This is a genomic window from Chromobacterium sp. Panama, assembly GCF_003052555.1.
Taxonomy (GTDB): Bacteria; Pseudomonadota; Gammaproteobacteria; order Burkholderiales; family Chromobacteriaceae; genus Chromobacterium.
Genome location: NZ_QARX01000001.1, coordinates 3,054,095 through 3,110,107, shown reverse-complemented (window position 1 = coordinate 3,110,107; position 56,013 = coordinate 3,054,095). Strand labels below are relative to the sequence as shown.

The 56,013-nt window shown below is 62.1% G+C and carries 55 protein-coding genes, 2 pseudogenes and 1 riboswitch (1 of these 58 running past the window's edge); of the genes and pseudogenes, 20 read left to right on the top strand and 37 right to left on the bottom strand.

What is annotated here, in order from left to right:
* Positions 1–329: the 3' portion of a response regulator gene (locus tag DB032_RS14085; protein ID WP_233246716.1), read on the top strand. 118 nt of this gene lie to the left of the window's left edge; 329 of the gene's 447 nt are visible here — the last part of the coding sequence; the start codon falls outside the window, past its left edge; it ends in the stop codon at positions 327–329.
* A gap of 5 nt (positions 330–334) precedes the next feature.
* Positions 335–2,095, top strand: coding sequence for a bifunctional diguanylate cyclase/phosphodiesterase (locus tag DB032_RS14080; protein ID WP_107800037.1), 1,761 nt, complete (start codon positions 335–337; stop codon positions 2,093–2,095).
* A gap of 37 nt (positions 2,096–2,132) precedes the next feature.
* Here the strand turns inward: DB032_RS14080 and DB032_RS14075 are convergent, their stop codons facing one another.
* From DB032_RS14075 to cbiB, 20 genes and pseudogenes are all read right to left on the bottom strand, one after another.
* Positions 2,133–3,425, bottom strand: coding sequence for a cobyrinate a,c-diamide synthase (locus DB032_RS14075; protein ID WP_199225901.1), 1,293 nt, complete (start codon positions 3,423–3,425; stop codon positions 2,133–2,135).
* Positions 3,425–4,027: a cob(I)yrinic acid a,c-diamide adenosyltransferase gene (gene cobO / locus DB032_RS14070; RefSeq protein WP_107800035.1), complete on the bottom strand. Its 603-nt coding sequence runs from the start codon at positions 4,025–4,027 to the stop codon at positions 3,425–3,427. The genes DB032_RS14075 and cobO overlap by 1 nt, the downstream gene beginning before the upstream one ends.
* Before the next feature lie 29 nt (positions 4,028–4,056).
* On the bottom strand, positions 4,057–5,079 hold the full coding sequence (locus tag DB032_RS14065; protein ID WP_227108425.1) for an iron ABC transporter permease: 1,023 nt from the start codon (positions 5,077–5,079) through the stop codon (positions 4,057–4,059).
* Positions 5,076–6,044 carry an ABC transporter substrate-binding protein gene (locus DB032_RS14060; protein ID WP_233246715.1) on the bottom strand — a complete coding sequence of 323 codons (969 nt, stop codon included), beginning with the start codon at positions 6,042–6,044 and terminating at the stop codon, positions 5,076–5,078. The genes DB032_RS14065 and DB032_RS14060 overlap by 4 nt, the downstream gene beginning before the upstream one ends.
* Positions 6,045–6,298: 254 nt before the next feature.
* Positions 6,299–6,832: pseudogene (locus DB032_RS14055) on the bottom strand (ABC transporter ATP-binding protein); the annotation flags it as partial.
* A 3-nt stretch (positions 6,833–6,835) separates the two neighbouring features.
* Positions 6,836–7,942: a GTP-binding protein gene (locus DB032_RS14050; RefSeq protein WP_107800033.1), complete on the bottom strand. Its 1,107-nt coding sequence runs from the start codon at positions 7,940–7,942 to the stop codon at positions 6,836–6,838.
* Positions 7,939–9,483 carry a precorrin-3B C(17)-methyltransferase gene (gene cobJ / locus DB032_RS14045; RefSeq protein ID WP_107800032.1) on the bottom strand — a complete coding sequence of 515 codons (1,545 nt, stop codon included), beginning with the start codon at positions 9,481–9,483 and terminating at the stop codon, positions 7,939–7,941. Before cobJ ends, DB032_RS14050 begins: the two co-directional genes overlap by 4 nt.
* Before the next feature lie 326 nt (positions 9,484–9,809).
* Positions 9,810–10,649 carry a cobalamin biosynthesis protein gene (locus DB032_RS14040; protein ID WP_233246714.1) on the bottom strand — a complete coding sequence of 280 codons (840 nt, stop codon included), beginning with the start codon at positions 10,647–10,649 and terminating at the stop codon, positions 9,810–9,812.
* On the bottom strand, positions 10,646–11,449 hold the full coding sequence (gene cobM, locus DB032_RS14035; RefSeq protein ID WP_107800031.1) for a precorrin-4 C(11)-methyltransferase: 804 nt from the start codon (positions 11,447–11,449) through the stop codon (positions 10,646–10,648). Before cobM ends, DB032_RS14040 begins: the two co-directional genes overlap by 4 nt.
* Positions 11,446–12,174 carry a precorrin-2 C(20)-methyltransferase gene (gene cobI, locus DB032_RS14030; protein WP_107800030.1) on the bottom strand — a complete coding sequence of 243 codons (729 nt, stop codon included), beginning with the start codon at positions 12,172–12,174 and terminating at the stop codon, positions 11,446–11,448. Before cobI ends, cobM begins: the two co-directional genes overlap by 4 nt.
* Positions 12,171–13,295, bottom strand: coding sequence for a cobalt-precorrin-5B (C(1))-methyltransferase CbiD (gene cbiD, locus DB032_RS14025; RefSeq protein WP_233246713.1), 1,125 nt, complete (start codon positions 13,293–13,295; stop codon positions 12,171–12,173). Before cbiD ends, cobI begins: the two co-directional genes overlap by 4 nt.
* A 5-nt stretch (positions 13,296–13,300) precedes the next feature.
* On the bottom strand, positions 13,301–14,860 hold the full coding sequence (locus tag DB032_RS14020) for a precorrin-8X methylmutase (protein WP_107800029.1): 1,560 nt from the start codon (positions 14,858–14,860) through the stop codon (positions 13,301–13,303).
* Positions 14,857–15,558 carry a cobalt-precorrin-7 (C(5))-methyltransferase gene (locus DB032_RS14015; RefSeq protein WP_107800028.1) on the bottom strand — a complete coding sequence of 234 codons (702 nt, stop codon included), beginning with the start codon at positions 15,556–15,558 and terminating at the stop codon, positions 14,857–14,859. Before DB032_RS14015 ends, DB032_RS14020 begins: the two co-directional genes overlap by 4 nt.
* A gap of 68 nt (positions 15,559–15,626) precedes the next feature.
* Positions 15,627–16,445 carry a uroporphyrinogen-III C-methyltransferase gene (cobA, locus tag DB032_RS14010; RefSeq protein WP_107800027.1) on the bottom strand — a complete coding sequence of 273 codons (819 nt, stop codon included), beginning with the start codon at positions 16,443–16,445 and terminating at the stop codon, positions 15,627–15,629.
* 1 nt (position 16,446) lies between these two features.
* Positions 16,447–18,354, bottom strand: coding sequence for a putative cobaltochelatase (locus DB032_RS14005; RefSeq protein ID WP_107800026.1), 1,908 nt, complete (start codon positions 18,352–18,354; stop codon positions 16,447–16,449).
* Complete coding sequence (locus DB032_RS14000) at positions 18,351–22,487, bottom strand: cobaltochelatase subunit CobN (protein ID WP_107800025.1); 4,137 nt, start codon at positions 22,485–22,487, stop codon at positions 18,351–18,353. The genes DB032_RS14005 and DB032_RS14000 overlap by 4 nt, the downstream gene beginning before the upstream one ends.
* Positions 22,484–22,813 carry a ferredoxin gene (locus tag DB032_RS13995; RefSeq protein ID WP_107800024.1) on the bottom strand — a complete coding sequence of 110 codons (330 nt, stop codon included), beginning with the start codon at positions 22,811–22,813 and terminating at the stop codon, positions 22,484–22,486. The genes DB032_RS14000 and DB032_RS13995 overlap by 4 nt, the downstream gene beginning before the upstream one ends.
* Positions 22,810–23,856: a HoxN/HupN/NixA family nickel/cobalt transporter gene (locus DB032_RS13990; RefSeq protein WP_107800023.1), complete on the bottom strand. Its 1,047-nt coding sequence runs from the start codon at positions 23,854–23,856 to the stop codon at positions 22,810–22,812. Before DB032_RS13990 ends, DB032_RS13995 begins: the two co-directional genes overlap by 4 nt.
* A gap of 107 nt (positions 23,857–23,963) precedes the next feature.
* A riboswitch (cobalamin riboswitch) is annotated at positions 23,964–24,146 on the bottom strand.
* A gap of 107 nt (positions 24,147–24,253) precedes the next feature.
* Positions 24,254–25,240: a threonine-phosphate decarboxylase CobD gene (gene cobD / locus DB032_RS13985; protein ID WP_107800022.1), complete on the bottom strand. Its 987-nt coding sequence runs from the start codon at positions 25,238–25,240 to the stop codon at positions 24,254–24,256.
* Positions 25,233–26,174, bottom strand: a complete 942-nt coding sequence (cbiB, locus tag DB032_RS13980; protein WP_255411653.1) for an adenosylcobinamide-phosphate synthase CbiB — start codon at positions 26,172–26,174, stop codon at positions 25,233–25,235. Before cbiB ends, cobD begins: the two co-directional genes overlap by 8 nt.
* 130 nt (positions 26,175–26,304) lie before the next feature.
* On the opposite strand from cbiB, the gene DB032_RS13975 reads away from it, so the two are divergent.
* From DB032_RS13975 to DB032_RS13970, 3 genes are all read left to right on the top strand, one after another.
* On the top strand, positions 26,305–27,774 hold the full coding sequence (locus DB032_RS13975; protein WP_107800020.1) for a cobyric acid synthase: 1,470 nt from the start codon (positions 26,305–26,307) through the stop codon (positions 27,772–27,774).
* A 257-nt stretch (positions 27,775–28,031) separates the two neighbouring features.
* On the top strand, positions 28,032–28,418 hold the full coding sequence (locus DB032_RS23780) for a hypothetical protein (protein WP_146176684.1): 387 nt from the start codon (positions 28,032–28,034) through the stop codon (positions 28,416–28,418).
* Positions 28,419–28,451: 33 nt separating this feature from the next.
* Positions 28,452–29,009: a DUF2726 domain-containing protein gene (locus tag DB032_RS13970; protein ID WP_107800019.1), complete on the top strand. Its 558-nt coding sequence runs from the start codon at positions 28,452–28,454 to the stop codon at positions 29,007–29,009.
* Positions 29,010–29,361: 352 nt separating this feature from the next.
* On the opposite strand, the gene DB032_RS13965 is transcribed toward DB032_RS13970, so the two are convergent.
* The 8 genes from DB032_RS13965 to DB032_RS13930 all read right to left on the bottom strand — a co-directional run bounded on the left by DB032_RS13965 (position 29,362) and on the right by DB032_RS13930 (position 36,121).
* Positions 29,362–30,180, bottom strand: coding sequence for a DNA cytosine methyltransferase (locus tag DB032_RS13965; RefSeq protein ID WP_158274308.1), 819 nt, complete (start codon positions 30,178–30,180; stop codon positions 29,362–29,364).
* 116 nt (positions 30,181–30,296) lie between these two features.
* Positions 30,297–30,593: a hypothetical protein gene (locus DB032_RS23775; RefSeq protein ID WP_146176683.1), complete on the bottom strand. Its 297-nt coding sequence runs from the start codon at positions 30,591–30,593 to the stop codon at positions 30,297–30,299.
* A gap of 112 nt (positions 30,594–30,705) precedes the next feature.
* A complete protein-coding gene (locus tag DB032_RS13960) occupies positions 30,706–31,824 on the bottom strand; it encodes a zonular occludens toxin domain-containing protein (protein WP_107800017.1) in 1,119 nt (372 codons plus the stop codon).
* Positions 31,821–32,144: a DUF2523 domain-containing protein gene (locus tag DB032_RS13955; RefSeq protein WP_107800016.1), complete on the bottom strand. Its 324-nt coding sequence runs from the start codon at positions 32,142–32,144 to the stop codon at positions 31,821–31,823. The genes DB032_RS13960 and DB032_RS13955 overlap by 4 nt, the downstream gene beginning before the upstream one ends.
* A gap of 3 nt (positions 32,145–32,147) precedes the next feature.
* Positions 32,148–33,473, bottom strand: coding sequence for a virulence factor TspB C-terminal domain-related protein (locus DB032_RS23770; RefSeq protein WP_146176682.1), 1,326 nt, complete (start codon positions 33,471–33,473; stop codon positions 32,148–32,150).
* Positions 33,474–33,600: 127 nt separating this feature from the next.
* Complete coding sequence (locus tag DB032_RS13950) at positions 33,601–33,822, bottom strand: hypothetical protein (protein ID WP_199225898.1); 222 nt, start codon at positions 33,820–33,822, stop codon at positions 33,601–33,603.
* A gap of 456 nt (positions 33,823–34,278) precedes the next feature.
* The gene (locus tag DB032_RS13935) at positions 34,279–34,593 is read right to left on the bottom strand and encodes a hypothetical protein (RefSeq protein ID WP_107800013.1); all 315 of its coding nucleotides are present in this window, start codon (positions 34,591–34,593) and stop codon (positions 34,279–34,281) included.
* A gap of 67 nt (positions 34,594–34,660) precedes the next feature.
* Complete coding sequence (locus tag DB032_RS13930; RefSeq protein ID WP_107800012.1) at positions 34,661–36,121, bottom strand: replication initiation factor domain-containing protein; 1,461 nt, start codon at positions 36,119–36,121, stop codon at positions 34,661–34,663.
* Between the two features lie 109 nt (positions 36,122–36,230).
* Between DB032_RS13930 and DB032_RS13925 the strand changes: the two genes are divergently transcribed.
* The 4 genes and pseudogenes from DB032_RS13925 to DB032_RS24625 all read left to right on the top strand — a co-directional run bounded on the left by DB032_RS13925 (position 36,231) and on the right by DB032_RS24625 (position 38,415).
* On the top strand, positions 36,231–36,704 hold the full coding sequence (locus DB032_RS13925) for a hypothetical protein (protein WP_107800011.1): 474 nt from the start codon (positions 36,231–36,233) through the stop codon (positions 36,702–36,704).
* A 627-nt stretch (positions 36,705–37,331) separates the two neighbouring features.
* Positions 37,332–37,880, top strand: a complete 549-nt coding sequence (locus DB032_RS13915) for a DUF2726 domain-containing protein (RefSeq protein WP_158274307.1) — start codon at positions 37,332–37,334, stop codon at positions 37,878–37,880.
* 7 nt (positions 37,881–37,887) lie between these two features.
* A pseudogene (locus DB032_RS24880) lies at positions 37,888–38,076 on the top strand (DUF4124 domain-containing protein); the annotation flags it as partial.
* A gap of 78 nt (positions 38,077–38,154) precedes the next feature.
* The gene (locus DB032_RS24625) at positions 38,155–38,415 is read left to right on the top strand and encodes a hypothetical protein (RefSeq protein WP_233246711.1); all 261 of its coding nucleotides are present in this window, start codon (positions 38,155–38,157) and stop codon (positions 38,413–38,415) included.
* Between the two features lie 104 nt (positions 38,416–38,519).
* Here the strand turns inward: DB032_RS24625 and DB032_RS13905 are convergent, their stop codons facing one another.
* Positions 38,520–39,140, bottom strand: a complete 621-nt coding sequence (locus DB032_RS13905) for an ATP-dependent Clp protease proteolytic subunit (protein ID WP_107800007.1) — start codon at positions 39,138–39,140, stop codon at positions 38,520–38,522.
* 196 nt (positions 39,141–39,336) lie between these two features.
* Positions 39,337–40,155, bottom strand: coding sequence for a DNA cytosine methyltransferase (locus DB032_RS13900; RefSeq protein ID WP_158274306.1), 819 nt, complete (start codon positions 40,153–40,155; stop codon positions 39,337–39,339).
* Between the two features lie 571 nt (positions 40,156–40,726).
* Between DB032_RS13900 and DB032_RS13895 the strand changes: the two genes are divergently transcribed.
* Complete coding sequence (locus tag DB032_RS13895; protein WP_146176680.1) at positions 40,727–41,005, top strand: hypothetical protein; 279 nt, start codon at positions 40,727–40,729, stop codon at positions 41,003–41,005.
* Between the two features lie 46 nt (positions 41,006–41,051).
* Here the strand turns inward: DB032_RS13895 and DB032_RS13890 are convergent, their stop codons facing one another.
* Both DB032_RS13890 and DB032_RS13885 read right to left on the bottom strand, forming a co-directional pair.
* Positions 41,052–41,729, bottom strand: a complete 678-nt coding sequence (locus DB032_RS13890) for a DUF1906 domain-containing protein (RefSeq protein WP_107801880.1) — start codon at positions 41,727–41,729, stop codon at positions 41,052–41,054.
* A 92-nt stretch (positions 41,730–41,821) separates the two neighbouring features.
* Complete coding sequence (locus DB032_RS13885) at positions 41,822–42,130, bottom strand: hypothetical protein (protein WP_107800004.1); 309 nt, start codon at positions 42,128–42,130, stop codon at positions 41,822–41,824.
* Positions 42,131–42,457: 327 nt separating this feature from the next.
* On the opposite strand from DB032_RS13885, the gene hpaR reads away from it, so the two are divergent.
* Positions 42,458–42,907 (top strand): homoprotocatechuate degradation operon regulator HpaR, encoded by a 450-nt coding sequence (gene hpaR, locus DB032_RS13880; RefSeq protein ID WP_107800003.1) that lies wholly within the window; start codon positions 42,458–42,460, stop codon positions 42,905–42,907.
* Here hpaR and DB032_RS13875 read toward each other — a convergent pair whose 3' ends face one another.
* Entirely contained in the window at positions 42,908–43,708 is an 801-nt protein-coding gene (locus DB032_RS13875) for a zinc-dependent peptidase (RefSeq protein ID WP_233246710.1), read from the bottom strand.
* Between the two features lie 162 nt (positions 43,709–43,870).
* Between DB032_RS13875 and DB032_RS13870 the strand changes: the two genes are divergently transcribed.
* From DB032_RS13870 to DB032_RS13835, 8 genes are all read left to right on the top strand, one after another.
* A complete protein-coding gene (locus DB032_RS13870) occupies positions 43,871–45,067 on the top strand; it encodes a cation:proton antiporter (RefSeq protein WP_227108360.1) in 1,197 nt (398 codons plus the stop codon).
* Positions 45,068–45,071: 4 nt separating this feature from the next.
* A complete protein-coding gene (locus DB032_RS13865) occupies positions 45,072–46,205 on the top strand; it encodes a YbdK family carboxylate-amine ligase (protein ID WP_107800002.1) in 1,134 nt (377 codons plus the stop codon).
* A 26-nt stretch (positions 46,206–46,231) separates the two neighbouring features.
* The gene (gene nudC, locus DB032_RS13860) at positions 46,232–47,035 is read left to right on the top strand and encodes an NAD(+) diphosphatase (RefSeq protein ID WP_107800001.1); all 804 of its coding nucleotides are present in this window, start codon (positions 46,232–46,234) and stop codon (positions 47,033–47,035) included.
* Positions 47,036–47,431: 396 nt separating this feature from the next.
* Positions 47,432–48,346 (top strand): MBL fold metallo-hydrolase, encoded by a 915-nt coding sequence (locus DB032_RS13855; protein WP_199225897.1) that lies wholly within the window; start codon positions 47,432–47,434, stop codon positions 48,344–48,346.
* A gap of 27 nt (positions 48,347–48,373) precedes the next feature.
* Positions 48,374–48,676 (top strand): hypothetical protein, encoded by a 303-nt coding sequence (locus DB032_RS13850; protein WP_107800000.1) that lies wholly within the window; start codon positions 48,374–48,376, stop codon positions 48,674–48,676.
* Positions 48,664–49,503: a DUF692 domain-containing protein gene (locus DB032_RS13845; RefSeq protein ID WP_107799999.1), complete on the top strand. Its 840-nt coding sequence runs from the start codon at positions 48,664–48,666 to the stop codon at positions 49,501–49,503. The genes DB032_RS13850 and DB032_RS13845 overlap by 13 nt, the downstream gene beginning before the upstream one ends.
* Before the next feature lie 19 nt (positions 49,504–49,522).
* The gene (locus DB032_RS13840; protein ID WP_107799998.1) at positions 49,523–50,194 is read left to right on the top strand and encodes a putative DNA-binding domain-containing protein; all 672 of its coding nucleotides are present in this window, start codon (positions 49,523–49,525) and stop codon (positions 50,192–50,194) included.
* An 11-nt stretch (positions 50,195–50,205) separates the two neighbouring features.
* Positions 50,206–50,790, top strand: a complete 585-nt coding sequence (locus DB032_RS13835) for a DoxX family protein (protein ID WP_107799997.1) — start codon at positions 50,206–50,208, stop codon at positions 50,788–50,790.
* A gap of 273 nt (positions 50,791–51,063) precedes the next feature.
* Here the strand turns inward: DB032_RS13835 and DB032_RS13830 are convergent, their stop codons facing one another.
* From DB032_RS13830 to DB032_RS13815, 4 genes are all read right to left on the bottom strand, one after another.
* Positions 51,064–51,894, bottom strand: coding sequence for a hypothetical protein (locus DB032_RS13830; RefSeq protein ID WP_146176679.1), 831 nt, complete (start codon positions 51,892–51,894; stop codon positions 51,064–51,066).
* A gap of 133 nt (positions 51,895–52,027) precedes the next feature.
* Positions 52,028–52,468, bottom strand: a complete 441-nt coding sequence (locus tag DB032_RS13825) for a hypothetical protein (protein ID WP_081551365.1) — start codon at positions 52,466–52,468, stop codon at positions 52,028–52,030.
* 424 nt (positions 52,469–52,892) lie between these two features.
* Positions 52,893–53,219 (bottom strand): hypothetical protein, encoded by a 327-nt coding sequence (locus tag DB032_RS23765; protein WP_146176678.1) that lies wholly within the window; start codon positions 53,217–53,219, stop codon positions 52,893–52,895.
* Between the two features lie 380 nt (positions 53,220–53,599).
* Positions 53,600–54,613: a zinc-binding alcohol dehydrogenase family protein gene (locus DB032_RS13815; RefSeq protein WP_107801870.1), complete on the bottom strand. Its 1,014-nt coding sequence runs from the start codon at positions 54,611–54,613 to the stop codon at positions 53,600–53,602.
* Between the two features lie 124 nt (positions 54,614–54,737).
* Here DB032_RS13815 and DB032_RS13810 point away from each other — a divergent pair, with 124 nt between their 5' ends.
* Positions 54,738–55,643: a LysR family transcriptional regulator gene (locus tag DB032_RS13810; protein WP_107801872.1), complete on the top strand. Its 906-nt coding sequence runs from the start codon at positions 54,738–54,740 to the stop codon at positions 55,641–55,643.
* Positions 55,644–56,013 lie beyond the last annotated feature (370 nt).

Here is a 56,013-nt window from a genome sequence, read left to right as displayed (position 1 = left end):
TCACCGCCTGCGATGGCCTGGAGGCCTTGCAAATTCTGCGCGGCACGCACGATAGCAAGCGGATCACCAGCCCCTTTCTGATCTTGCTGGATCTCAATATGCCGCGCATGGATGGTTTTCAATTCCTTGAAACCATCCGCGCGGACAGTCAGTTGCGCAATTCGGTGATCTTCGTGCTGACCACCTCCTCGCGGGACGCGGACCGCATGCGCGCCTACGAGGAAAACGTGGCGGGTTATATGATGAAGTCCGCCGTGGGCCCGCAGTTCGTGAAATTGATGGAGCTGCTGCATTCCTACGCCCAGTCCGTGGTTTTGCCCGCTCGGTAATCGCGATGATCGACGAGGTCGAATGCCTGCTGGAAACGCCGCCGCAAGTCAGCGTGCTGGTGGTGGACGACGACGACGTCGACCGCGAGCGCATCATCCGCCTGCTGCACCGAAACGCCCAGTGCTCGCAAATCCTGGAGGCGGACTCCAAGGCCAGCGCCTTGAAGCTGCTGGGCAGGGAGTTGTTCGACTTCGTGTTTCTGGACTTCAAGCTGGACGACGGCGACGGCCGCGAACTGGTGCCGTCCATCCAGCAACGCAACCAATCCTGTCTGATCGTGGCGGTCACCGGCACCGGCAATGAACGCATCGCCGCCGAGGCGATCAAGCTGGGCGTTTACGAATACCTGCCCAAGTTCGAACTGACCGAGGACCGCCTGCGCCAGACCATCAGCGACGGCGTGCGGGTGGCGGCCATGCAAGCCAAGCTGCGGGAAACCGAACAACTGCTGCAACACCGCAGCCTGTACGACTCGCTGACCGATCTGCCCAACCGCAATCTGTTTCTCGACCGTCTGGATCAGCTGTGCGCCTTGCACGCTCGCAATCAACTGCCGTTCGCCGTGCTGATGATAGACCTGGACCGCTTCAAGGAGGTCAACGACAAGCTGGGCCATCAGGCCGGGGATTTGGTGCTGCGGGAGGTGGGGGCGCGCTTCGCCAGCCTGCTGCGCGGCTCGGACACCATCGCGCGCCTGGGCGGCGACGAATTCGCCGCCTTGCTGCTGGAAGTGGATAGCCCGGAGTGCGCGCTGGCGATGGCGGAAAAAGTGGGGCACACGCTGGACGCGCCCATCCTGGTGGGCGAGCACGCCTTGTCGATAGGCGCGTCCTTCGGCGTGGCGATGTGTCCTCAGCACGGCTGCGATCCCGCCCAATTGCTGTCCCGCGCCGATATCGCGATGTATCAGGCCAAGAGCAATCTAGGCGCCGTCGCCTTGTACGCGGGAGAAAACGACAAGCCCTGGCCCAAGGCGGGGCAAACCACCCAGGCCCTGATCACGCAATTGACCCGGGCGATCCAGCAAGGCGAGCTGGAAATGCATTACCAGCCCAAGGTCAGACTGGATACCGAGGAGGTGGTGGGCTTCGAAGCCCTGGTCAGATGGAATAGCCCGGCGCAAGGCCGGGTAAACCCAGACGACTTCATGCCCACGCTGGAGTCATGCAATCTCTTGAGCCGTTTCACCTATCTGACGCTGGACCTGGTGCTGTCCCAGCAACAAAGCTGGCTCGGCCAGCTGCGAAAACCGTTCAAGGTGGCGGTGAATATCTCCGCGCGGATGCTGGAAGACGAACGATTTGTCGAGGAAGTGATGGCGAGGCTGGCGGCCTACAAGATTCCGCCCAGCCTGCTGGTGCTGGAGTTGACGGAAACCGCGCTGGTCATCAACCCGGTCAAGGCCAAGGCGGTGATAGAACAACTGCACGCCCAGGGCGTGTCCTTGTCGATAGACGACTTCGGCGCGGGCTTCACTTCCTTTACCTATCTGAAAAGCTGCCCCATCACCGAGATCAAGCTGGACAAGGCGTTTGCGCAAGAGCTGGAGCCGGGCTCCTTCAACGCCTCCTTGATTCAGTGCATGGCGGTATTCTGCCAGAGCCGCGCCATCGACTTTATCGTGGAAGGCGTCGAACGCAAGGAATACTGGCCGGTGCTGATGCGGCTGGGTTGCCATTTGGGCCAGGGTTTCAGCATCGCCAAACCAATGCCGGCCGCCAAGGTCTTGTCCTGGTGGGATGCCTGGGAACATGGCAAGTCATGAAGGCGAGCCGGCCGCGTTTCGGATCGCGGGCAAGGGCTCAGGGCAGAAACAGGCTTGCCGCGGCGCGGGGGTTGGACGGGAAATAGGCGTGGAAATAGCTGGCCAACAGGCTGCCGCTGCGGTACAAGGCCTCGCCGGTTCCGGCGCCGCTGGCGCGCGTGGCGCGGGCGATCGGCTCCAGCGCCGTTTCCAGCCGGGTATAGTGGAAGGTGTGGCCGCGCAGCGCGCCGCCAGGAAGCTCCATTCGCTGCAGGCCCAGCCCGCATAGCCTGTCTTGAAGGACCGCGTGGCCGGGCAGCAGGCCCAGCATAGACGCGCTGTCGCCGGCGCGGTTGGTCAGCCGTTCCAGCAGATAGAGCATGCCGCCGCACTCGGCGTAGAGCGGCTTGCTGGCCGCTATATGTCCATGCAGCCCCGCTTTCAGCGCGGTGTTGGCGGACAGCGTGTCCAGATGCAGTTCCGGATAACCGCCGGGCAGGTAGACGGCGTCGCAGTCCGGCAGCGCCGTGTCGGTCAGCGGCGAGAAGAAGCTCAGCTCCGCGCCCAGCTGGAGCAGCGTTTCGAGGTTGGCCGGGTAGACAAAGGCGAAGGCGGCGTCGCGGGCGATGGCGATGCGCCGGCCGGCCAGCAGTTTCGGCGGCTCGGCGGGCGCGGCGGGGGGAAAGGCCACCGCCGGCGGCAGCGCGGCCAAGGCGGTGGCGGCGATCTGGCCCGCCATGCGTTCGAGACGCACGTCGAGGTCGGCGATCTCCTGCGCCTGCACCAGGCCCAGATGACGCTCCGGCAGCCGCGCCGCCTCGTCGCGGCGCAAGGCGGCCAGCAAGGGCAGATGGGCCGGCAACTGCTGGGCCAGCATTTCGGCGTGGCGATCGCTGGCGACATGGTTGGCGATAAAACCGTGAAAGGCCAGGCCGGGGCGGAAGCTGGCCAGGCCGTGGGCGACGGCGGCGAAGCTCTGCGCCATGCCGGCGGCGTCTATCACCGCCGCCAGCGGCACGCCGAGCAAGGCGGCCAGATCGGCGCTGCTGGGCGTGCCGTCGAACAAGCCCATGCTGCCTTCGATCAGGATCAGGTCGGCCTCGGCGGCGGCCTTGTACAGGCGGGCGCGGCAATCGTCCTCGCCGTTCATCCACAAGTCCAGGCCATAGACGGTATGGCCGCTGGCCCGCTCCAGCACATAGGGGTCCAGGAAGTCCGGCCCAGTCTTGAAGACGCGGACCCGGCGGCCCTGATTACGGTGATGGCGGGCCAACGCCGCCGTCAGCGTGGTCTTGCCCTGGTGCGAGGCGGGGGCGGTCAGGAACAACGCCGGGCAGCGCAAGGGCGTCATCAGAACTCCACCCCGCGTTGCGCCTTGATGCCTTGCTCGCGGTAGGGGTGTTTGACCAAACGCATTTCGGTGACTAGGTCAGCGGCTTCAAGCAAGGCTTCCGGCGCATGGCGGCCGGTGACCACCACATGCTGCATCGCCGGGCGGGCGGCGAAGGCGGCCAGCACTTCGTCCAGCGACAGGTATTCGTACTTCAGCACCACGTTCAATTCGTCGAGGATCACCATGTCGTAATCCTCGCTCTCCAGCATCGCCAGCGCCTGCGCCCAGCCCTTGCGCGCGGTGGCGATGTCGGCCTCGCGGTCCTGAGTGTTCCAGGTATAGCCTTCGCCCATGGTATGGAAGTCGCAGTTGTCGAAGCCGCCCAGCAGATCGCGCTCGGCGGTGTGCAGCGCGCCCTTGATGAACTGCACCACGCCCAGGCGCATGCCGTGGCCGACGGCGCGCAAGCCCATGCCGAAGGCGGCGCTGCTCTTGCCCTTGCCGGTGCCGGTGTTGACGATGAGCAGGCCTTTTTCGCCGGTGGCGGCGGCCTTTTTCTTTTCAAAGCCCGCCTTGCGCTTCTCGGTCATGCGCTGGTGGGATGCCGGATCGGTTTTCATCGTGTCGTCCTTGTGTGGGGCCGGCGCCGTCAGCGGCGCAGCAGCCAGATAAAGAAGGCGCCGCCGACGGCGGCGGTGCCGACGCCCACCGGGATGTCTTCCGGCGCGATCAGGGTGCGCGCGGCGGCGTCCACCCAGATCAGGAACAGCGCGCCCAATAGCGCGCAGGCCGGCAGCAGGCGGCGGTGGTCGGCGCCGACGCAACGGCGGGCGATATGCGGGATCATCAGACCGACAAAGCCTATCGCGCCGCTGACCGCGACCATGGTGCCGGTCAGCAGCGAGGAGGCGGCGAACACCGCCAGCCGCAGCCGGGTCACGCGTATGCCCAGCGTGACCGCGGTCTGCTCGCCGGCCATCAGGGCGTTCAGCGGCCGCGCCACGGTCAGCAAGGCGGCGAGCCCCAGGCACAGCGCGGCCAGCGGCGCCGGCAGCAGCTCCCAGCGCGCCTGGCCCAGGCCGCCCAGCATCCAGAACAGCACGGCCGAGGCGGAGCGGTGGTCGCCCAGATACAGCATCAGATTGGCCAGGGCCATCAGCAGGAAGGACACGGCCACGCCGGCCAGCAGCAGACGCTCGGCCTGCAAGCGGCGCTGGCGCACGGCGATGCCGGTGACCAGCAGGGTGGCCAGCAAGGCGCCGGTGAAGGCGGCCAGCGGCAGGGTGGCGCCGCCCAGCACATTGCCGCTGAACAGCAGCACCGTCACCGCGCCCAGCGTGGCGCCGGAGCTGACGCCCAACAGGTGGGGGTCGGCCAGCTGGTTGCGGGTGGTGGCCTGCAAGGCCGCGCCCACCAAGGCCAGGCCGGCGCCGACCATGCCGCCCAGCAGCACGCGCGGCAGCCGCAGCTGCCAGATGATCAGATCCTGGCCCGGCTGCCAGGCCGGTTCCACCGGCAGGCCCAGCTGGTGTAGCAGCACATTGGAACTGACGGCGAATTCAACCGGCGCGGCGCCCAGGCCGGAGGCCAGCGGCAGCGACAGCGCCAGCAGGGCCAGCAAGAGGCTCAGCAAGGGCCAGGCCGGCGGACGGTTGGCGATGGCGCGGATCACTTGGCGAAGACTTCCGGGTGCAGGCCGCGCGCCAGCGCGCTGATGGCGTCGGCGTTGGCGATGCCGGGCGTGGCGCTGTCGTAGGGCAGCACGATGAAGCGTTTGTCGCGCACCGCCGCCATCTTGTTCAGCGCCGGGTGTTTCTGCAGGAAGGCGATCTTTTGCTGGGCGGTGACCTTGCCGTAGTCGATGATCACGACCACTTGCGGATTGCGCGCCACCACGGTTTCCCAGTCGACGCGGGTCCAGCTGGCGTTGACGTCGTTCAGGATGTTGCGGCCGCCGGCGGCCTGGATCAGCGCGTCGGGCATCGCCAGCCGGCCGGCGCTGAAGGGGCGATCCTCGCCGCTGTCGTAGACGAAGACCGACGGCGTGGCCTTGCGTTTGGCGACGCGGGCGGCGACGGCGTCCACTTTGGCGCGCATCTCGGCCACCACTTTTTGCGCGCGCGGCTCCACGTCGAAGATGCGGCCCAGATTATGGATGTCGCGATAAACGTCGTCCAGGCTCGCCGCCGGGCGTTTCATCACATGGGCGCAGGATTCGCTGAGCTCGTAGACATTGATGCCCAAGGGCGCCAGCGAGGCCGGCGTCACCGGGCCGCCCACGCGCAGGCCGTAGTTCCAGCCGGCGAAGAAAAAGTCGGCGTTGCGGGCCAGCAGCGCTTCCGACGAGGGGTAGTCGCCGGCCAGTTCCGGCAGCTTGCCCAGCGCCTGTTTCAGCGGCGCGTTCAGCTTGTTCCAGGCGCTGATGCCGGTATAGCCGACCATGCGGTTTTGCAGGCCCAGCGCCACCATCATCTCGGTCAGATTGATGTCGTGGCTGACCGCGCGCTGCGGCGCGCGCTGAAAGACGACCTTGCGGTTGCAGCTGTCCACGGTCAGCGGGTAGGCGCTGGCTTGGGCCTGGGAGGCCAGCAGCGCGGCCAGGCCGCAGGCGATGAGCGAAGGCAGATTCAGTTTCATAGGTTTTCTTCTTCCAACAGAGTGATGCGGGGGTGGCCGGCCTGCGGGTGGCGGTCCACCAGCGCGCGCACGCCGAACACCTCGGCCAGGAGCCGGGGCGTCAAGACGGTTTCCGGCGCGCCGCTGGCGACGATGCGGCCGGCCTTCAGCGCGTACAGGCGGTGGCAGAAGGCGGCCGCCAGGTTCAGGTCGTGCAGGGTGGCGACGGCGGCGATGCCCAGCCGGCGCACCAGGCGCAGCAGCGATAGCTGGTGACGCAGGTCCAGGTGGTTGGTGGGTTCGTCCAGGATCAGCAGCTCGGGCTGCTGCGCCAGCGCCCGCGCCAACAGCGCGCGCTGCTTCTCGCCGCCGGACAGGGTGGCGAAAGGCTGGTATTGCTGCGCCGTCAGTCCCACCTGGGCCAGCGCCTCGTCGACGATGGCGTGATCGGCCGGCGATCCGCCGCGCAGCAGCGACTGGTGCGGGATGCGGCCCATGTCCGCCACCTCGCGCACGGTCAGGCCGAAGTCCTCGGGGAATTCCTGCAGCACCACCGCCACGCGGCGGGCGAAGGCGGCGGCGGACTGGGACCAGATGTCGGCGCCGTCCAGCCTGGCCTCGCCGGCCAGTGGCTTGTTGAAGCGGAAGGCGCAGCGCAAGGTGCTGGTTTTGCCGCTGCCGTTGGGACCGATGACGCCGACGAATTCGCCGGGCCGCACCGTCAGCGCGATGTCGCGCAGCAGCCGGGTCTCGGGCGCTACGGCGGGGTCCGGCGACCAGTCCAGGCCGCATAGTTCCAAGGCGCTCATCGGCTAGCTCCAGTGCGCGCCGGTGATGTCGCGCAGCAGCGCCAGCACCCGCGGGCGGCTGGGGTGGTAGCCGATGAAGACCAGCTGCGCCTGGCGCGGCGCGGCCAGCGTCTCGTCGCGGCTGAGTTCGATGCGGCTGCGCACGCCCTGGGCCAGCAAGCGGCCGGGGCCTTCCGCGCAAGCGGCGAAGCCCTTGATTCTGAGCAGCGGCTCCTCGCCGGCGATGGCCTCCAGCGCCGCGGCCAGCTTGTCGGGGTCTTGCGCTTCCTTGCTGCGGATCATGAACGATTGCCAGCCCGGGTCTTGCTCGTGGAAATGCTTGTGGGTGGACAGGCCATGGCTGTGCGCGGCCTGGCCGCCGTGGCTGTGACCGTCCAGCAAGGCCTGGTTGGCCAGCGGCCGCATCGCCAGCCCCGGCATGCTGGCCACCGGGCCGTAATGGCGGTGCGCGGCCGGCGCGGCCTCGTGCAGGTGCAGGCCCAGCGTCAGCCGGGTGTCCAGCTTGGCCTGGTAGGCCAGTTCGATGAAGCGTATCGACGGCGCTTGTCGGCGCACGGCGTCTTCCGCCGCCAGTAGCGCGTCGGCGGACAGCGCGTCTATCTTGTTCAGCACCACGATGTCGGCGTGTCCCAGTTGTTGCTCGAACAAACCCGCCACCGCGTCGGCCTTGCCGCCGTCGCCGGCCGGCGCGAAATGCCCGGCCAGCAGCAAGGGGGTGTCGACCACCGCCAGCGTGGCGTCCAGCACGAAATAGGGCGCCAGCGCCTCGCTTTGCAACTGGGCCATCACCGCGCTGGGCAGCGCCAGGCCCGAGGTTTCGATCAGCACGTGGTCGATCTGCTGGCGGCGCTGCCACAGCGCCAGCATGGTGGGCAGGAAGTCGGCGTCGTCGTCGTAAGCCACCAGGCCCTGGGCGAGATCGTGGATTTCCACGCCGCCGGCGTCGCCGCCTCGCAGCAGGCCGCCGTCTATCGACACCTCGCCGAATTCATTGACCAGGATGGCCAGCCGGCGCTGCTTATTGTTTTCCAGCAGCTTGCTCAACAGCGTGGTCTTGCCGGCGCCGAGGAAGCCGGTCAGCACGGTAACGGGCAGGCGCGGCGCGCTCATGCGGGTTCTCCCGCGGGCAAGGCCGCCAGCACGCCGGCGAAGTCGTCGAAGGCCTGCGGATAATCCAAACGGGGCCGGTCGATCACGATGAAGGGGATGCCCAGCGCGGCCGCGGCGGCCGCCTTGGCGTCAAAGCCGCCGGCCGCGCCGCCGTCCTTGCTGATCACGCAGTCGATTTCCCAGTCGCGCCACAGCGCCTCGTTGGCGGCCTGCGAGAACGGGCCTTGCATCGCGCAGACGCGTGAACGCGGGATGCCCAGCTCCAGCGCCCGTTGCAGGTGCTGCGGGTCCGGCGCCAGCCGGACGAACCATTCATGCTTGCGGCCGGCGTCGGCGGCGACGAAGCGGTGCAGCTCCTTGCTGCCGGTGGCCAGGAACACGCGCCGGCCGCGCGCCATCGCCAGTTTGGCGGCCGCATCGCTGTCGGCGCAGCGAATGAGCGGATGCGCGCTGGCGCTGGCCGGCCGCTCATAACGCAGATAGGGCAGGGCCAGTTCCTTGGCCAGCGCCATCAGTTGTTGCGACATCTCGCTGGCGTAGGGGTGGGTGGCGTCGACGATGGCGCTGGCCCGGCTGCCGGACAGCAGTTCGCGGCGGCGCTCCACGCCCAGCCGGCCGCTGACGGTGGCGACGCCGGGCGCCGCCTGCTGCGCCTGCTCGCTGCCGTAATCGCTGGCGCTGCTGATCACCACCGCGCGGCCGGTTTCCGCGATGGCGCGGGACAGCGCGTTGCCGTCGCTGGTGCCGGAGAACACCCAGGCCGCGCCGGCGGGCAGCGCGTCGGCCTTCACCGTGTCCTGAGTGTCGTCCCAGTTGAAGTAGCCGCGCGGGGTAAACATCCAGTTCCGTTTGCGGCGGGTGAAGCGGTTGCCGATGACGATGCTGGTCAGCATGTCGAAGCGGCGGGTGCGCAGCTCGGCCAGGGTGACGATTTCCACCGCCTGGTCCTCGCGGTAAGCGTTGCGGACGATGCCGCACAGCGTTTCCGGCTTCTTGTGCTCCAGCATGATGTCCAGGATGCGGTAGACGTCTTCCTGGCGCTGGCGGCTTTGCACGTTGTAGAACACCACCGCCAGGTCCGCCTGGGCGATGTGGCGGGCGCGGGTTTCAATCCATTCCCACGGGCACAGCAGGTCGGACAGGCTCAGGGTGGCGAAGTCGTGCGACAGCGGCGCGCCGAGCAGGGAGGCGCAGGAGTTGGCCGAGGTGATGCCGGGGATCAGCTGCACGTCGAACACATCGTCCTCGCGCATGTCCTCGTAAGCCAGCGTGGCCATCGCGTAGACACCGATGTCGCCGCTGGACAGCAGAGCCACCGTTTTGCCGGCGCGGGCTTCCGCCAGCGCCAGCTGGGCGCGCTCGCGCTCCTGGGTCAGCGGCAGGGTGCGGATGTCCTTGCCGGTTATCCACGGTTGCACCCAGGTCAGGTAGAGATCGTAGGACACGATCACCTCGCTCGCCGCCAGCGCCTGGCGGGCGAGATCGGGGATCAGTTCGGCGCGGCCGGGGCCGACCGAGACGAGGTAGAGTTTGCCGGTCATGGGTTCATTCGTATTCATGGATGATGGCTATGCAATGTCGGGTGTTGGTTTGCAGATGGTTTCTGCAAAGCTGGATAGGTGTGCGATGCGCCCCGCGTGGGAAAATCCCTGTATGCCCACCCAAGGGATAGGCGTGGCATGGGGCTTCCGCCTTACCGCAGTGTCCATATTGGAGCCCCTCTCCCCTTGTGGGAGCGGGGTTGGGGAGAGGGGGCGTCGAGCCCTCTCCTTGGATGATCTTGGGGTGCTGGTTCCACTCTGCGGGCGGGTAAGTCCGTAGCGCGGGTTGGACGCCAGGCAATACCTGCGATTCCATTTTCGATGGCTCATGTTTTGTCGGCCGCATCGCTCGCGGGTATGGCATGGCCAACCCGCGCTACGCACTGCGTCAAGCCCCTCTCCCCTCGCGGGAGAGGGGTTGGGGAGAGGGGGGCATCCTCCACCACCGCCACCGTCACCCCGTCGCGCGCGGTCTTGGGCACGATCAGCCCGCCCCTGGGGCTGGCGATCAGCGCGCAGGGTTCGCACACGCCGTCCACGCCGACGTTCCGCCGCACCCAGTCCGAAGGCGCGCCGGTCCAGCCGCGGGCGGCGACGTCGGTGCGGGCGATGACGCGCAAGGGCAGCCCGTGGCGGGCGCAGAACGCCAGCAGGCCGGCTTCGTCGGCCTTCAGGTCTATCGTCGCCACTTCGCGCACGGCGGACAGCGGCCGGCCGGCCAAGGCCTGCAGAACCGCTTGTTCGATGGCCTCGGCGCTTTTGCCGCGGCGGCAGCCTATGCCCAGCGTCAGCGGCTTGATCGCTTCGGTGGCGGTGGTGATGGCCGGGATGGCGCCGGTCAGCCGAGCCGCTGCGTAGGCCAGTTGATTGGCGCCGCCTTCATGGCCGGACAACAGCGGGATGGCGAAGCGGGCGGCTTCGTCCATCACCACCACCGCCGGGTCGCTGTATTTGCTTTGCGGCAGGCCGTCCAGGTAGCGGACGGCGATGCCGCTGGCCATCACCAGCACCCAGTGGCTGTGCGCATGGAAGGCGGCGCGGAATTGCTCGCGCGCGCCGGTCTCGGCTTGCAGCCACGGCTGGTACAGCTTGGCGTCCAGCGCCGCCGCCAGCTTTTGCCCCAGCGGCAGCGCCTCGGCGCGCACCAGCCACACGGCGCGGCTCATGCCTGCTTTTCTTTCTGAAGGCTGGCCCGCTTGGTCTTGCGCGCGTCGCCGTCGCGGAAGATGTGGGTGAAGCCGGCCGCGTACAGGCTGGATTCAACGCCGCCTTCGCGCGACAGTGCTGCGCCGACCAAGAGCAGCGTGGTCAGCAGCCAGTCTTTCTGCTTCACCTCGGACAGCATCTGGCCCAGCGTGGAGCGGTGGACGGACTGGTCCGGCCAGCTGGCGCGGCGCACCAGCGCCACCGGGGTATCCGGCGGGTAATGCAGCGACAGATCGGCGACGGTCTGCTTCAGCCGCTGGCCGGACAGGAAGATGCACATCGTCGCGCGGTGGGCGGCGAAGCTGGCGATCGACTCCGTCTCCGGTACCGCACTGGCGCGGCCGCTGGTGCGGGTCAGAATGATGGACTGGGACACCTCGGGCCGGGTCAGCTCGCTGCCCAATGCGGCGGCGGCGGCGGTGAAGGAGGACACCCCGGGCACCACTTCGTAGCCGATGCCCAGCGCTTCCAGCCGGCGCATCTGCTCGTTGGTGGCGCCGTAGATCGCCGGATCGCCGGAATGCAGCCGGGCCACGTCCTTGTCTTCGGCCTGGGCGCGGCGGTACAGCGCTTCCTGCTGGTCCAGGTTCAGTTCGGCGGTGTCGTGGATTTCCGCGTCCGGGCGGCAGTGGCTCAGCATCTCCGCCGGCACCAGCGAGCCGGCGTACAGCACCATGGGCGCCGCGCCCAACAGGCGGCTGCCGCGCAGCGTGATCAGGTCGGCGGCGCCGGGGCCGGCGCCGATGAAATACACTTTCATGAATGGCGTCTTTCTCTGGCTGTCTTGCGGATCAGCATGGTGGCGAGGTAGCCGCTGGCGTCTGCGCTCAGTTGCGAGACGTCGGCGCACAGCACTTCGCCGGGCAGGCCGATGCGGCGGGCGAAGGCGCACAGATGGGCGATGCCCATCTCGTTCAGCAGCGCCAGCACGTCCGGCAGCCGCTTGCCTATCTTCATCAGCACGATGAGGTCATGGCTGTCGATATCGGCCCGCAGCGCGGCCATCTCGTCCGGGCAGGGCAGGATCAGGATGCGCTCCTTGCCTTCGCCCAGCGGCCAGGACAGCGCCGACGCGGTGGCGGCGAAGCTGGTGACGCCGGGGAAGGTCTGCGTCTCCAGCGCCGGCAGCATTTCGCGCAGCGCCGCCAGCAGGTAGCCGTAAGTGGAGTAGGTCATCGAGTCGCCTATGGTCAGGTAGGCGACGTTCCGGCCGGCTTTCAGTTCGGCGGCCAATTGCTCGGCCAGCGCGCCGTAATGGCGCGACAGCGCGCCACGGTCCGGATTCATTTCGAACTCGATTTCGCAAAAGCGGCTTTCGTCCAGCGCCAGCCCGGCCAGGCATTGCCGGGCGACGGAGGTGTCGCTGGAGGTGGCGCGCGGCAGGTAGACGATGTCGGCCTCGCGCAAGGCGGCCAGCGCCGCCACCGGAATCAAGCCGGCCGGTCCGGGGCCGACGCCTATGCCTATCAATCGTCCCAGTTTCATGCCGCTTCTCCCAGCGGGGTGCCGTCCATGCTGAACAGGCGCACCGCCACCTGCCGCGCGCTGGGCACTTTCGCGGCCATCAGCGCCGCGGTGCGGCGTTCTATTTCCATCCAGTAGCCGCGCGCGTCCGGCTGGCTGCTCATGATCTGCACTACGTTCTCCACGGTATTCGCTTGTTTGATGGCGGCCACCAGCTCGGGCGCATAGCCCAGCTCGGCGGCGACGGCGGCGACGGCGTCCATCGCCATGCCGCTCTTGCCGGAGTGGGTGTTCCACACCCCGTCCAGCAGCTTGGCGATCTTGCCCGGGTGGCCCAGCACCCACAGCGTGTCTAGGGTGCGGCCCTGTTCGAGCAGCACCGATTCGGCGAAGTCCAGCGAGTCGCCGACGAAGTTGGCGATTTGCACCACCTGTTTTTTCTCCAGCCCCAGCGTGTCGGCGGCGTAGCCGCGGCCTATCTTGCCCGGGGTGAAGGCGATGGCGGCCGGCAACTCGCCCAGCGCCACCCGCACATAGACTTCGATGGAGGCGATCCACGCCGCCTGCGACATTGGCTCGACGATGCCGCTGGTGCCCAGTATCGAGATGCCGCCGACGATGCCCAGCATCGGGTTGAAGGTGCGCTTGGCGATCTTGTCGCCGTCGACGCAGCCTATCGCCAGGTCGAAGCCCGGATCGGGCCGGCCGGCCAGCGTCTCGGCCAGCGCCAGCCGCATCATCTGCCGCGGCACCGGGTTGATCGCCGGCTCGCCGGGCGGGATGCGCAGGCCGGGCTGGGTGACCATGCCGACGCCGGCCGCGGCCAGGAAACGAAGCGCGCCGCTGTGGTTTGCCCTCACCTCGGCGAAGATCGTCGCGCTGTCGGTGTTGTCCGGGTCGTCGCCGGCGTACTTCAGCACTTCGGCGCGCACGGTGTTTTCGTCCAGCCAGGCCACGCGCTGTATCGGCACCGCCAGGTAGAAATCCGGGTCCGGCAGGCTGATGAAGACCTCGTCGGCGTCCACGCCGTCCAGCAGCAGCATCAGCGCCGCCTTGGCGGCGGCGGTGGCGCAGCTGCCGGTGGTGCGGCCGCGGCGCATGCCGTTGGGGGCGAGGGCGGCGAGGTCGTAGGGCTGGCGCACCGGGCTCAGGCTTCCTGCTGCTGATACACGTGTTCGATCGCGTCTATCATCAGCGCGTTGACCACGGTGGCCGCCCACGGCGAGCCGCCGCGGGTGCCGCGATTGGTGATGCGCGGCACTTGCAGCAGCGCGCGCAGCTCGTCCTTGCATTCGCGGGTGCCGACGAAGCCCACCGGCAGGCCCACCACCAGCTGCGGCCGCCAGCCGTGATCGCGCACCAGGCGCACCACCTCGCGGATGGCGGTGGGCGCGTCGCCTATCGCCACCACGCAGTCGTTGCCGAACTTCTGCCAGGCGCGGCGGATGCCGGCGGCGGAGCGGGTGATGCCGTTGGCTTCGGCCAGCAGCCGGGTTTCCTCGTCGTGCACGCCGCACCAGGTTTCCACTTCCAGCTGGCGCAGCACTTCGCGCTTGAGGCCGGTTTCCACCATGGTGACGTCGGTGACCACGCGGCGGCAGCGCAGCAGCGCGCGCATGCCGGTTTCACAGGCGCCGGGCGAGAAAAACAGCTCGTCCACGCTGTTGAAGTCGCCGGTGGTGTGCACCAGCCGCATCAGCGCGGTGCGCTGCTCGGCCGGGAAGGCCGACCAGTCGCGGCCCTCATTGATGATGCGCATGCTTTCCGCTTCTATCGGGTGCGGGGTGTAGCGTTTCCAGGCCGGCGGTTGGCTAGCGTTTGGCTCGCGCTCCAGCAGGCCGCGCACCTTGCCGTGGTGGCCGCGCTGCGGCTCGCCCACTTGTTGTTCGAAGCCGACGATCTGCACCCGGTACTTGCACAGCGCGCAGTTCATCGCCGAGCGGCCTTCCACGCCCTCCTGCGCGCGTTCCAGAAACACCTCGGCCACTTGCTCGTCCGGGCCCAGATAGCCGGCGCTCAGCACCTCGATCTCCGGATGGCGCGCCGCCAGGTCCGCCGCCGCGCCGTAGATGCGCTTGACCAGCACGCCGTCGAACAGAAAGTAGGGCAGCATCACGATGCGGCGGTAGCCCAGCATGGCGGCGGCGCGCAGGCCGTCGGCCACCAAGGGTTTGGCGGTGCCGGAATAGCAGACGAAAGACGCGGCGAAGCCCAGGCCTTCTTCCAGCATGCGCGTGAGCTTGGAGATTTCGGAGTTGGCGTCCGGGTCCGAGGTGCCGCGGCCGACGACGACCAGGCAGGCGTCGTTGCGCGACACGGTGTGCGGCGACGCCGCCTCGGCCTCGACGATGCGCTGGCGGCACAGCGCCAATAGCCGCGGATGCAGGTCCAGCGCCGCTCCGAAGTGAAAGGCTATGCCCGGATGCGCCTGCCGCAGCGCCAGCAGCTCGCTGGGCATGTCGTTCTTGGCGTGGGTGGCGGCCAAGAGCACGCCGGGCACCATCACCACGGTCTTGGCGTCGGCGGCCAGCACCTGGTCCACCGCCTCGTCTATGGTGGGGCGGGCGAACTCCAGAAAGCCGTGAGCCACCTGGCGTTCGCCGGCGCGCGCCTTCAACGCGGCCACCAATTGCATGAATTCGTTCACCCCGTCCGGGTCGCGGCTGCCGTGGCCGGCCAGCACGATGGCGTAGTCTTGCTGGCTCATTTGTGGGTCGGCTCGATCTGGCTGTCCATCGGCGCGAGCGTGCGGATCAGCATGATGCTCATGTCGGAGAAGCGCTGCTCCGCGCACTCGGCCAGCGTGCCGCGCCATTCCGCCTCGTTGCGGGTCAGGTTTTCCCACACTTCCACCTGCTGGCCGGCCGGGATGCCGTTTTCCAGCAGATAGGCGGCGATGTGCCAGGGCATGAAGGAACGCGCCTCGTCCCAGGGGCAGGGGATCACGATGGCGTTGCGGCCGTCCTGCAACACATGCACCAGGTGGCGCTTGAACGGCGTCAGGTCGCCGCGGCGGTGGAAGGTGATGAAGCTGGTTTCGTCGAAGCACACCTTGCCGCGCGAGGCCAGGATCTGCGCCGACGAGATGCCGGGTATGGTGTCCACCGGGTGGCCGCAGGCGCGCTCCACTCGCTCCAGATACTGGAAGCCGCTGAAGTGGATGTCGCCCATGAACACCACCACGCAGTTTTTGCCGGCGCGGTGGCGCTCGGCGACGATGTCCAGCTGCGCCACCTGGTCGCGGTAGCCCATCTGGATCACTTCGGCCGTGTCCGGGATCAGCGGGCGCACCACGTCCACCACCGCGTTGAAGCCGGCCACCACGTCGGCCTCGCGTATCAGTTGGGCGGAGCGTTGCGGCAGGTAGCCGATGTCGCCGGGGCCGGCGCCTATGCAGATGATCATGCGTATTCCTTTGGCTGCAATGTAGTCATTCGATTCTGTTCTACAGGACCCGGCAAAGCCGGGCCTCTTCACTGTGCGAGTTCAGTCGGCCGCCACTTGGATTCATGCCCAATCCCCCCGCCCTTGCCCTGCAAGGGAGCCTCGCTGCGCTCGAGCGCTGAGGGGCTACAGGACGCCAGCGCCACCGTCGGTCCGATGACGATCAGCGCCGGGCTGTGGATGCCGGCCGCGCTCATGTCTTGTTCCAGCGCGTCCAGGGTGCTCAGCACCTGGCGCTGCTGCGGCAGGGTGCCGTTTTCTATCGCCGCCGCCGGGGTGTCGGGTTTCAGGCCGTGGCGCAGCAGTTCGGCGCGGATCAAGGGCAGCCGCTTGACGCCCATATAGATCACCAGCGTCATGCCGCTTTGCGCCAGCGCCCGCCAGTTGGGCTCGTCGCCGTCCTGGTGCGGGTGGCCGGAGACAAAAGTGACGCCGTGGACGAAATGGCGGTGGGTCAGCGGAATGCCCAGCGTGGCCGGCACCGCCAGGCCGGCGCTGAGGCCGTTGACGATCTCCACCTCGATGCCGGCCGCTTGCAGCGTCAGCATTTCCTCGCCGCCGCGGCCGAAGACGAAGGGGTCGCCGCCCTTGAGGCGCGCCACCGTCCTGCCGGCGCGGGCCTCGTCCATCATTCTTTGCTCGATGGCGGCCTGCGGCGTAGACGGCCGGCCGCCGCGCTTGCCCACCGGCACGATTTCAGCGTCCGGCCGCAGCAGGGTGTGAATATCCGGATGCACCAGATCGTCCACCAGCGCCACATCGGCCAGCCGCAGGCAGCGCGCGGCCTTCAGCGTCAGCATGTCCAGGTCGCCGGGACCGGCGCCTATCAGATAAACCTTGCCCGTCATCTCAGCGGCCCAGTCTTTGTCGAATCGTCAATGTCAGTTGCTCGCCGGTCAGGGCGTCGCAAGCCAGGTATTCCGCGCCCAGCGCCTCGGCCAGTTCGCGGGCGCGGCCCAGGCGGACGAAGTCCTGCTCGGTGTCCAGCACCAGCGTCGGCGTGCCGGCCAGCTGGCCGGCCAGGTCCAGCGCTTGCCGCCACGGGTCGCCGTCTCCGTCCAGCGCCACATTGGCGCGGCCGTCGCTCAGGATGACCAGCAGCGGCGCCGGGCCGCCCAGCTGGCGGGACAGCGTGTCGGCGGCCAGCGCCAGCGCGTGCGCCAGCGGGGTGCGGCCGCCGGTGGGCAGCTCGCGCAGCGCCCGTTCGGCCTGCTCCACGCGGTTGCACGGCGGCAGCAGCAGTTCCGCCTGCTGGCCGCGGAAGGCGATCAGCGCCACCTGATCGCGGCGGCGGTAAGCGTCTTCCAGCAGGCTCAGCACCGTGCCCTTGACCTGTTCCATGCGCTGGCGGGCGGCCATCGATCCCGACGCGTCGACGACCAGCAGGATCAGATTGCCCTGTTTGGCGACGCGGACCTTGTCGTGCAGGTCGGCGCGGGTGACCGCGAAGTTGTTGGGGTCGCGCAGCAGCGCGTGGCGCAGGGTGGCGTCCACCGCCAGCTGGGCCGGCTGCGGATTGGCTTCGGCGCGCACATAGTGGCCGCGCTGACGGCTGGCGCCGTCGCTGCGGCGGCCGGTGGCGTCGCCGGAGGAGGGCGCCTGGACGCGGATGCGGGCAATGTCGCCGGCCGGCGCAGCGGCGAAGATTTGCTCGGCGCCATGGCCGGACGTGTCCGCTTGCTGTTCGCCGTCGCCATCCGGCGGCGGCTGGTCGGCGCCGTTCCGCTCCTGCGGGGGTGGCGGCGGATTCGACGCTTGCCGCGTCATCTGTTCCAGCTTGTCCTGATCCAGCCCGCTCTGTTCGAACGGCTTGCTGCGGCGGCGATGCGGCAGCACCAGCCGGGCGGCGTCGCGGACATCCTCGGCGGAGGCGTCGACGCGGCCGTCCAGCGCCGCCAGCGCGCGGGCGGCCTTGTTCAGCACGATGTCGGCGCGCAAGCTGCTGACTTCGAATTCGCAGCACAGCTCGCTGACGAAGTGGAACAAGCTATCGCTGAGCCGGGTTTGCGGCAGCAAGGCGCGGGCGGCGGCGATCTTGGCGCGCAGCGCCTCGCTGTCGGCCTGCCACTGCGCGGCGAAGCCGGCCGGATCGGCCTCGAAGGCCAGGCGGCGGCGCACCACCTCGGCGCGCTGAAGAGGCTCGCGCGGCGCGGCCACGTCCACCATCAGGCCGAAGCGGTCCAGCAGCTGCGGCCGCAAATCGCCTTCTTCCTGGTTCATGGTGCCCAGCAGCGTCACCCGCGCCGGGTGGCTGACCGCCAGGCCCTCGCGCTCCACAGTGTTGACGCCCATCGCGGCGGCGTCCAGCAGCACATCCACCAGATGGTCGGCCAACAGATTCACTTCGTCGATGTAGAGCATGCCGCGGTGGGCTGCGGCCAACAGGCCGGGCTTGAACGCTTGCTTGCCGCCTTGCAGCGCCTTTTCGAAGTCCAGGCTGCCCAGCACCCGGTCCTCGGTGGCGCCCAGCGGCAGGTTGATGAAGGGCACCGGGCCGTCATGCAGCGCGCGCGCGTCGCCGGAACACACCGGGCACAGCGGCAGCGGGTGGTCCGGCTCGCAGTTGTAGCCGCAACCGGCGGCGCGGCGGATGGGCGGCAGCACGGCGGCCAAGCCGCGCGCGGCGGTGCTCTTGGCGCTGCCCTTGTCGCCGCGCACCAGCACGCCGCCGACGGTGGGGTCCACCGCGCAGATCAGCAGCGCCTGCTTCAGTTGTTGCTGGCCGACGACGGCGGCAAAGGGGTAAATCGGGCTCATGCTTTGTTCTCTCCGCGCGCTTCCAGCAGCGCCTCGCTATCCAGGTGCAACTGGCGCAGGGCGGCCAGCGTCTCCGGGTCCGGCTCCGCCCACAGCTGGCGCTGCGCGGCTTCCAGCAGACGGTCGGTGATGGCGTTCAAGGCCCAGGGGTTGCTGTTGGCGAAGAACTGCTGCATCGCCGGGTCCAGCGCGTAGCTTTGCGCCAGCTGTTCATAGACCCAGTCGTCCACCACCTGGGCGGTGGCGTCGTAGCCGAACAGATAATCGACGGTGGCGGTCAGCTCCAGCGCGCCCTTGTAGCCGTGCTTCTGGATGCCGGCTATCCACTTGGGGTTGGCCACCCGCGAACGGAACACGCGCAGCACTTCCTCCTTCAGCCCGCGCACCGCCGGCGCTTCCGGATTGTGGCTGTCGCCGAAGAAGGCGCGCGGCTGGCGGCCGCTGAGGCTGCGTATCGTCGCGATCATGCCGCCGTGGTATTGCAGGTAGTCGTCGCTGTCGAAGATGTCGTGTTCGCGGTTGTCCTGGTTGTGCAGCGCCACTTCCACGCCGGCCAGCCGGTGGCGCAGCGCGTCGCGGGCGTCGGCGCCGTTGGCCTCGCGGCCGTAGGCGTAGCCGCCCCAGTTGACGTAGGCGGTGGCGAAGTCGGCGTCGTTCTGCCAGTTCTGCTCGTTGATCAGCGGCAGGATGCCGGCGCCGTAGCTGCCCGGCTTGGCGCCGAACACGCGGTACAGCGCATGCGCGTCGGCGTCGGGCAGAGCACCCAGCAGTTCGTTTTTCAGGTCGGCCAGGTAGTGCTTGCGCAGGAAGTTCTGCTCCAGCGGCTCGTCCAGCCGCGCCACGGTGTGCACCGCCTCGTCGATCAGCGCAATCAGATGCGGGAAGGCGTCGCGGAAGAAGCCGCTGATGCGCACGGTGACGTCGATGCGCGGCCGGCCCAGTTCGGCCAGGGGGATCACTTCCAGACCCTGCACCCGGCGGCTTTCCTGTTGCCAGCGCGGCTTGACGCCGAGCAGGGACAGGATTTCGGCGATGTCGTCGCCATGGGTGCGCATCGCGCTGGTGCCCCACACGCTGATGGCCACCGACTCCGGGTACTGGCCGGTTTCCTTCAGATGGCGGGCCAGCATCTCGCGCGCCAGGCCGTCGCCTATGCGCCAGGCGGCGTTGGAGGGCAGGCTGCGCGGGTCCACCGAGTAGAAATTGCGGCCGGTGGGCAGGATATGGGCCATGCCGCGCGTGGGCGCGCCGCTGGGGCCCGCCGGCACGTAGCCGCCTTCCAGGCCGCGCAAGAGATTGTCTATCTCCTCCGCGGTGCGGGCCAGCTTGGAGCACAGCTCGGCGCAGACGAAGGTCAGCACGCGTTCCAGGTCGGCGTTGGGCTCGATGCCGGGCAGCACGGCGGCGACGGCTGCCGGCACGGCGGCGCTGTCGTAGCCGCGCGCGGCCAGATCGGCGATCAAGCCGCGCGCCAGCTTCAGCACCGCGTCGTGGGCGTCGGCGCGGGTGACTAGCGGCTGATCGGCCAATGTCTGCAAGGCAGCGGGCATCTCAGCTAGACGCTTGCCCTGATCCTGCTGCCACAGCGTCCAGTCGCCGCCGCAGGCCGCCGCCACGCTGGCGGGCAGGCCGGGGATGCCCAGATTGGGCAGCCGGGTCAGCGCCAGCAGCATGTCGACCAGCGCCTCGCCCTGCGGCGCGTTGCCCAGCACATGCAGGCCGTCGCGGATCTGCGCCGCGCCCAGTTCGCACAGATAGCCGTCAATGTCCTCGATCAGGTGGGCGACGTCGACACCGTCCATCTTGGCCAGGCTCAAGGGCACGCCGTCTTCGTTCAGCGTGTCGTCCCAGTCGTGGTCATGATCGTGGTGGTCGTGGCTGTGGCTGTGGCCGTGATGATCATGATGATGATGGTCGTGGTGATGGCCATGGTGTTCATGATCGTGATGGTGGTGCCCATGATCGTGGCCGTGGGCGGCCTTGGCCGGGCGATACTTCGCCGCCGCGGCCGCCGCCGGTTTCATCGCGGCAGCCGGTTTGGCCGCCTGCGGCCGGTATTTGCCGTGGACGGCGGCGGGCGCGTGATGATGTCCGCCATGCGGGTGTGGGTGCTCATGATCGTGGCGAGGCTCGTGCTCATGGCCGTGCTCATGCTCGTGATCATGTTTCAGCATCGCCGCCAGGTCGGTGTCGAGCTTGGCCTCCTTGATCAGGTCCCAGATCTGCTGCTGCAACAGCGGCAGCTTGTTCGGGTCCAGCAGCTCCACCTGGTAGTACTCGTCCACCAACTGGGTCAGCTGCGCCAGCGGGCCGTAGCTGTCGGCGGTGGTCATCGTCGGCGTCAGATGGTCGATGATCACCGCGTGGCCGCGGCGTTTGGCCTGCGAGCCTTCGCCCGGATCGTTGACGATGAAGGGGTAGAACAGCGGCATGTCGCCCAAGAGCGCATCCGGGAAGCAGTTCTGCGACAGGCCCACCCCCTTGCCCGGCAGCCATTCCAGCGTGCCGTGCTTGCCGACGTGGACGATGGCGTCGGCGCGCCAGTCGTCGCGCAGCCAGCGGTACAGCGCGTAGTAGTGGTGGGTGGGCGGCAGGTCCGGCGTGTGGTAGATGGCGTCCGGGTCCATGCCGTAGCCGCGCGGCGGCTGCAGCGCGACGAAGACATGGCCGTAATCCAGGCCGGAAAACACCAGTTCGTCGCCGTCGACGTAGGCGCCGCCCGGCGGCTGGCCCCAGCGCTGCAGCATTTTGTCGCGCAGACTGTCCGGCAGCTCGTCGAACCAGGCCTGGTAGCGCTGGGCCGGCACGCGGGCGGCGGCGTTTTTCATCTGCTCGGCGCTCAGGTAGTCCTGATCGTAGGCGCCGCGGTCTATCAGCTCGTGCATCAGCGCGTCGCTGTCCGGCGGCAGCGGGTCCATCTGGTAGCCGCGGCCCTGCATGCCGCGCAGCATAGCGTATAGAGACGCGGGCGAATCCAGCCCCACCGCATTGCCTATCTGCGAGGCCTTGCTATTGGAGTTGGTGAAGATGAAGGCGATGCGTTTGTCGGCGTTTTCCACATGGCGCAGCCGCGCCAGGCGGGCGGCGATGCCGGCCAGGCGGCGGGCGCGGTCCGGCAGCGGCGCGTATTGTTCGGCCTGGCCGGGCTGGTCCATCATGGCCGGCTGCTTGAAGCTCAGCGGCACGCCGATGATGCGGCCGTCGAATTCCGGCAGCGCCACGTTCATCGCGGTGTCCAGCGGGTTGAAGCCGCGGTCCGAGGCTTCCCATTGCTCGCGCGTCATGCTGCTGGTGATGGCCTGCAGCACCGGCAGGTTCAACCGGTCCGACGCCTCCACCGCCCAGCCGGGCTGGGTGGGGCCGTCGTTGTTGATGTCGCCCATCGCGAACGAGGTGGTGTTGATCAGCAAGGACACCTTGGCGCGCGGATCGGCCAGCAGCGCCAGCGCCGCCGGCAGGCCGCCGTCTTGAATCGTGCGCAAGGACGAGGTGAACACCGGCAGCGCGTTGACGCCGCGCTCGGCCAGGCAATCGACCAATAGATCAATGAAGCGGGTGTTGCCGGACAGCCAGTGGGCGCGGTAGAAGCACAGGCCCACGGTGGGCCAGTCCGGGTTGCGGATTGCCAGCCAGTCGGCGAGCGAGCAGGGCGCGCTCAGCTCCGGGTGGTAAACGCCGTGCTCGGGCAGCGGCAGCGGCGGCTGGTAGCCGAAGCCGGTCAGCAGCAGCCTGTCCGCCAGGCAGCGCATCAGCTCGCCCAGATTGGCGCTGCCGCCGGCCTGCAGATAGGCGTGGACGTCCTGCTGCAGCGATACCGGCGCGCTGCATAGCGCTTGCAGCTCCGGGTCCGGCTCGCCGGTGCCGCTGAGCACGATGACCGCGGCCTGCAGCCGGCGCGCGTGGGCCAGCAATAGTTCCAGCCCGGGTATCGCGTCGGCGCGGCCCAGCACGCGCAGCACGATGGCGCGGACCTGGGCCAGTTGGCCGTCCAGCAGCGCTTGCATCGCGGCCTCGTCGGCAATGCCTTGCAGCGAGATGCCAGACACGGAGGGGAAGTCTTCCGGCCAGCGCGCGCGCGACAGCGCGGCGAGATCGGTGCCGGCGTGGCTTAACAGGGCGAGTGCGGCGCTCATGCCTGCGCCTCCGTTTCGATGTCGCCGACGCCGGTTTTATGGAACACCAATTCCTCGACAGGAACGCCGCCCTTCAGATGCTGGCAGACGATGCGTTCGATATCGCTTTCATTCACCTTGCGGTACCAGACCCCGTCCGGATACACCACCATCACCGGGCCTTCCTTGCACACGGCGAAGCAGTGGCTGCGGGTGCGCTTGGCGCGCAGGCCTTCGCAAGCGTCTATGCTGCGGCCCAGGTGCAGGAACATCGCTTCCGAACCCTGGCCGTCCGGCGTGCAGCGCGGGCCGGTGCACATCAGCACGTGTTTGTCGTGGGTTCTCATCGCGCCTCCGGCGTCAGTTGGTCAAAACGCTTCCATTTATAAATGGCGGCGGAGGCAAGCCACGTCAGCAGGAACACGCCGATGACGAAGTAGCCGAAATGAGCCAGATCGTCGTTGAGCGCTGAGATCAGATCCCAGAAGCCGCCGGTGAGCTGCAGCTTGTCCGCCAGCAGGCCCAGGCCCTCCAGCCCGCCAATGCCGACGGCGACGAGGACGGAAACGAAGGTGATGGTCAGGTTGTACCAGAGCTTGCGCACCGGATTGACGAAGGCCCAGCCGTAGACTTCCACCATCATCATGCTGTCCAGCGTGTCCACCAGCGCCATGCCGGCGGCGAACAGCGCCGGGAACACCATGATGTGCCACAGCGCCACGCCGTTGGCGCTTTGCGAGGTGGCGATGGCGAACAGGCCGATTTCAGTGGCGGTGTCGAAACCCAGGCCGAACAAAAAGCCGATGGGCAACATATGCCAGCTCTTGGTCACCATGCGGAACAGCGGCTTGAGCAGGCGCGCGACCAGGCCGCGGTTGTTCAGCAGCAGATTCAGCTGCTCGTCGCAAATGGCCTCGCCGGCGCGGGCGCGGCGGAAAGCGCCCCATACCGCGCGCAAGGAAGACAGATTGATCAGCGCCAGCGTCAGCAGAAAGAAGGCCGACACGCTGGTGCCGATGACGCCGCCTATCTCCTTGAAGCCGGCGACGCGGCTTTGCAATGCGCTGGCGGCGAACACGATCAGGGCGACGGCGATGACCACCACCGCGGAGTGGCCGGCGGAGAAGAACAGGCCCACCGCCGACGGTCGGCGGCCTTCCTGCATCAGCTTGCGCACGGTGTTGTCGATGGCGGCGATGTGATCGGCGTCCACCGCGTGGCGCAGGCCGAACAGATAGGCGAGCAGGGCGGTGGCGAGTTGGGCCGGATGATCGGCGAAGGCGGCGAAAGCCCAGGCCCAGGCCAGCAGATTGGCCAGGATCAGCCCGGCGAGTATCGGCGCGTGCTGCGCCAGACGGCGGCCGGCGGACGGCGCGGTGGATGAATGCATGGTGCCCTCGGAGACGATTTCCGTCGCGCAAACGAGGGCACAGGTCGCCGAGTGTTCATGAGCGGCGCATGTGCGTATCCCCCGGTACACCCCGCCCGGTTTCTGCTTGCGTCGACACGTATGACGGCCGGTCTCCTGGCTCGCGCGTCGCCGTCCGGCGCCGCCTTCCCGGCCCGTTTAGGGGCCAGTGGCTTTAGGCGTGGACTCTGCGCTTACAGTTGCGGGGGCAGCCGCGGTCTTGCACCGCGTTCCCGTTTCACCCTCTGAGAACCTGTTTACGAGCTGCCGCGCATCTTGGCTGGCGAGCTCGCACACAGGTTTTTGGGGCACCGTCATGATGGGGTCGGATGATACGTGACAAAAACCAGGCTGTGAACAGCTGGCGTTTTGATTTTAATTACAATCGCCGCCAATCCGCCAAGGCCTGCTCCAGCCGCGCCCAGTCCTGTTCGCCGCTAGGCAGGCCAAAGCGCAAGCTGGGCAGGGACTCGAAATAACGGCTCAAGATGCCGCGCCCCGCCAGATGGCGATGCAAGGGCAGGCTGGCCTCGCCGGGAACCCACTGGAACAGCTCGCAGCCGCCGGCCGGGGCGAGCCCGTGCCGCTGCAGACAGTTCCGCAGCCGCGCGCTATCGCGCAGCAGCTTGCTCCTCATGGACTGCTGCCACGCGGTGTCGCCAAGCGCCAGCGTCACCGCTTCGCGCGCGGGTCCGGCCATGGCCCAGGGCCCCAGTTCCTCGGCCAGCGCTTGAAGCAGCGCGGCCTGGGCGAACACGAAACCGGCGCGCGCGCCGGCCAGACCGAAGAATTTGCCGACCGAGCGCAGCACGATCAGGCCCGGCTTGCCGATATGGGGGAGCATGCTGTCCCGCGGCGACGCATCCAGAAACGCTTCGTCGACCAGCAGCCAGCCGCCGCGTTCCGCCAGCCTTTGCCGCCAGTCTTCCAGCAAAGCCGGTTCAAAACGGTCTCCGGTGGGGTTGTTGGGATTGCAGATTTGAACCACGTCCAGCTGATCAATATTCGCGGCCAGCCCGTCCGGCGTGAACCGTTCCACGCGGTGTCCGCGCCTTTGCCACTGGTAGGGGTGCTCGGCGTAGCACAAGGTCAACATGCCGACGCGGCAGGGCGCTCGCAGCCGTGGCAGCACCTGGATGGCGGGCTGGGAGCCGGCCACCGGCAGCAGTTGCTCGCAACCGTAATATTCCGCCGCCGCCGCTTCCAGCCCGTCGTGGTCCTGCGGCAGCCGCAGCCAGCCGTCGGCGGACAGCGGCGGCACTGGCCAGCCATTGGGATTGACGCCGGTGGACAGGTCCAGCCAATCCCCAGGCGGAATACCGTATTCAGCGGCCGCTCGCAGCAGGCCGCCTCCGTGTTCAAGCATGCATGACTCCAATCAAAACAGCCCACAATAGGGAAAGACCGGCCCACAGCCATGCGCCGCGGCTGACCAAGCGCACCGCGCGGCCGATGTCCTGATGCGTGGGCGCGGGGCCGCAGCCCAAGGGCGGGCGCTCCTTCCACTGGCCATGGTAGCGCGCGCCGCCGCCAAGGGAGACGCCCAGCGCGCCGGCGCCGGCCGCCATCACGGGGCCGGCGTTGGGACTGTACCAAGTGGGCGCCTGCGTTCTCCAGCAGCGCCAGCCGCTTGCCGCGTGGCCCAGCAGCAGATAGGTGAGGGCGGTCAGCCGCGCCGGGACATAGTTCAACACATCGTCGAGGCGGGCGGCGGCCCAGCCAAAATGCAAATAGCGCGCGTTCTTATAGCCCCACATCGCATCCAGCGTGTTGGACAGCCGGTACAGCACCGCCCCGGGCGCGCCCAGCAGCAGAAACCAGAACAGCGCGGCAAAGACCGCGTCGCAGCCATTTTCCAGCACCGACTCAATGGTGGCGCGGGCAATCCCGGCCTCATCCAGCTCGCTCGTGTCGCGGCTGACAATCCAGCCCACCCGTTCACGGGCCAAGGCGAGATCGCCGTCGGCCAGCGCCTGTCTGACCACCTCCGCATGCTGAGCCAAGCTCCTGGCGCCCACCGCCAGGTAGAGCAGAACAAGCGGGACAATGGCTGACAGCAGCGGCAACCGGGCCAGCAGCCAGGCCGCCAGCGTCAGAGGCAGGATCAAGAATGAAACGGAGAGGGCGCCGCGCAGACGCATGCGCCAGCGGGGCTCGGCATCGGGCGAGGAGGGGTAGCCAAAGCGCTCAACGGCCCGGGTCAGCCGACCGAAGCCGACTAGTGGATGCCAGCGCCGCGGCTCGCCCAGCAGGCGGTCCAGCAACAGCGCTAGCGGTAGAAACAATGCGGAATTCAACACACAACCTTATATAATGGCCGACCGCCGCTTGGAGGTATCCAATGCGCAAATTTCTAGGGTTTGGGATGGCCGGAATGAATCAAGCCGCCATTCTAAGCCTTGTTCGCCATCTATGTGCGGGGGGAATGCCATGGCCAAGACCATCATGATTCAGGGCGCCACGTCCGATGCCGGCAAGAGCGCGCTGGCCACCGGCTTGTGCCGGCTGTTGGCCCGCCGTGGCGTGAGGGTGGCGCCGTTCAAGCCGCAGAACATGGCGCTGAACAGCGCGGTGACGGTGGACGGCGGTGAGATCGGCCGCTCGCAGGCGGTGCAAGCGCAGGCCTGCGGGCTGGAGCCGCATACCGATATGAACCCGGTACTGTTGAAGCCCAACAGCCATACCGGTTCTCAGGTCATCATCCACGGGCGGGCGATAGGAAATATGGAGGCTCGCGGCTATCACGACTACAAACCGGTGGCGATGAAGGCGGTGCTGGCGTCCCACGCCAGGCTGGCGGAGCAATATCAGTGCATCATCGCCGAGGGCGCCGGCAGCCCGGCCGAGATCAATCTGCGCGACGGCGACATCGCCAATATGGGCTTCGCCGAGGCGGTGGACTGCCCGGTGATCCTGGTGGCCGACATCGAACGCGGCGGCGTATTCGCCCACCTGGCCGGCACCTTGGCCTTGCTGTCGGAATCCGAGCGCGCCAGGGTGATCGGCCTCGTTATCAACCGCTTCCGCGGCGACCCCAGCCTGCTCAAGAGCGGCATCGATTGGCTGGAACAACATACCGGCAAGCCCGTGCTGGGCGTACTGCCGTATTTGCACGATTTGCACCTGGAAGCCGAGGACAGCATGGGCCTGGACAAGCCGGGCGGCGCGAGCGGCGCCGGCGACAAGCTGCGCGTCATCGCCCCGGCCGCGCCGCGCGTCAGCAACCACACCGACTTCGACCCCTTGCGCCTGCATCTGCAAGTGGAATTCACCCTGGTGCGCGCCGGCACGCCCATCCCGCCGGCCGATCTGATCGTGCTGCCCGGCAGCAAGAGCGTGTTGGCGGACCTGGCCTGGCTGCGCGCGCAGGGCTGGGAAGAAGCGATACGCCGCCATCTGCGCTACGGCGGCAAGGTGCTGGGCATTTGCGGCGGCCTGCAAATGCTGGGCCGCAAGCTCCACGATCCAGACGGACTGGAAGGCGAGCCGGGTAGCGGCGACGGACTGGGCTGGCTGGACATGGAAACCACGCTGGCGCCGGAAAAGCGACTGACGCGGATGTGCGGCCGGCTGACCTTGGACCACGCCGAGGCCACCGGCTACGAAATCCACATGGGCGTCAGCGCCGGCCCGGCGCTGCAGCGGCCAGCGCTGCATTTCAAGGACGGCGGCGCGGACGGCGCGCGCTCGGAAGATGATCAGATCCTGGCCACTTATCTGCACGGCGTGTTCGACGAGCCGGCCGCCTGCCAGGCCATCCTGCGCTGGGCTGGATTGCACGAAGCGGTGGCGCTGGATTACCCGGCGCTGCGCGAGACCAATATCGACAAGCTGGCGGACATGCTGGAACAGTTTTTGGACCTTGGGCCTATCATCAGCGGCTTGCCTAAAGGCGATTGAACCACTGAAGCCCAGGGGTGGGCTTCAGGCGGGTTCTGGCGGTGCCTTGGCTTGTCCTTATATTCGCATAATGTATATTATGTCAAATCGCAGAAAGAAGAAGAAAGCGTTGCTGATTTGCAACAGTCATAGCCTAATGCTGAACACGTAATATGACAACGCCAACAACAACTATAGAGAGGCCCGCAAGGGCCTCTTCTCTTTCCGGTATGTCACAGCAACGATTCAGCCCGTGGACAAGGTTCGCATGCGACAGCTTGGAACTAGCCAAGCTGATGTTTACACACGACGATGAAGCTGCAGCAAAAGAAATTGGCGTTACGGTAACTGAATGGCGAGGATGGAAAACGGGCGAAGAACCTGTCCCTAAGCTTGTATGGCTGTATCTGAAACAGCGCAGGAAGATACAAGACATGGGACCGTGGAAAGAATACCAGGTAGACGGCGAACGTATCGTATCGCCTTGGGGCGATGCTCTACATATCAACGAATGGCATGAACTAAACGAGTACCGCCGAGCACACAGACTAGCCCAAGAGCAAGCCGATCTGATCGAACGACTAATGGCCGAGCGTGACTTCTACCGCGAAAACTGCCACCGGCAAGCCAAGTTTGGACTGATGCTAAATCGCATATTCCGTTAGCATTACGACACGGCAACAAATCGGAAAACAGCCATGACTCTAATCGCAACCCTGCTTTTCTTCTCCCTAGTAGCGGCACTCGCTATCTCAAGCAAATCAAAGAAGGCGAAACAAAAAACCGGGCCAGCGCAAGAACAAGCGCCGACACCATCAAAGACACAATACACTCTCAAGCGCAAAACCCTACTCACAAAACACGAAGAAGAATGCTTTCACAAGCTCAGACGCAGCCTAGCACCCGATTTCTTGGTTTTCCCTCAAGTCGCACTAAGCCAAGTCATTGACGCAACCGGCGGCAGCTATGGCGAAAATCAAAGCGCACGAGGCAAGATCAAGCAAAAGGTAGCAGACTTCGTCATTTGCAAAATCGACATGTCAATGATTGCGGTTATCGAACTGGACGACAGATCCCACGACAAGAAAAAGGAAGAGGACCAAGCCCGAGACAACATCATCCAGGAAGCCGGGCTAATGGCAATACGTCTCAAACCAAACCCCAATCAAACAATCATCGACAATCTCGCACGAGCGCTAAAACAAGCGCACCCCAGACCAGAGCCTGAAAAGGCCGCAACAGTACCCGCCTCATAAGACGCCCTACTACGCCGGCTCGACGGCCGGCTAGTCCCCCTACCCCCTTCCTGAACAAACAACGTTCAGGCGGGGCCCCTAGGGGCGCTTCGCGGGGCTACGGAAGCGAGCGCGTGCGAGAGCTATGAGAGGTCTACAAGAAGGGGCCGGGTCGATCTTGGCTGATGATTTTCGTTACAGTGACATAAAATAAGTGACTGGCCGGCGCCGAGTCACCGCAGCTCAGTCACGTGACAGATCTGGTGTGACTCATCCAGGATCTGTCACACCAGGACAGTCACGTGACTACCCGGGAAAGTGTCGCGACCGTCGAGTCACAATGACAATCTAGGGGCGGGACACAGCAGCTGAGTCACAGCGTGACCAAGCTGGAACGAATAACGCCGGCAGAGTCACGTTTACGCTGCTGACGCTTGCGGCAAGCCGGCGTTGCTAGACGCGCCCTGCCCTCGACTTCGCGGCCACAGCCACATTGGCAAACCTTCACATCATCCGGATCGCGTAGAGAGAGAATTCCGGACGCCATCATCCTAGCCATATCAACCGGCACACCATTCCCGACAGCACGGTAACGCGCGCCAAGAGTAAAAGCAGGCAAGTCTATTCCATCGCGCAGCCCCTGAAGCTGGCAGAAACGAAGCCAGTCACGCTTACCCTGTTGAGTGCCCTCGCTTGCAGTACAACAAGGCTCAACGTCAACGCGGGCAGGAAGTCGATTCACCGTCAAGACAAGACCATCACAATGGCCGAACTGAAAATGACGCAGTCTGTTTTGCTGCAAGCCGCATTCCGATGCGTTGATATCAATACGCTGGTGACTGTAGCCCGGTAGCACCATATCAGGCACGCCAGCAACATTTTCCATCAGCCACCAAAGCGGACGCGCTTCAAGGACAACGCGGCGAAACTCACCGAGCATTTCAAGGCCATAGCCGGATGGCTCAGAGCGGCGAGCCTTACTGAAATCTGGACATGGCGGACCGCCAATGACACCATCAAACCGCCCAGGAACGACCCTAAATTGCCGAATATCTCCGCCATATATAAGGTCAGGCCCGCGCACAACCGAGAAGCCCTCAGCTTCAAATCCACGCCCCAGCAGATCAACACCCGGAAATAGACTCAAGACGAGCTGTGACGGAGCTGCTGGCAAAACTACCTGGTCAGTCACAAATGCCCCCAAAACAGTAAACGTGATAGTTCAGTGTGACCCAACTGGTGTGACTTGTCCAGGGCGAGTCACGATCAAGGAGTCACAGAATCCTAAACACTTTTTGCTCAATATTCTTAATTAAATTCAAAGCAACCACACGGACAAGTATTTTCAGTCAAACCATGAGAACAAATACCCTCTTCCCACATATCGGCGTTATGCTCCTCTATCTGCTCAACTGTCAAATAACCAAATCGCCGCACAGAATAAGCAATAACAATCGATTTTTCTTCCGGCGAAAGTTCAGCAATGGCGCAGTCCACCATCCCAGATAACACACGGACAAAAACATCATAAGAAGAACCGGACTGCTCAGCCGCCTGTTTTGACATGTTCGGAATGTTAGAAATAACATAATGAGCATTAGCCATTAAAGTTCCCCGTTCAGAATTTTAAAAGATAATAGAAAAAACACATCAAGCAAAAGAAAATAAAGGCTACTAGAGAATCTGAATTCATGACTGAATCACCTTATAGATAATTTCATTTGAACGAGCGCGGGAAATTTTCTTTCGAACCAAAATCTTTAACGGTAGGCTGGACCATAGCAACAACAATTGGCGCGGAAGATTGCAAGGAACGATCAGCCATAACCTCGCGCTCTTTATTTTCCCTCGGGTCAACGTAAGGATCGAACCATCCTTTTTCAACGTAATAACGACACCTGTACTCTTCCATTTGGATGAATGTACCCTGCTGATTAAAGCAACTGCATTTTAATTTACTAGACAAGCACGCAGTCACTTTAGGAAACGTCCGGGGCGTAGTAAGTTCATCATAAGCCGGCGCAGACTCAGGAATGCCATCAACCCTCGGCTGTCTATCAGAAAGAAATGTTTGAGCCGTCTTAATAATCTTTGGACTTCCTTGCTGAACCGATGGATTCAACGTATTTGCAGATGGCGCTGAAGAAGTTGTTTTCGCATTAACTGCCTCAGCTTGTTTTTTTGGCTCAACAACAAATATTTGATAAACCATATAGAACATGGCAAGCAAAGCAAAAACAACAAAAATAGCCAAAGCAATAAGCCACTTCACTTTCTTCGGAATAACAAGTTTATGCGTATGCATTTCCGAAGATTTATACCAACCATAGACATGTTTAGGGTAAACAAAAGTTTTCTTATCCAAGCAGTTTTTAAGAGCACTCTTATTGTTGGGGTTTTCTTGAATGCCTTCCTGCCATGTCGCAAGCGTTGAGCGCTGAGCGCCAAACATACGAATCAGATGCTTATGCGTTCCAACAAGCTTGCGAATATGCGAGTCCATTAGCGATGGATGCTGAGTAATCAGCACGACATCAATACCAAGATGGCGATGTGTTTCAAACATCGAAACGTGCTTCGGGACACCATTGCCAGATCGTCTAACCGGAAAAACACGCTGGCACTCATCAATCACAACAATTGCACCGGCAGGCAACTCATGCCATTTTTCCGGGTCGTCTAATTCCTTCCAGTCCAGAACCTTCTTACCTTCATCAGTAAGCGGAATACCCGAAACATAAACCTGACGGTTCTCTTGTTCACCTTTTTCCTTCAACCACTCAAGCGTGTAAAGCGTTTTACCGGAACCAGGGACAGCCGTAATCAGATATATCATTTACCACCCCCAAAGCCACTGAATTTGATAGAAGAAAAATTGCCAGCTTTATCTATACCGCTCAAAGTCATTCGAATAGTAAAGGCGGAAAGAATAACGCTAATACAAACCCCAAGGCCGGACATGCCCAAAATATTCATAGCATCCGAGCCAAAACCTGCCGTCATGCCCATCAGCGCAGAGCGAACTTTAGACATGAAAAAATTGACACCAAAAAATGTGACAGAACCAACGCCCAGTGCAGCTAAAACCCTAGAAATAACGGAATTCAAAAGCGCCGTTATCACACCCCACACTATTGGAATAAGCCAAGCAGGCATGATTTAACTCCTATTCGCAAAGATGATGTAAATAGCAGCAACAAATGAACAAGCAATAATTCCAGGGCGTAAAAGCAGTACAAACTTACAAAGCGGCTCATACGTGATATTCCACTGCCACGTTGAGAAAGCAATTGGGACATTCAAAGTGTAAGGTGCAGGACAAGAACCACCACCAAAGAAATCAGAGGTGTCTAACATGCCGGATATATCGCCGCCGTTTTCGCTCGTCGGGCCTTGATTACCATCCGGACCGGAAAGACCATCACCCAAGCCGCAAACCCATTTCAACCCCGCCGGGAATTGTTCGTCACATGGCTTATCGGAAGGCTTTTCTGGCGTTGGGCTAGAGCTATCCCCCGGCTTCGGGTTTGGAGTTCCACCAGTCGAACCGCCACCACCCGGCTTGGGACCACCTGAGTGACCAGAAGAACCGCCCGATCCGGGCGGAGAAGAAGGAGCCGGCGTAGTAGCCGTACCCTGACATGTCGTCATGCCCCCTTGAGTGACTTTGTACGTCCCATCAGGGCACGGCTTACTTGTATCCGCAGGGTCAACGCAGCCCATTGGCTTACCCGTAGTGACATTAATGATGCTGACAGACCCCTTAGGACAAGAGTCCGGTGAAGTCGTTTCCGGGGCCTGTTTTCCAGGCTCCTGCTTACTGTTCAAGCAAGTAGGCACGTCATTCACTTCGCCATAAACCTGCCCTTCTGGACAAACCTTATTCGTAGGCGGCGTTTTAACGTATGAGCCATCAGTAACTGAGCCATCTGGCTTGCAATATGCACCGGTATAAACATGAGCTAAATATGCAGCAGTAGGAGTGACAACTTGGCGCGTTGTCATACCGCAGCCAGCGCCGCACTGCTGCATTTGACTATTACCGCCACCAGTATCGCAACCAGGACCCATTGTCGGCGTAATCATGCCCTTCTGCTGATATTTACCAGCCAAAGCGCTACACGTAATAGCCATAACATCCGGCGAAGGACAATCAGTAGGATTGGGCTTGTCGGGACGAGAGCATTTATTTGCAAAAGCGTCATAAGTCCATGAAGCATCTGGACACCCCCAAATATCACTCCAGCCCAATGACGCAAATGAATATGCACCCCAATACGAATCGTGAACGTTATACCCGAGACATGCATTATCTGTAGTTTCAACCCTAACAACTTCGCCAGCAGATAAAGCCTTCATTGCTTTCAAGCAATCCCCTTTTAAGCCAGGACGCTGAACAGCTGGAATTGTTTCCGCATTAGCTGCGGGTAAATAGAATCCAGAAAGCGCCCAGAAAAGCAATAATGACAAAATAACCCGCCACATTGATTGCTCCCAAAAAAACGGGGGCCGAAGCCCCCAGGGTGACAACTCTTTGCCCCAGACCGGGAAGGACTTAAAGCCCCACCACACCCGAAACAAAGAATTTACGCATTAATCGTTACAGTAACGATTAGCGACCCAGCTGGGCCCGAACAATGCCATACAGCTTGGACAGGCCAGCCAAACCCAGCAGAGCAGCACCAATGGCCGCAATAGCGGCCAAGCCGGTGGTGAGCGTTGCGATGATCCCCGCAGTGTCAACGCCACCATCACCAGCAGCCATGGCCGGAACAGCGATGGAAATCAGCGCAGCAGGAACAGCAAAACGAGCAAAGGACTTGAAGTGTTTCATCATGACTCTCCTTGATTGGATTGAAGAAAACGAGAAATTGCCCCATAAAGCCACGCCAGCGACCACAGTGCGAGAATGGCGCCAGATATAAGAGCGCCCTCCCCGACAGATAAAGGCACGAATGCCGGCTGGAGTACAGCCACCTCTTGAGGGGACAACAAAAGGTAGCCATTACACGACTGAACGTTATCAGCCGTTGCAATAAGAGAGTTATCCGGCTTGACCAGGACACAAGAAGCCATATCAACCGAAAAACTTATCTAATTCGTCGTAGAAATTCGAAACGACGAAGGAATTGCCCAAAACGAACCGAGCGGTATCAATCGCAGACTCAGCGTTGTCAAAACGACCGGCGTCACCTAAGAACCGAGTAAAACCGACATCGCCATTCGGATCGGGACACAGGAAAAGGCCCGTGTCGCGGTCCTGTACCACCCACACAGGCCCGATCATTTTTTAGCCCTGCTGAGCCGGTTTAGCAGACTGGGAGGCCTGAGGCTGAACGTTGAGAACGACGGTTTTCGTCGTCTTTCCGTTCGTGACCATTTCCAACGTGCATTTCGCGAGGAATGGATAAGAGAGGTGTTGAATTTTGGCGAAGTTATCGGACGTACCCCACTGCATTTCCGAAGACGCAGCGCCGACGGCATTGCCGTTTTGATCATTCAGTTGCACCTCTACAAACAACTTGGTGTTGTCGTAGAGCGTGCCGTCCACGGTGTCCTTGAAGCGCTTAGCGCCGATGATTTTCAGATTCGATTCGAATTGCATGTCAGTTCTCCAGTGGCGTTTGTCCCGTTTTCCGAAATCCGCCTTAATTCCGGGGGATGAATTTTCGTTACCGTAACGCTGTTTTCATGCAGAACTGGCGCCAGCCGTCCGACGTAGTCGGCAGATCAACAGGCGCAGGCTCAGCGGCTACACGCGCAAATTCGTCAGCGTCGTAATCAACGCAGGCGTAGTCATGAACAAAATCTTGATTCGCCAGTTCGCAAGAGACATTCGCGAGTTTCAGGCGCTGGGGATAGCCGGCATCAGGCCGAGCCAGGTGAGAAACGATGCTGTCGGCAGTCCAGCCTGCAACCTCTTGCATGTAGTTAACGAGTCGCCCCACTTGCAGCGCGGCATAGTGAACGTAGTGATCAAACGCATACTCTTGTTGCTTAACGATCGTTTGAATACGCTCCGGCGTTTTCTTGCCCGCGAAGCGATCAAAGGCGGGATAGGCCCCGGCCAGATAAGCGCCGGCGTTCAGCAAGATATCGAACGGGATGATGCGATCAACGGCTTTGAACTCGGTTTCGACGCGAAACCATTCGGAAGTTGGGCTACCCTGCTCCCTGCCCTTCTCATACCCCCGCGTATACTTGCCGTTCTGACGCTTGCCGATATACAGCGTCCGGCCGGAACCGTCCGGATGATCCCAATCGCCACGGCGCTCAACAAAAGGATTGCGGCCACCGCAATTGAACAGGCCCGCTTTAACGTCATCATTCATCAGATCGACGTTGTACAAGCCTTCAAAGTCATCAAACGCGCAGTCAACACGAGTCAACCGCGGATTTTCGGCGTCAGTCGTCAAGAAATCGTACAGCCGCTGTTCCCAACCAGGGTTAGCAGCAAGACACCCTACCGCAGTAAGCTGAACAAGAATCGTGTTGCGCTGACCGCCAAAGCTCAGATGGCCATAACACACATCTTCCTGACCGAGCACCCATGTATCCCTGTAGAAGTTCATACCCTTCGGACGTTTCGTGGCAATGCCGAAACCGAAGATTTGCATGAGCTTGCGGGACATCGTCACGATGTAGTCATCATCAGCAACCATGCGATGACCGGCAATCACATGACACGTTGACTCGTGGACCGTGAACGACACCTGATCGACATGCGCGAGATCATCACCAACGCCATAGGCCCGTACCGTGACAATTTTCAACTCGCCGTTTTCCATCACGAGTTCGATATTTTTTAAATCCGGTCGATCTGTAGCTTGGGCCGCCTGCGGCAACTTTCCCCCCGTGTTACTAGTGGGGGGAAGCTGCGCCTGCGCGGCGATTGCGCATAGCGCCATCTCGCCGCTCCGGCTACGCCCTTCCACCAGCGACGGACGAGACAGATTCGCAAAGCGAGGCATCGACAGCCAGTAACGGAGATCACGCGCAATCGGACGCAGTTCGTCATCAGCAGGACCAGCAACATCAGTCACGCCGTAGTCGTATACAGCGCGATAGCGCGGTTCATCCCCGCGTTCTTTGCGTAAATCTCTTGCTTGTGGTGGGCGGAACTTGCGTGCCATGGCTTACCTCTAGCTATAATCCGATACGTAAAGGCCTGAAACGCTCAAGACCTTGAACTACTTGTTCGGAGGCTAGCTCAAGGCATTGAACCATTCAAGGGGTTTAGTCATGAAGAAGTCGGTAGAGTACTTGCTAGAGGCAAAAGAAAAACTTGGATGTAGCAGCGACTACAAGCTGGCAAAAGAACTCAAAACGAGCACGGTTAACATCTCGAACTACATGAACAGCAAGAGCCAAATGGACGACTATCACTGCATCCGAGTCGCACAAGTTCTTGGCATAGATCCGATGGAAATCATTGCTGCTGCTCAAGAAGAGCGAGAAAGGTCAGAAGAGAAGAAGGAGTTCTGGCGGGATTTTCGGACAGCACGAGAACGCGAAAAAGGGCTGGTTCTCGTGCCGATGCTGATCATGATGGCGATGGTGGCGATAGCCCTGCTGAGCCTCAAATTTCCTGAGATTTTGTATATTATGTCAAATTTTGGAAACATACGACGCAGGGTATACCGGCTGCTCCAACGGTTCAATTCCCTGACTTTCCATCGTTGTGGGTTCGAGCAACAACTGTCCGCAGCAAAATGAAACGCAATCTACCGTGGTGTGAGTTCCCGTGCAGCCCTGATGACTTGATCAGGGCTGTTTGTTTTCGTGACGTAACGGAAATTGCCGCTGAGACTGGCTCACAAAGCGTCGACAGTGCTAGGTAAGCAGTTCGGTTCATTCTGGGGCTGGAGCCTTGCCCACGATGGCCAAGCGCTCATTTTTCCAGCGACTGGCGAGCGCATCAACTACGAAGAAGTCGCCCTAATGCGGGACTATCGTCGGGCCAAGCGCCTTGCCGTACAACAAGCGGAGCTGATCGAACGGCTCATGATTGAACGGGACTTCTACCGCGAGAACTGCCACCGTTAGGCCGCTATGCGCCCCGAAGGCGGCGCGACGCCAACAGGTTGCAACGCCCTACTACGCTCGGCCAAGGCGGAGCTAGTCCCCCTACCCCTTCCTGGATAAGAACGCCCAGGCGGGGCCCCTAGGGGCGCGCGAGCGCGGGGCTGGCCATGGGCGATCACTCTACACGGTTTTTACTGTCTGCAAAAGAGCCGGGGGCGTGGCTTCCCTAAATTTTCGTTACGGTGACGAATAAGACGAATTTGCAGACAGAGTTTATTCGTATAGCATTATCGTTAACGTAACGTGATGAGAAAAAGCATGACAACAATCGTCATCATCTTCATCTTGATGGCTATCGCAGCTATAGCGATGAGTGGCGCGAAGAAAAGCAAAGCACCCAAGCGCTCATTCAACGATGTAACAAGCCCCAGGAAGTTCGGCTCAGCGAGGTTCAAAATCAAAGGGAAAACTCTGCTCACACAGCGTGAGCAAGAGTGCTTTAACCGCCTGACAAAAAGCCTTTCCCCTGACTTCCTCGTTTTTCCTCAAGTAGCCTTTAGCCAGATTATCGACACTGAAGGGGGAAGCAAATTCGACAACGAAGGGCTGCGCAGAACAATGAGCCAGAAGGTAGCTGACTTCGTGATCTGCAAGACAGACCTCACAATGATCGCGATCATCGAGCTTGATGACAGGTCGCACATTGGGAAAGAGGATAAAGACAGGCAAAGAGATTCGATCATCAGGCAGATAGGACTCATGCCGCTACGGATCCCAAGAACACCCCCTCAAAGAACACTGGACGAGTACGCTAACGTGCTTAGAAAAATGCACCCCAAGGAAGAAAGGACGCTTGAGCGTGCTTGAATACTTTATGTGGAGAGGTGCTGTGATGAAACGGTTAGGTGCCGCCATAGCATTAGCTTGCACTGTGTCACAGGCCGGGGTAATCGAGTGCACAGACAAAAATGGTAGAAGCGTGCTGACAAACGAGGCCACTTGCCCTGCAGGAGCAACATTCAAGCGCCAAATGAAAAATGGTGACGAGCCCCTAAGGACGTCCCCGCCGGCGCCCAGGCTTGCGCAACGACCGAACTTGCAAGCCGGCGTACTGGAGTGCTACGTGGGAGACTCTCAAATCATGTACACGACAGCACAATTTTGTCCGCCTGGAACACGCTTCAAGGGCATCAACTTCAATACACGTGATCCAAGCATCGCTGTCATGCAAGGGCGGCAAAACGCGCCAGTTATCCAGGCCAAGCGGAGCTGTGAGACGCTTAAGCAGCTAAGAAACTACTACGATCGAATGCTTGAGCCAGGAATGAACAAAGAGCCGGACACAATGCAAAAGCTCAGAGATGTACAAAAAGAGATGCATGAGAATGGTTGCAGGATCTGAAGCCAGGACGAAGTAAAGAGGAAAAAAGCCCAGGGACAGACCTGGGCTTTTTTACGTGTGGAGTTTTCGTTCCAAGACGTTCACGTGACTGGAAGGGGAATGCTCTAGTCTGCTGTGATGTAGTAGGTCTCTGGCGTGTCTATTATTTTTTCATCAATTGCTGAGATGAGGCCTACCTTTATAGCCTCTTGCGGGGTAAATGTTACCTTGTTTGATTCGCTATAAAGAATATCATTAATTTTTTGGCTGTCCAACGACGTACATTTTTTATAGGCGGTTTTGAACACGTTATTGAATCGTTCATTTTCCTTGACTAGTTGTTTGAGGGTGTCGGGCCTTAGTTCGCCTTTATATTCGATAAAAGACGGGTGTAAGTAGATACTGGCTTCGCGCAAAGCTCTCCTATCTTTCGCCGCACATAACATTAACGTTGCCGATGAGCCCACTGTGGTCATGGCAACAGTTGTGACAGTTTTTTTTGAGCTTCGAATAGCTGCGGCTGCCATCAAGCCGGAGTCCATGTCGCCGCCATAGCTATTTATATAAATATTTATCCGGTCAACATGATCGTTGGCGTTGGCGTCGTCGATTGCTTTTGTCAGTTCGCTGACGGACGAAATTTTCATGTCGCCGCTATAGAATATTTTGGCGTGTCTGACGGTGTTATCCGCGGAGGCTGCTGTACCAATAAGTAAAAAAGCTAAAATTCCAATTTTTTTTAGCATGCTTCATCTCCTGTCTTTTTAGGCCGTTGGTAGTAATGTAGTCCTTCACTTCACCGTCACCGTAGCTCGGTCACGTGACAGATTTGGTGTGACTCATCCAGGATCTGTCACACCAAGAGGGTCACGTGACTGCCCGGGAAGGTGTCGCGGCCTGTAAGTCACAGTGACGATCCTGGTAACAGCCAACCGCAGTTGGTCACAGCGTGACTGAGCTCGAACGAATGACGCCGACAGAGTCACGTTTACGCTGCTGGCGCTTACGACAAGCTGGCTTTGCTAAACGTGCCCTGCCCTCAACTTCACGGCCACAACCGCACTGACACACACGAACATCATCAGAACCACGCAGTGACAAAATGCCGGAGGCCATCATCCTGGCCATATCAACCGGCACACCATTCCCGACAGCACGGTAACGCGCGCCAAGAGTAAACGCCGGTAAATCTATGCCATCGCGCAAGCCTTGCAACTGACAGAAGCGAAGCCAATCACGCTTACCCAGTTGTGAGCCTTCGCTTGCAGTACAACACGGCTCAACGTCAGTACGAACAGGAAGACGCTTCACGGTAAGTACAAGGCCGTCACCGTGGCCGAACTGAAAATGCCGCAACCGATTCTGCTGCAAACCGCATTCCGATGCGTTGATATCAATGCGCTGGTGACTGTAGCCCGGCAACACCATGTCCGGTACACCGGCAACATTTTCCATGAGCCACCAGGTCGGGCGGGCCTCAAGCACAACGCGACGGAACTCGGCAAGCATTTCAAGGCCGTAGCCGGACGGCTCAGAGCGGCGGGCTTTGCTGAAATCAGGGCACGGCGGACCACCGATGACACCATCAAAACGACCAGCAACAGCCCTAAATTGCCGGATGTCACTGCCATAAATGAGGTCAGGTCCACGAACAACCGAGAAGCCCTCAGCTTCAAATCCTCTGCCCAGAAGATCAACGCCAGGAAAAAGGCTCAAGACGAGCTGTGACGGAGCTGCTGGCAAAGCTACCTGGTCAGTCACAAGTACCCCAAAACAGTAAAAACGTGATGGTTCAATGTGACTCTCCTGGTGTGACTTGTCCAGAGTGAGTCACGATCAAGAAGTCACAGCTTACTGAAAGTCCAGCTATTTACCTTTTAACCCGTCAAAGAGCCACCATCATGGAGATCTTGCTTTACTCCATCCCCGGCAGCAGATACCGCAGCGCCCATGTTTGGAGATGCAACGGCTACTGATTTGGTTTGTGGCGGCCGTGGCGAGTCGCAATAGGCATAAACTTGACGATAACCAAGCTGTCGGAAGAGCCGCGCAGGAGCAGCTTTGAAGACTGACCCACTCTGGGTTGTCAATCAGGTCGCCGGTTTCCATGTCCCTGCCCGACTTCCCGACCACACCCGAATCCTTGAGCGGCAAAGTCGGCTCGACTTCCCCGGTCTCGGGGTTAAGTCGACCCGGGTGCAGCGGCGAGATCGAGGTGTAATCGATGAAAGCGGACAGGCTGGCCGAGAAGCGAAGACAAAGCCGGTACGACAGACAAAAACGAAGGGCTTGGACTTTGTCGTCTAGCCAATGCATGACCGGTGTGCGGACGATGGACGACTTCGCCTGCATCATGGTCGCCAAAATTTTGGGTATTGACGGCATGATCGTCATCGCCGCGGCACAGATGGCACGCGAGAAAAATCAAGCACGTAAGGACGTTGGGGAAGACCGGCGAAAAAAGATGGGCGCCCGCGCCCTGGGCGGGCTGGCGGCGGAGGCGATGCTGATGGGGAGTCTAAGTGCTGACAATGCTAGTGCGCCACATTTCATGGCAAATGCATTATTAAAGCGTTATTGCAACACGCCATTTGTATATTGCGTCAAATAAAGGAAGCTAGGGAAAAGCGCTCCAAAGCTCTTCTCCTCCTTCATCATCAAGCCCTCTCCGTCAGAACCTGCCATCTCACCGTGCCGCCCAACTGGTCGTTTTGCGTCTGATCGGCGTCGATGCCGATCCCGTTCACCGGCTGAGGCACCAGGGTCTGCACCATTTGGTAGCCCCGTTGCGGGATCTCCGGCACGCTGCTGCAAGATTGCCAGTAATGCTGGAAAGGCAATTCATACAACTGCGCTCCGCTCAATCCCGCGTCGGACCCTACATACAAGCCTGGCGCGTAGCCCGCGGCGGAAACCGCTTCAAACCATTGCGAACAATAGTCGGCCACATCCTGCGCCGCCGTCCCGTCTGCCACGCCTTCCAGATCGCACCAGATGTTCACGCCGGGCAATAGTCCGACCGTTTTCGCATGCGCGGCGGTGTTCTGGCCGTCGCTTTTGCCCATGGCCGCATTCGGCGACCAGCCGGGCTCTCTCACATGTTGCACGGCCATCAAGGCCAGGCCTGCTTCAAGAATATCCTGCGCTTCGCTTGCGGACAGATCTGAGGCGTCCTCATCGGACCCTAGCGTGAGATAACGAACGCAAAACTGGTAGCCGGAAGCCGCGAACTGCCGGGCAAGCTCCAGGGACAGCGGCGTATCGGCGTCAAAGCCATGCGCGCCGGCCGGAGCGGCTTCAACGCAGACTCCGCTTGGACTGTAAGAGGCGTTCATCTTCTTGGTCTCACGCAAAAAACAACACTCATCAGCATAAGCCAGGCGGCGTCTTGCGCAGTGGCCATTGGGATGGTTGCGTCCTGGAATGACTATGTTTCGTTTTGACGCTTGGTCGCGGGCTTGTGAAAACAATCCGGCGGCGGGTTGCCCTTGATGGCGGCGCTGTAGATTTTTCTGGCCAGCGCGAAATCGGACTCGCCGTAACGCGATGGATCGGCTTTCAGCGCCTGCTCCAGCATATTGGTCAGGTGGGCCCATTCCTTATCATTTAACGTTACGGTGACGGTATTTGCCCGGTACTTTCGTTGCCGTTCCGCCCCGGACATTGCAAGGCCGGTGCTAGGACGGCCGCGCTTCCTGCCTGCGGCGGCTTCGCCTTGTCGCTGTTCTTCCTTCATTGCCCGCCCTCCTCTGCCCGTTTGTGCCTGTTGGTCCAAGTTAATTATGCGTCACTGTGACGTAAATTCAAAATTATCGTCACCGTAACGCAAATTATGCTCTTGGAGGCTATGCCACTTGGCGCTTTTGCCCGTTACTTCGCCCGGTATGCATAATTAATTCAATGAATATATGGTATTGAGATGCTATTTTTTTTGTTTTTGGATTAAAATTTGGAATAAAGTAAATATGTGACAGGTATTTGCATGGCATTTTATTTGTCGAGTTCGCCCTCTCGGGCGATAACCAGCAACACTGGCTGCGCGCAGCCGGAAGCAACGATCTAAATGACCAACAAAAACATAAAACTACATAATCAACGGCTGCCCCAGCACCTGCTGCGGGCCAGGGAATCGGTGATGGCTTACTTCCGCCCGATCCTCAACCGTTACGGGGTGACAGAGCAACAGTGGCGCATTCTGCGAGTGCTGGAGGACTATGGCGATCAGGAGGCCGGCGTTATCGCGGACCGGGCTTGTATCCTGCCGCCAAGCCTGACCGGCATCCTGGTCCGCATGGAAAAAGCGGGGCTGATCCATCGTCAGCGCGACCATGTGGACAGCCGACGTCTGATCATTTCAATGTCGCGGGACGGCCGTGACCTGATTCAACAGATCTCCCCGCTGGCGGAAGACTGTTATCGCCAGATAGAAAGCCATTTGGGCCAGGAAAAGCTGAGCCAGTTGCTGGGCTTGCTGGATGACCTGGAGAAGCTGCCGGCGCCGCGCGCCGGTTGATCAGAACTCCGGGCCCGGGGCGGGGTCCGCCTCGGGCTCGGGCAACCTCGTCGCCGGATCTTGGCGGTAGAACAAGACAAGCTGCTCGTACAGCTCCGGGCTGTCCAACTTGAGATGGTGCGGCAGCTCGAAAAAGGCTTCGCTCAACACGGCGAAGAACTCGGCCGGGTTCTCCGCCGCGTACGGGTCCAGCCATCCGGGATCGATGCCGCGGTCCAGCATGCGGCACAACAAGCGATAGCCCCGGGACCAGACGCGGCTCCATTGCGCCTGTTGCATGCCCTTGTGCAAGGGCGGCGAACCGTTGGCCGGGCCGTTGAGCATGTCCAGCTTGTGCGCCACTTCGTGAATCACCACGTTCCAGCCGTCCAGCTGCTCGGAAGCGCGCGCGTCCGGCAGCGACAACACCACCGGGCCGTCCTGACGGGCCTGGCCTATCAGCACGCTCTCGCTTTCATGCTGCAGGCCTATGCCGTCCATCCAGATGTCGCGCGCGACAAACGGCGACGGGTACAGCACCACGTCGTTCCAGCCGCTCAGGGCGGCTTTGCCCAGATTCATGGCGGGCAGCGCCATTTGCAGGGCCACGCTGGCGCATGAGCGGGCGCTTAAGCGCACCCCGTCTTGGCCGGAGAAGCTTTTACTGCGCAAAACCCAGGCCGCCAGTTCGATCAGGCGCGATAGCTCCGCCTCGTTCAGCCCCGCCAGCAGCGGCATGCGCGCAGCCTGCTCTCGCAGCGCGGCCATCGTTTCCGGAGCGGTTTTGCCGGATAGCGCGCGGCGAATCCACTCAATCACCATGAACTCTCGTCCCGTTTTATCGTCTCTCATACTCTGAGGGCGATTTCGCGCATTTCAATGCGCGTCCCATCCGATCCGTCGCAAGACGTCAACATTCCGCTTTCGCTGCGCCGGCTCAGGCTGGCGCGTCAGTCAAAATCAAAAATAAACGGGGGAATTATCATGAGCCTGCCTTGGCAAACGCTGGCGCTCAATCCTTTGGCGGCATTCGGCGTGCTGTTGTCGCTGGGTGTGATTGGCGGCCAGATCGCCGTGCGGGTGGCGCGTCTGCCCGCCATCGTCGGTTATGTGCTGACCGGCTTGCTGATTGGTCCGCACAGCCTGCGGCTACTGGACGAGCAACTATTGCAGCAAGCGTCCATCTTCGTGCACCTGGCCTTGGGCATTGCGCTGTTTGAGGCCGGGCGCCGCGTGGATTTGCGCTGGCTGCGGGTGGAACGCACCTTGTTGCTGACCACCTTGTTCTATTGCCTGCTGACCTTGCTTGGCCTGTTCGCCGCCTTGCAGCTGTTCGGCCTGGGTCTGGCGGCCAGCCTGATGCTGGCCGCGCTGGGCGTGGCCACTTCGCCGGTGGTCACGCTGGAGATTGTGCGCGAGTCTAACGCGGACGGACAGGTCAGCGAACGCCTGCTGGTGGCCACGGCATTGTCCAATCTGCTGGCCCTGCCCTGCTTCGCGCTGGCCTTGTCCTATGGCCATCTGTCCGGCAACAACGGCGTGGAAAGCGGCATTCTGCTGCCGGGCTGGCTGACCTTGGCCTCCTGTGCGCTGGGCCTGTTGGCCGGTCTCGCGGCGATCCAGCTTAATCGCTGGCTGGGCGGCCGGCAGCGGGAATCGCAGAAAGTCATGCTGTTCGGTTTGATCGCGCTGGTGGTCGGCGTGGCGGACATGCTGCAGGTCTTGCCGTCCCTGGCCTTGCTCACGGCCGGTCTGGCCACGCGCAACCTCAAGCACGGCCATACCGTGACCGAACGCGGCATCATGTCGTCCGCCCATATCTTTACCGTGGCGTTCTTCGTGGCCGCCGGCGCGCAACTGGCGCCGCAGTCGCTGGCGCAATTCTGGCCGGTGGCCCTGGCTTGCCTGCTGCTGCGCACCGGCTTCGCAGTGTTGATCTGGTGGCTGGCGGCCGGCGCCAATGGCCTGCCCAAGCGCCACGGCGCCTGCCTGGGCCTGGCGCTGAACTCCTGGTCCGGCGGCACTTCTTTGCTGATGAGCTTGGGCGCGATTTCCCTGGGCGCCGCCGCGGGAAACTTCAGCGGGGTGATGATGGCCATTCTGGTGATCAATGAATTGTGCGCGCCGGTGCTGACCCGCCTGGCCTTGAAGCTGGCCGGCGAAACCCGGCCGCAGGAGTGAGACGATGCTGGAATTCAACCGCAGTCAGCCGCTGACCCTGGGGGTGGAGCTGGAGCTGATGATTCTCAATCGGCGCGATTACGATCTGACCCGCGGCTCGGACGATTTGCTGTTGCAGGTGAATCGCCTGCAGCACGGTTTCGACATCAAGCCGGAAATCACCCAGGGCATGATTGAGATCGGCACCGCCGTGCACAGCGACGTCAACAAGATGCTGGAGGAGATTCTGGCCATCCGCGAGCTGCTGGTCAGCAGTGCGCGCAAACTGAATCTGGGCCTGGCCGGTGGCGGCTCGCATCCGTTCCAGCATTGGGACGAGCAACGCATCTACCCCAAGGAGCGCTATCACCTGGTGTCCGAGCTGTACGGCTATCTGGCCAAGCAATTCACCGTTTACGGCCAGCACATCCATATCGGCTGCCCGGACGGCGACAGCGCGGTGCGCCTGACCCATTATCTGGCGCGCTACATTCCGCACTTCATCGCGCTGTCCGCGTCTTCTCCGTTTTACCAGGGGGTGGACACGCTGTTCCAGACCTCGCGGCTGACCAGCGTCAACGCCTTCCCACTGTCCGGCTGCATGCCTTGCGTCAACAACTGGGCGCAGTTCAACGACTATTTCCGGCGCATGGCCAACCTCGGCATTGTCGCCAGCATGAAGGACTTTTACTGGGACATCCGGCCCAAGCCGGAGTACGGCACGGTGGAAATCCGCATCTGCGACACGCCGCTGTCGGTGGAGACGCCGGTGCTGCTGGCGGCTTACGCGCAGATGCTGGCGCACCGCTGTCTGAGCGAACGCCAGGACGAGGTGTGTCAGGAACATTATCTGACGTATAGCTACAACCGCTTTCAGGCCTGCCGCTTCGGCTTTGACGGCATGCTGGTGGATGCCGGCAACAATAGCCAGATCGGGCTGCAGGAGGATTTGCTCAACACCTTGAATCAGCTGGAGCCGCAGGCCGAGGCGCTGGGCAATCAGGCGCAGTTGACCGCCTTGCGCCAGCGGGTGTTGAAGCGGCAGTCCGACAGCGCCTGGCTGCGGCAGGTGTTCGACGACAGCGGTTCTTTGTCCGAGGTGGTGCGCCGGCAAAGCGAACACTGGATGTACGCGGCGCCGGGAGTGGGCGTAAACTGAGGGGCTCAAACCTTAACCAAGCCGCCATGCCATTCGACCTGCCCGCCCTGCCCGATCCCGCGCTGCCTGCCCGCTACTGCATTTTCGAAGGGCCCAAGATCCTGTTGCTGGACCAGGCCCTGCCGGATGACCGCGCGCGCGCCTGGCCGCTGGCCCAGATCCTGTTCATCGGCGTGCATGAGAAACACAATCTGTTTCTGGCGGAACTGGTGGGCGCTCCGCCGGCCGGCTGCGAGTGGCTGGCCCTGCGCCCGGCCTTGCTCAGCCTGCCTTCCGGGCTGACGCCGGCCATCGCCCGCGCCGCGCAAATCCGCCAGTTCCAGCGCACTCATCGTTATTGCGGCCGTTGCGCCGGGCCCCTGCTTCAGCGGCCGGACGATAGCGGCAAACGCTGTTCCAGCTGCGGCCAGCTCTACTATCCCAAGCTGTCGCCGGCGATGATGGTGGTGATCCATCGCGGCCGGCAATTGTTGCTGGCGCGCAGCCCTCATTTCGTCCCCGGCGTCTACAGCGCGCTGGCCGGTTTTGTCGAGCCCGGCGAAACCCTGGAGGAATGCGTGCACCGCGAGGCGTTTGAAGAGGTGGGCGTGCGCATCAAGAATCTGCGCTACGTCTGCTCTCAATCCTGGCCCTTTCCCCACTCGCTGATGCTGGGCTTTACCGCGGAGTACGACAGCGGCGACATCCAGCCTCAGGAGGGCGAGATCGAAGACGCCGGCTGGTTCGACATCGACGCCCTGCCGCAAACGCCGACGCCCATCTCCATCGCCTATCAATTGCTGAATCACACCGTGGCGTGGCTGCGCGCGCGGGACGAGGGGCGGGCCTAGCCGCTTAGCCGCAGGGCGGACGGCCTCCGTCTCGCCCCCGCGCTACACCCCTATCCATCTTTCCATCACAAGCAGGCCGGCGCGCCTGCTTGATCCTCCACATCGTTTTGACGCTGTCCCCGTCTACTTCCTCCGTCCTCTCCCGCCGCCCATCGCCGAATATTCAAGGGATCTTCATCCTTGTATATAAGTTTTTCTACTCATATCCATAAATATAAAAAGTAATGCTGATATAGGCGCGGTGATAAGCTTTAGTCATAGCAAAAGCGACGCGACTCCCGCCTGCAAGGGGAAATCTCGTCGAATTCAATGAAACACGGCGGCGATGACGCAGGCCGGCCTCCCTCCTCAGGCCAAATCACCGCGCCGCACAAGGAGCGCAAAATGAAAATCCGCATGCTTGCCTTATCCCTCTTGCTGGCCTGCGCCGCCAACGCTTCCCTGGCCAGCCCAACTAAATGCGAAAACAAAGACTACGCCTTGCAATTGCTGGGCTCGGGCGGGCCGATCTCCGACGACGGCCGCGCTTCGTCCGCCTCGCTGATCTGGTGGAAGGGCAAGCCGGTAGCGCTGATAGACGCCGGCGGCGGCGCCTTTCTGCGCTTTGGACAATCCGGCGCGCGGCTGGAAGACGTCGGCTTCATCGGCCTCAGCCACTTTCACACCGACCATGTATCGGACTTGCCCGCGCTGCTCAAGGGCAGCTACTTTTTCAGCTCGCCCCGCGCCATTCAGATGTCCGGCCCAACGGGCGGCGCCGGCTTTCCCAGCCTGAGCGGCTTCATGAACGCCCAGTTCAATGCCAAAAGCGGCGCTTACGCCTATCTGTCCGGCCTCTACTCCGGCCAGGGCGACATCCCGCTCAAGGTCTCGCTGTCCAATGTGGACTACCGCAAGACCACGCCGACCACGGTGTATGAAAAAGACGGCGTCCGCATCAGCGCGCTCGGCATTCCTCATGGCGACGTGCCCTGCCTCGCTTATCGGATCGACACCAAGGACGGCAGCATCGTCGTCTCCGCCGATCAGAACGGCGGCAACCCTCGCTTTATCGATTTCGCCAAGAACGCGGACATTCTGGTGATGCCGCTCGCCATCGACGAGCAGGCGGACCCCGCTTCCGCCTTCCTGCACGCCAAGCCGTCCGTCGTCGGCCGCATCGCCGCCGCGGCGAAGCCCAAGCAGCTGGTGCTCAACCATTTCATGGGCAAGGGCCTGCGGCTCAAGGAGCAATCTATCTCCATCGTCCGCCGTTATTACCCAGGCCCGATCCACGCCAGCCGCGACCTTTCATGCTTCCCGGCGCATTGAGCGCCGCCATCCCAAAGGAGAACCGACATGAAAAAACAGATCATTCTTTCCATCGCCATGACATCCTTGCTCGGCCTGAGCGCCGAAGCCGCATTGGCGGCGGAAGCCAGCCAGCCGGCGCAAGCGGTGAAAAGCCAAAGCGGCCATGGCGGCAAATGCGCCAGCGGCAAGTGCGGCACGGTGAAGATGTATGAGAAAGCCCCTCTCCGGCACGATCCGCAAGATCAATTGGTGCGCGCCCGCGACGGCAAGTGCGGCAAGACCGGCCAAGGCGTCCACTCCGACCAAACCGGCAAGGGAAAAATGGTGGAGGGCGTATGCGGACAATAAATCAACAGGCCGTCGGCGTGGGGCTGCGCGCCGAACATGCCCAATGGCTGGCCGATCACCCCCCGCAGCCTGAAATCGACTTCCTGGAAATCACGCTGGAAAACTGGATGGACATCGGCGGCCGCAAACGCGAGCAGCTGGACCGCCTGGCGGAGAAATACCCGTTGATCTCGCATGGGCTCAGCCTGTCGATAGGCGACGAGCTGCCGCTGGACGCGGACTATCTCCAGCGCGCCAAGCGCTTTCTCGACCGCTATCGCATCCGCCTGCATGGCGACCACCTTAGTTACTCCCGTGATCGGCAAGGCTATTTGTACGAACTGCTGCCGATCCCCCGCGGCGAAGCGGCCGCGGCGCGCGTCGCCGCCAAGATACGCCAGGTTCAAGACATCCTGGATCGACCCTTGATCCTGGAAAACATCAGCTACTACCACGCCCACGCCGGCCAGATGGAGGAAGCGGACTTCATCCGCGCGGTTGTCGAACAAAGCGGCTGCCAATTGCTGCTGGACATCAACAACGTCTACGTCAACGCCTGCAACCACGGTTACGACCCGCGACGCTTCATCGCCGATCTGCCGTCCCGGGCCATCCGCTACTTCCACATCGCCGGCCACTGGCGCCGCGACGACGGCATCTTGATCGACACCCACGGCGCGGCCGTATGCGAAGAGGTGCTGGAACTGGCCCGGCACGCCGTGGCTTTGCACGGCTCCCGTCCGCTGCTGCTGGAGCGCGACAACCAGTTGCCGCCGTGGCGGGAGCTGTGCGAAGAAGCGGCCGCGCTGCGGCGCCGCATCCACCTGCCGGCGGCCCAGGCCGCCTGAGCGCGGCAAAGGAGACATCATGAACGCGATATCGGACATCGAAACCTTCAGCCGGCGGCTGCGGGGCGGCCCGGAGGCCTTGGGTGAGCGTTCCGTCGAGCTTTACCGCCAGTTTCTGCGCGGCAATATCGAGGAAGTGCTGAGCCATGTCTTCCCCTTGTTCTGCACCAGACTGTCGGCTGAGCAGCTGCGCGGCAGCATCGACGACTTTTTGGCGGGTCACGCCTCGTCCAGCCCCGAGTTCCACCACATCGCCACCGAGTTTCTCTGTTTCTCTCAAGCCGGCCTGCCCGCGGATCTGCGGCAATGCCTGGAATACGAGTGGCTGCTGTTCAGCGTGGAAATAGACGAGGCTGTCGTGACGCCGCCCTCCGCCGGGCTGGCGACGGAAAGCTCCGTTTTCTCGCTCAATCCCACGCTGGCCTGCGTTGAACTGCAGCTGGACTTCGCCGGGCTTGCCGGCCCTTACGCCATCTTTCGCAACGCCCGACATCAGGTGATCCGGAAACCGCTGAGCGCTTTAGATCGCTGGCTGCTGGAGGCCTTGCGGACGCCTTGCGCCTATCCGGCGCTGTCGGCCGAAGTTCCGCCCGACGCGCTCTGGACCTGGCTCAAGGAAGCGCTCGCCACCGGCTTGATACAGATGCGCGACATGCGCGCGCCGGCGTCCGACGCCGGCCGCCCAATATGAGGAATACGAAAATGATTGCCAAGATAATGAATGGTTTCGACCAGGTGCTTGCGGCTTGCAAGCAATATGACTTCATCGCCCTGCTGGGCGTCCGCCTCTATCTGCTGCCGGTGATCTACGTCGGCGCCCACTCCAAGGTGGTCGGCTTCAGCGCGGCGGTGAGCTGGTTCGGCGCTCCGGCCAGCGAAGGCGGCCTGGGCCTGCCCTTCCCCGTGCTGTTCGCCTTTCTGGCCGCGGCCACCGAGGTGCTGGGCCTGGTCTGCATCGCGCTCGGCTTGTTCACCCGGGTGATGGCCATCCCCATGATGGTGCTGATGAGCGCGGCCAGCGCCATGGTGCACCTGCCGCGCGGCTGGCTGGCCATTGCCGCCAAGGACATGGAGTCCAGCCAGCGCTTGGCCGGCTTCCTGTCCTGGCTGGCGGAGAACTTCCCCGGCCGTTACAACTACATCACTGAACTGGGCGACCCGGTCATCCTGAACAACGGGATGGAGTTCGCCGCCACCTACTTCGTCATGCTGTTGGTGCTGTTCTTTTACGGCGGCGGCCGCTACGTCAGCGCGGATTACTGGCTGCGCAAGCGTTTTGCCGCTTAAAAAGCGTTTCAAAACCTACTGCAGCTAATGAAATGTGACGCGGGGAGCTCCGCTTCAGAGCTCGCCTGTCGGCCATGGTGGGACGCTAGCCTTTTGGTCAGTTCGAACCTACATGCCGGCCGCCTATAACAGGCAGTAGCTGGCATCCTCATGTCGGCCTCCTGTTATGACCATGAGCCCCAGCCAATTTGGCTGGGGTCTTTTTATGTCCTCGAATTAGCCATGGCGACTACGAGAACGCATGCATCGCCATGTCAAAACAAGGTTTCCAGACTAAGGTTGTTGTTGCTGGGCCCATAAAGCCAGGCCCTGATTGAACTCATCCTTGGTCAGGATATTGTAGTTGAGAGCGCGCTCATCGAAACCAGGCGCGTTTTTGATGTCGTCTATATGACTTTGACCCACTTTCCACACGCCGACGGAATGACCTGCGGCCTGGGCTGAAGCCGCCATTGCCGCCGAACGCTGCTTATTGAGGGAGGCGGAACTGTCCAGTGCTTTATCCGCCTTGACATCTCTGCAGAATAACTTCTCCGCTACAGCCCAATCCTGCAGCAAAGCCTCGGCTTGGGTCTGAACATCTTGCGCATTGAGCGCGCCGGGCGTCTGGTATTTATGGCTCAGTTGTTCGATATGCTGATGCAAGGATTGAAGTTGATCGATAGATTGCTTGTCGTCTATGGCCAGGAGTTCGTGCATGGTCAGCAAAAGCTGCTTGGACTCCGTCTTGAATGCGCTTTCCACGAAACTATTCCATGCCTGCTCCAGCGGATAGCCAGCAACCCCCAGCGCCGGCGGATTGTTTCCCGCGGCGAACTGCTCAGCCAAGGGAATGAACTTCTCTTTGATATCGGCAAGCCGCATTTCCAAGCGCAGCATGACGGAGTCGCCAAATTGTTCGGTGGTTTTGGTCAGGAAGGACTTGCCAAACAGCTTAAAGCCACCGCTGGTCTGGCTATATTGAAACTGATCTTCTTTCCAGTACTGAGCGTTCTGCATGCCCAGTGATTGAATGTACGCCTTCTCTTCCTGGCGGCGCGGTCCGGATTCAGGGTGGGACTCGCCGACAATATTCAGCCGGTGTGGATCCAGCGATTTCACCAACTGAGAACTCGGACCTGGAAGGCTTGCACTGCTTATGCCAGTCAAATGGCCTGTCTGACAATTGCTCCTTGCGGAGTTCGATGCGGAGCCGTTTACGTGTTGTGCCCCTACAGAGCTAATTCCGTTTGGCATATCATGCTCCAATAATTTGAAGAGTCTGGCTGATTTTATACAGCTGAGTGGTAAACCCAAGAAGCGCCGGCTTTAGGCCGTGATCATGCTGCAGCTGTTCCAGATTAATCAGCGCTTTCAGTTCATAGCCATTTTCGCCGTTTCCAAGAGTTAATTGTCCGGTTTCAACTCCTTCGACCGGATCAATCAAAATTGCCAAAACTTCCGCTGCATGGGAGAGCAACTGATTTTCATCGTGGATGGGTAGTAAGCTCCATATCCATAATCTATCATCGCTCACAGAAAGCAATACGTCCGGCAGATTGTGCACCTGAAGCGCAATGGAATTTTCCTGTTCGATAGACTGAATCTGATTTGCCGGCAAGCCAAGCTGCGCAGCCACTTCAACAATGACTTGATCAAGTCTTAGGGATATCTGATGCGAAAAGGAGAGCGGGTTCATTTTGATCTCAGCTCTGGGTGGTTGATGGTGAAGGCGTTTATCCGGCAGGCACGCCAAGCAACATGATATAGACCTAGTAAGGCGAGGACTTTTAGAAATCGCTCATTGCAAAAACAAGGCTACCGGTAGCCAATCCGCATTGACAGCGTCAGCGCAGATCAGCCTTGCGGCCTCGATGCTGAGCCACAAGTACTTGGCCATGTCGGCGCTTGTGAACGTCCTGCGCGGCATGCTCTCAGCCCTGCACTCAACTCGCTCCGCGAGTGCCGGGCACTGGCTCGACGCCGCTTTCTTGCCACAGACCAAGATCAAGAGACCACGACTACAGCCAGGACACGCGACATTTCAACTTATAGAGACTAGCAATAGAAGCTTCGCGAACCGAAGCGCGCGAAGCCCTTGTTTCAGATTAAGAGTTTGACAATTACAAATTGCTGCATTGTCCCGTCACACCGCTTCGCCAAGATTTGTCACCGGCATTCTTGCAGTTGTGCGCATGCTGGTGATTTCCAATTACCTTCCCTGTGCAGTTCTTTGCGGAGAAGCACTGACCTGGTTTTCTTGGTTGAATTTGATCCATTAGCGCATTTAATGTTGCAGATGGATTGCTAGCATTCTGGATAGCTTGCTGTGTGGCGGAAGTCGCTTCGTTAACTTGTTGAGTGGGTCCGATGGATGACGCGCTAACGATGGAGGAAGCCACCAAAAGGACGGCGGCAAAAGGAATGGTTAGAGAGTTGATGGTCTTCATGACTCAAATCCTTTAATGTGCAAGAAAAATGCAGCAAAACCGCAAATTTCTATAGTGACAATCAAATTCAGGCAATAGGAGTAACTAAAGGCTCTCGCCTCGATGCTCATAAAGGCCTTGATTAAAACAGTCAAAATGCAACTAATATTAACGACAACGTTAATATCAATGCGGCCGCACACTGTAGGGACTAAGAGCGGCTAACAAAATTTCTCTCATTTTTGTTAGCCGCTCTAAGAGCCTGTTCAAAGTCTCGCGAGCAAGAGCGAGACAAGGCGAAAATGAACGAAAAAGCGGAATGTTCTCGTGGTACATGAGTATTTTGCGCTCGTCCTCACCGTGCAACGCTTCACGACGCGCAGCGGATCGCAAACCGGTTCTTAGAAACCCGAGAGCACGATCTTACCCTTGGCCCGGTTGCTCTCCAGCAAGGCGTGGGCGCGTTTCAGATTGGCGGCGTCGACGCGGCCGAAGCGCTCGGCCACCGTGCTGCGGATCAGGCCGGCGTCCACCAGCTCGGCCAGCCGGTTCAGCAGGCGGTGCTGCTCAATCTGATCATCGGTGCCGAACAGCGAACGGGTGTACATGAACTCCCAGTGCAGCGACACGCTCTTGCGCTTGAGCTCGCGCACGTCCAGGACCGCCGGATCGTCGATCAGCGCCAGCTTGCCCTGCGGCGCGATGGCGGCGGCGATCTCCTTGAAGTGGGCGTCGGTCTGGTTCAGGCTGGCCACGTAATCGACGCTGGGGTAGCCGATGCGCTTGAGCTCCTCGCTCAGCGGGAGGCGGTGGTCGATCACATGATGAGCGCCCAGCTCCTTGACCCAGGCCTGGGTTTCCGGCCGCGAGGCGGTGGCGATCACGGTCAGCCCGGTCAGCTGGCGCGCCAGCTGCACCAGGATGGAGCCGACGCCGCCGGCCGCGCCCACCACCAGCAGGCTCCGGCCGCTGGGCGCGCGGTTGTCCAGCACTTGCAGCCGGTCGAACAACAGTTCCCAGGCGGTGATGGCGGTCAGCGGCAGGGCGGCGGCCTGTTCGAAGTCCAGGCTGCGCGGCATGCGGCCGACGATGCGCTCGTCCACCGCGTGCAATTCGCTATTGGCGCCGGGGCGGTGCAGCGCGCCGGCGTACCACACCTTGTCGCCGGGTTGGAACAGGCTGACCTTGTTGCCCACTGCGCGCACCACGCCGGCGACGTCCCAGCCCAGCACCTTGGGCTGGCCGGCTTCCGGCGCCGCGCCGGCGCGCACCTTGGTGTCCACCGGGTTCACTGAAACGGCTTTGACCTCCACCAACAGGTCGTGCTCGCCGATGGCGGGCTCGGGCAGCTGCACGTCCTGCAGCGATTCCGGGTGGTCGATCGGCAGATTCTGGTAATAGGCGACGGCTTTCATCTTGGCATGCTCCATAGCGTGTGGGCCGATAGGGCCCGGTTTTGATGGTGCCCATGCTATTCCTATTCGACCCAACGAAAAGCCGGCTAAAATTCGATTCAGTTTCAAAAAAATTTTGACGATCATGGTCCGTTTCGAAGATTTGCAGGTATTCGTCCGCGCCGCCGACAACGGCAGCCTGTCCGCCGCCGCGCGCCAGCTGGATCTGAGCCCGGCGGTGGCCAGCGCGGCGCTGAAGCGGCTGGAAAAAACCGTGGGCGCGCAATTGCTGGCGCGCTCCACCCGCAGCCTGCGGCTGACCCTGGCCGGAGAGCGCTACCTGGCCCATGCGCGCGCCGCGCTGGAGGCGGTGGAGGCCGGCGGCCAGGCGCTGGCCTTGCAGCGGCAGGCTTTGAGCGGGGAACTGTCGCTGTCCATGCCGTCGGACCTGGGGCGCAGCCGGCTGCGCGGCTGGCTGGACGCCTTTCTGGAGCGCCACGCCGGCCTGCGCCTGCAATTGCGGATCAGCGACCGGGTGGCGGATCTGTACCGGCAGCCGGTGGACGTGGCCCTGCGCTACGGCGTGCCGGAAGACTCCAGCCTGGTGGCCCTGCCGCTGGCGCCGGACAACCGGCGGGTGCTGTGCGCGTCGCCGGACTATCTGGCGCGCCACGGCCGGCCGCAATCGCCGCAGGAACTGCGCCGCCATCAATGCCTGCGGCTGGTGTTGGGCGCGGCCTTGCACGAGCGCTGGAGTTTCAGCCAGGGTCCGCTGCGGGAGCAGGTGACGGTGGACGGCCGCCGCCAGAGCGACGACGGCGAGGTGGTGCGGCGCTGGGCGTTGGAGGGTTTGGGCATCGCCTATAAATCGCGTTTGGACGCGCTGGACGATCTGCGCGCCGGCCGTTTGCTGCCGCTGTTGGAAGATTGGCAGACCGAGGCCACGCCGCTGTGTCTGGTGATCCCGCACCGGCTGATGCTGTCGCCGGCGGTGGCGGCGCTGCGCGAGCATTTGCAGGCATGCCTGCAGGATTACCTGGCCGCGCCTTGAGCGTTGGTTTTCGGTGTTGGTGGGTATCGCCTGCGGCTCCACCCACCCTACAAGACCATCCACCGTCGGGTGGGTGGAGCGTAGCGATACCCACGCGGAAACGCGATGGGATTGATGCTTGGACCTTGGCGGCGGGGCTTGGTGGGTATCGCCTATCGGCTCCTCCCACCCTACAAATACCCCCGACCAAACCTCCTGCCGTAGGGTGGGTGGAGCGCAGCGATACCCACGCGGAAACGTGATGGGATTGATGCTTGGGTCTTGGCGGCGGGTTTTGGTGGGTATCGCCTTTCGGCTCCACCCACCCTACAAATACCCCCGACCAAACCATCCGCCGTAGGGTGGGTGAAGCGCAGCGATACCCACCGCA

Excerpts from the sequence above, each read along its gene's own strand:
- cobM (WP_107800031.1), bottom strand. The coding sequence starts at position 11,449 with ATGAAAGTGTATTTCATCGGCGCCGGCCCCGGCGCCGCCGACCTGATC.
- cobJ (WP_107800032.1), bottom strand. The coding sequence starts at position 9,483 with ATGACCGGCAAACTCTACCTCGTCTCGGTCGGCCCCGGCCGCGCCGAA.
- DB032_RS13855 (WP_199225897.1), top strand. The coding sequence starts at position 47,432 with ATGCTTGCCTTATCCCTCTTGCTGGCCTGCGCCGCCAACGCTTCCCTG.
- DB032_RS23765 (WP_146176678.1), bottom strand. The coding sequence starts at position 53,219 with ATGAAGACCATCAACTCTCTAACCATTCCTTTTGCCGCCGTCCTTTTG.
- DB032_RS13810 (WP_107801872.1), top strand. The coding sequence starts at position 54,738 with ATGGTCCGTTTCGAAGATTTGCAGGTATTCGTCCGCGCCGCCGACAAC.
- DB032_RS13865 (WP_107800002.1), top strand. The coding sequence starts at position 45,072 with ATGCTGGAATTCAACCGCAGTCAGCCGCTGACCCTGGGGGTGGAGCTG.
- DB032_RS14080 (WP_107800037.1), top strand. The coding sequence starts at position 335 with ATGATCGACGAGGTCGAATGCCTGCTGGAAACGCCGCCGCAAGTCAGC.
- DB032_RS13960 (WP_107800017.1), bottom strand. The coding sequence starts at position 31,824 with ATGATATATCTGATTACGGCTGTCCCTGGTTCCGGTAAAACGCTTTAC.
- hpaR (WP_107800003.1), top strand. The coding sequence starts at position 42,458 with ATGACCAACAAAAACATAAAACTACATAATCAACGGCTGCCCCAGCAC.
- cobI (WP_107800030.1), bottom strand. The coding sequence starts at position 12,174 with ATGAAACTGGGACGATTGATAGGCATAGGCGTCGGCCCCGGACCGGCC.
- DB032_RS13930 (WP_107800012.1), bottom strand. The coding sequence starts at position 36,121 with ATGGCACGCAAGTTCCGCCCACCACAAGCAAGAGATTTACGCAAAGAA.
- DB032_RS13990 (WP_107800023.1), bottom strand. The coding sequence starts at position 23,856 with ATGCATTCATCCACCGCGCCGTCCGCCGGCCGCCGTCTGGCGCAGCAC.
- cobO (WP_107800035.1), bottom strand. The coding sequence starts at position 4,027 with ATGAAAACCGATCCGGCATCCCACCAGCGCATGACCGAGAAGCGCAAG.
- cobD (WP_107800022.1), bottom strand. The coding sequence starts at position 25,240 with ATGCTTGAACACGGAGGCGGCCTGCTGCGAGCGGCCGCTGAATACGGT.
- DB032_RS13815 (WP_107801870.1), bottom strand. The coding sequence starts at position 54,613 with ATGAAAGCCGTCGCCTATTACCAGAATCTGCCGATCGACCACCCGGAA.
- DB032_RS13950 (WP_199225898.1), bottom strand. The coding sequence starts at position 33,822 with ATGAAACACTTCAAGTCCTTTGCTCGTTTTGCTGTTCCTGCTGCGCTG.
- DB032_RS13890 (WP_107801880.1), bottom strand. The coding sequence starts at position 41,729 with ATGAACGCCTCTTACAGTCCAAGCGGAGTCTGCGTTGAAGCCGCTCCG.
- DB032_RS14040 (WP_233246714.1), bottom strand. The coding sequence starts at position 10,649 with ATGAGCCGCGCCGTGTGGCTGGTGCGCGCCGAGGCGCTGCCGCTGGGG.
- DB032_RS13825 (WP_081551365.1), bottom strand. The coding sequence starts at position 52,468 with ATGAACCCGCTCTCCTTTTCGCATCAGATATCCCTAAGACTTGATCAA.
- DB032_RS13935 (WP_107800013.1), bottom strand. The coding sequence starts at position 34,593 with ATGCAATTCGAATCGAATCTGAAAATCATCGGCGCTAAGCGCTTCAAG.
- DB032_RS13845 (WP_107799999.1), top strand. The coding sequence starts at position 48,664 with ATGCGGACAATAAATCAACAGGCCGTCGGCGTGGGGCTGCGCGCCGAA.
- DB032_RS14000 (WP_107800025.1), bottom strand. The coding sequence starts at position 22,487 with ATGAGCGCCGCACTCGCCCTGTTAAGCCACGCCGGCACCGATCTCGCC.
- DB032_RS14050 (WP_107800033.1), bottom strand. The coding sequence starts at position 7,942 with ATGAGCGCGCCGCGCCTGCCCGTTACCGTGCTGACCGGCTTCCTCGGC.
- DB032_RS23770 (WP_146176682.1), bottom strand. The coding sequence starts at position 33,473 with ATGTGGCGGGTTATTTTGTCATTATTGCTTTTCTGGGCGCTTTCTGGA.
- DB032_RS24625 (WP_233246711.1), top strand. The coding sequence starts at position 38,155 with ATGTACACGACAGCACAATTTTGTCCGCCTGGAACACGCTTCAAGGGC.
- DB032_RS13975 (WP_107800020.1), top strand. The coding sequence starts at position 26,305 with ATGGCCAAGACCATCATGATTCAGGGCGCCACGTCCGATGCCGGCAAG.
- DB032_RS14020 (WP_107800029.1), bottom strand. The coding sequence starts at position 14,860 with ATGAGCCAGCAAGACTACGCCATCGTGCTGGCCGGCCACGGCAGCCGC.
- DB032_RS14075 (WP_199225901.1), bottom strand. The coding sequence starts at position 3,425 with ATGACGCCCTTGCGCTGCCCGGCGTTGTTCCTGACCGCCCCCGCCTCG.
- DB032_RS13875 (WP_233246710.1), bottom strand. The coding sequence starts at position 43,708 with ATGGTGATTGAGTGGATTCGCCGCGCGCTATCCGGCAAAACCGCTCCG.
- DB032_RS13895 (WP_146176680.1), top strand. The coding sequence starts at position 40,727 with ATGGACGACTTCGCCTGCATCATGGTCGCCAAAATTTTGGGTATTGAC.
- DB032_RS13905 (WP_107800007.1), bottom strand. The coding sequence starts at position 39,140 with ATGCTAAAAAAAATTGGAATTTTAGCTTTTTTACTTATTGGTACAGCA.
- DB032_RS13870 (WP_227108360.1), top strand. The coding sequence starts at position 43,871 with ATGAGCCTGCCTTGGCAAACGCTGGCGCTCAATCCTTTGGCGGCATTC.
- DB032_RS13840 (WP_107799998.1), top strand. The coding sequence starts at position 49,523 with ATGAACGCGATATCGGACATCGAAACCTTCAGCCGGCGGCTGCGGGGC.
- DB032_RS23775 (WP_146176683.1), bottom strand. The coding sequence starts at position 30,593 with ATGGCTAATGCTCATTATGTTATTTCTAACATTCCGAACATGTCAAAA.
- DB032_RS14015 (WP_107800028.1), bottom strand. The coding sequence starts at position 15,558 with ATGATCATCTGCATAGGCGCCGGCCCCGGCGACATCGGCTACCTGCCG.
- DB032_RS13970 (WP_107800019.1), top strand. The coding sequence starts at position 28,452 with ATGACTCTAATCGCAACCCTGCTTTTCTTCTCCCTAGTAGCGGCACTC.
- DB032_RS14060 (WP_233246715.1), bottom strand. The coding sequence starts at position 6,044 with ATGAAACTGAATCTGCCTTCGCTCATCGCCTGCGGCCTGGCCGCGCTG.
- cobA (WP_107800027.1), bottom strand. The coding sequence starts at position 16,445 with ATGACGGGCAAGGTTTATCTGATAGGCGCCGGTCCCGGCGACCTGGAC.
- nudC (WP_107800001.1), top strand. The coding sequence starts at position 46,232 with ATGCCATTCGACCTGCCCGCCCTGCCCGATCCCGCGCTGCCTGCCCGC.
- DB032_RS13925 (WP_107800011.1), top strand. The coding sequence starts at position 36,231 with ATGAAGAAGTCGGTAGAGTACTTGCTAGAGGCAAAAGAAAAACTTGGA.
- DB032_RS13850 (WP_107800000.1), top strand. The coding sequence starts at position 48,374 with ATGAAAAAACAGATCATTCTTTCCATCGCCATGACATCCTTGCTCGGC.
- DB032_RS13885 (WP_107800004.1), bottom strand. The coding sequence starts at position 42,130 with ATGAAGGAAGAACAGCGACAAGGCGAAGCCGCCGCAGGCAGGAAGCGC.
- DB032_RS13915 (WP_158274307.1), top strand. The coding sequence starts at position 37,332 with ATGACAACAATCGTCATCATCTTCATCTTGATGGCTATCGCAGCTATA.
- DB032_RS13955 (WP_107800016.1), bottom strand. The coding sequence starts at position 32,144 with ATGCCTGCTTGGCTTATTCCAATAGTGTGGGGTGTGATAACGGCGCTT.
- DB032_RS13995 (WP_107800024.1), bottom strand. The coding sequence starts at position 22,813 with ATGAGAACCCACGACAAACACGTGCTGATGTGCACCGGCCCGCGCTGC.
- DB032_RS13835 (WP_107799997.1), top strand. The coding sequence starts at position 50,206 with ATGATTGCCAAGATAATGAATGGTTTCGACCAGGTGCTTGCGGCTTGC.
- DB032_RS14005 (WP_107800026.1), bottom strand. The coding sequence starts at position 18,354 with ATGAGCCCGATTTACCCCTTTGCCGCCGTCGTCGGCCAGCAACAACTG.